Source organism: Bacteroidota bacterium (assembly GCA_017303975.1).
In the GTDB taxonomy this organism is placed as follows: domain Bacteria; phylum Bacteroidota; class Bacteroidia; order JAFLBG01; family JAFLBG01; genus JAFLBG01.
Window position 1 is genome coordinate 57,672 of sequence record JAFLBG010000005.1, and the last position, 57,671, is coordinate 115,342.

General features: G+C 37.0%; 42 protein-coding genes and 1 tRNA gene (2 of these 43 cut by a window edge). 14 read left to right on the plus strand and 29 right to left on the minus strand.

The genetic code is table 11. The features are described 5' to 3' along the window. The 3 genes from J0M08_03160 to J0M08_03170 all read right to left on the minus strand — a co-directional run. Nucleotides 1-307 carry the beginning of a DUF2238 domain-containing protein gene (locus J0M08_03160; GenBank protein ID MBN8702035.1) on the minus strand. Its footprint begins 350 nt before the window's first position, so 307 of the gene's 657 nt are visible here — the first part of the coding sequence; the start codon lies at nt 305-307; the stop codon falls past the left edge of the window. Between the two features lie 6 nt (nt 308-313). After that, nucleotides 314-1,378 carry an acyl-CoA desaturase gene (locus J0M08_03165; protein MBN8702036.1) on the minus strand — a complete coding sequence of 355 codons (1,065 nt, stop codon included), beginning with the start codon at nt 1,376-1,378 and terminating at the stop codon, nt 314-316. 72 nt (nt 1,379-1,450) lie between these two features. Further along, entirely contained in the window at nt 1,451-2,632 is a 1,182-nt protein-coding gene (locus J0M08_03170) for an amidohydrolase family protein (protein ID MBN8702037.1), read from the minus strand. A 93-nt stretch (nt 2,633-2,725) separates the two neighbouring features. Here J0M08_03170 and rlmN point away from each other — a divergent pair, with 93 nt between their 5' ends. The 3 genes from rlmN to J0M08_03185 are packed head-to-tail and all read left to right on the plus strand — an operon-like array spanning nt 2,726 to nt 5,225. Continuing rightward, the gene (gene rlmN / locus J0M08_03175; GenBank protein MBN8702038.1) at nt 2,726-3,814 is read left to right on the plus strand and encodes a 23S rRNA (adenine(2503)-C(2))-methyltransferase RlmN; all 1,089 of its coding nucleotides are present in this window, start codon (nt 2,726-2,728) and stop codon (nt 3,812-3,814) included. 41 nt (nt 3,815-3,855) lie between these two features. Then, complete coding sequence (locus J0M08_03180) at nt 3,856-4,788, plus strand: polyprenyl synthetase family protein (GenBank protein MBN8702039.1); 933 nt, start codon at nt 3,856-3,858, stop codon at nt 4,786-4,788. Nucleotides 4,789-4,793: 5 nt separating this feature from the next. After that, a complete protein-coding gene (locus tag J0M08_03185) occupies nt 4,794-5,225 on the plus strand; it encodes a hypothetical protein (protein ID MBN8702040.1) in 432 nt (143 codons plus the stop codon). A gap of 6 nt (nt 5,226-5,231) precedes the next feature. Here the strand turns inward: J0M08_03185 and J0M08_03190 are convergent, their stop codons facing one another. The 15 genes from J0M08_03190 to J0M08_03260 form a co-directional block, all read right to left on the minus strand. Beyond that, the gene (locus J0M08_03190) at nt 5,232-6,626 is read right to left on the minus strand and encodes a PKD domain-containing protein (GenBank protein MBN8702041.1); all 1,395 of its coding nucleotides are present in this window, start codon (nt 6,624-6,626) and stop codon (nt 5,232-5,234) included. A 58-nt stretch (nt 6,627-6,684) separates the two neighbouring features. Beyond that, a complete protein-coding gene (locus J0M08_03195; protein ID MBN8702042.1) occupies nt 6,685-7,992 on the minus strand; it encodes a UDP-N-acetylmuramoyl-tripeptide--D-alanyl-D-alanine ligase in 1,308 nt (435 codons plus the stop codon). Nucleotides 7,993-8,056: 64 nt separating this feature from the next. Then, a complete protein-coding gene (locus J0M08_03200) occupies nt 8,057-9,076 on the minus strand; it encodes a PorP/SprF family type IX secretion system membrane protein (GenBank protein ID MBN8702043.1) in 1,020 nt (339 codons plus the stop codon). 105 nt (nt 9,077-9,181) lie between these two features. After that, entirely contained in the window at nt 9,182-12,742 is a 3,561-nt protein-coding gene (locus tag J0M08_03205) for a gliding motility-associated C-terminal domain-containing protein (GenBank protein MBN8702044.1), read from the minus strand. A gap of 14 nt (nt 12,743-12,756) precedes the next feature. Further along, nucleotides 12,757-13,200 carry a hypothetical protein gene (locus tag J0M08_03210; protein MBN8702045.1) on the minus strand — a complete coding sequence of 148 codons (444 nt, stop codon included), beginning with the start codon at nt 13,198-13,200 and terminating at the stop codon, nt 12,757-12,759. A 2-nt stretch (nt 13,201-13,202) separates the two neighbouring features. Continuing rightward, nucleotides 13,203-14,207 carry a hypothetical protein gene (locus tag J0M08_03215; GenBank protein ID MBN8702046.1) on the minus strand — a complete coding sequence of 335 codons (1,005 nt, stop codon included), beginning with the start codon at nt 14,205-14,207 and terminating at the stop codon, nt 13,203-13,205. Nucleotide 14,208: 1 nt separating this feature from the next. Beyond that, nucleotides 14,209-15,741, minus strand: coding sequence for a hypothetical protein (locus J0M08_03220; GenBank protein MBN8702047.1), 1,533 nt, complete (start codon nt 15,739-15,741; stop codon nt 14,209-14,211). An 11-nt stretch (nt 15,742-15,752) separates the two neighbouring features. Continuing rightward, nucleotides 15,753-16,277: a hypothetical protein gene (locus J0M08_03225; protein MBN8702048.1), complete on the minus strand. Its 525-nt coding sequence runs from the start codon at nt 16,275-16,277 to the stop codon at nt 15,753-15,755. Between the two features lie 171 nt (nt 16,278-16,448). After that, entirely contained in the window at nt 16,449-17,372 is a 924-nt protein-coding gene (locus J0M08_03230; protein ID MBN8702049.1) for a hypothetical protein, read from the minus strand. A 104-nt stretch (nt 17,373-17,476) separates the two neighbouring features. Further along, nucleotides 17,477-18,121: a T9SS type A sorting domain-containing protein gene (locus J0M08_03235; GenBank protein ID MBN8702050.1), complete on the minus strand. Its 645-nt coding sequence runs from the start codon at nt 18,119-18,121 to the stop codon at nt 17,477-17,479. Continuing rightward, nucleotides 18,069-20,954 (minus strand): hypothetical protein, encoded by a 2,886-nt coding sequence (locus J0M08_03240; protein MBN8702051.1) that lies wholly within the window; start codon nt 20,952-20,954, stop codon nt 18,069-18,071. The genes J0M08_03235 and J0M08_03240 overlap by 53 nt, the downstream gene beginning before the upstream one ends. Before the next feature lie 146 nt (nt 20,955-21,100). Next, nucleotides 21,101-23,746, minus strand: coding sequence for a CSLREA domain-containing protein (locus tag J0M08_03245; protein MBN8702052.1), 2,646 nt, complete (start codon nt 23,744-23,746; stop codon nt 21,101-21,103). Nucleotides 23,747-23,943: 197 nt separating this feature from the next. Then, nucleotides 23,944-25,569: a S41 family peptidase gene (locus J0M08_03250; GenBank protein MBN8702053.1), complete on the minus strand. Its 1,626-nt coding sequence runs from the start codon at nt 25,567-25,569 to the stop codon at nt 23,944-23,946. Next, a complete protein-coding gene (locus J0M08_03255) occupies nt 25,569-26,054 on the minus strand; it encodes a dCMP deaminase family protein (GenBank protein ID MBN8702054.1) in 486 nt (161 codons plus the stop codon). Before J0M08_03255 ends, J0M08_03250 begins: the two co-directional genes overlap by 1 nt. A gap of 85 nt (nt 26,055-26,139) precedes the next feature. Next, a tRNA-Leu gene (locus tag J0M08_03260) sits at nt 26,140-26,223 on the minus strand. Between the two features lie 161 nt (nt 26,224-26,384). Between J0M08_03260 and J0M08_03265 the strand changes: the two genes are divergently transcribed. The 3 genes from J0M08_03265 to J0M08_03275 are packed head-to-tail and all read left to right on the plus strand — an operon-like array spanning nt 26,385 to nt 29,404. Beyond that, complete coding sequence (locus J0M08_03265) at nt 26,385-26,969, plus strand: phosphoribosylglycinamide formyltransferase (protein MBN8702055.1); 585 nt, start codon at nt 26,385-26,387, stop codon at nt 26,967-26,969. Further along, a complete protein-coding gene (locus J0M08_03270) occupies nt 26,966-27,721 on the plus strand; it encodes a toxin-antitoxin system YwqK family antitoxin (GenBank protein ID MBN8702056.1) in 756 nt (251 codons plus the stop codon). Before J0M08_03265 ends, J0M08_03270 begins: the two co-directional genes overlap by 4 nt. Before the next feature lie 9 nt (nt 27,722-27,730). Continuing rightward, nucleotides 27,731-29,404: a gliding motility-associated C-terminal domain-containing protein gene (locus J0M08_03275; GenBank protein MBN8702057.1), complete on the plus strand. Its 1,674-nt coding sequence runs from the start codon at nt 27,731-27,733 to the stop codon at nt 29,402-29,404. Nucleotides 29,405-29,429: 25 nt separating this feature from the next. Here J0M08_03275 and J0M08_03280 read toward each other — a convergent pair whose 3' ends face one another. Beyond that, nucleotides 29,430-30,362, minus strand: coding sequence for a hypothetical protein (locus tag J0M08_03280; GenBank protein MBN8702058.1), 933 nt, complete (start codon nt 30,360-30,362; stop codon nt 29,430-29,432). A gap of 60 nt (nt 30,363-30,422) precedes the next feature. On the opposite strand from J0M08_03280, the gene J0M08_03285 reads away from it, so the two are divergent. The 3 genes from J0M08_03285 (at nt 30,423) to J0M08_03295 (ending at nt 33,410) form a co-directional block, all read left to right on the plus strand. Further along, complete coding sequence (locus J0M08_03285; protein MBN8702059.1) at nt 30,423-31,109, plus strand: ComF family protein; 687 nt, start codon at nt 30,423-30,425, stop codon at nt 31,107-31,109. Nucleotides 31,110-31,111: 2 nt separating this feature from the next. Next, the gene (locus J0M08_03290; GenBank protein ID MBN8702060.1) at nt 31,112-31,588 is read left to right on the plus strand and encodes a GAF domain-containing protein; all 477 of its coding nucleotides are present in this window, start codon (nt 31,112-31,114) and stop codon (nt 31,586-31,588) included. Nucleotides 31,589-31,781: 193 nt separating this feature from the next. Further along, nucleotides 31,782-33,410 (plus strand): Ig-like domain-containing protein, encoded by a 1,629-nt coding sequence (locus J0M08_03295; protein ID MBN8702061.1) that lies wholly within the window; start codon nt 31,782-31,784, stop codon nt 33,408-33,410. Nucleotide 33,411: 1 nt separating this feature from the next. Here J0M08_03295 and J0M08_03300 read toward each other — a convergent pair whose 3' ends face one another. The 4 genes from J0M08_03300 to gcvP all read right to left on the minus strand — a co-directional run bounded on the left by J0M08_03300 (nt 33,412) and on the right by gcvP (nt 41,584). Continuing rightward, complete coding sequence (locus J0M08_03300) at nt 33,412-34,143, minus strand: UDP-2,3-diacylglucosamine diphosphatase (protein MBN8702062.1); 732 nt, start codon at nt 34,141-34,143, stop codon at nt 33,412-33,414. Between the two features lie 17 nt (nt 34,144-34,160). Beyond that, nucleotides 34,161-37,196 carry a M1 family metallopeptidase gene (locus J0M08_03305; GenBank protein ID MBN8702063.1) on the minus strand — a complete coding sequence of 1,012 codons (3,036 nt, stop codon included), beginning with the start codon at nt 37,194-37,196 and terminating at the stop codon, nt 34,161-34,163. Nucleotides 37,197-37,224: 28 nt separating this feature from the next. Continuing rightward, nucleotides 37,225-38,601: a T9SS type A sorting domain-containing protein gene (locus J0M08_03310; GenBank protein MBN8702064.1), complete on the minus strand. Its 1,377-nt coding sequence runs from the start codon at nt 38,599-38,601 to the stop codon at nt 37,225-37,227. A gap of 115 nt (nt 38,602-38,716) precedes the next feature. Then, nucleotides 38,717-41,584 carry an aminomethyl-transferring glycine dehydrogenase gene (gene gcvP / locus J0M08_03315; protein MBN8702065.1) on the minus strand — a complete coding sequence of 956 codons (2,868 nt, stop codon included), beginning with the start codon at nt 41,582-41,584 and terminating at the stop codon, nt 38,717-38,719. A 172-nt stretch (nt 41,585-41,756) separates the two neighbouring features. Here gcvP and J0M08_03320 point away from each other — a divergent pair, with 172 nt between their 5' ends. From J0M08_03320 to accC, 4 genes are all read left to right on the plus strand, one after another. Further along, nucleotides 41,757-42,401 (plus strand): hypothetical protein, encoded by a 645-nt coding sequence (locus tag J0M08_03320; protein MBN8702066.1) that lies wholly within the window; start codon nt 41,757-41,759, stop codon nt 42,399-42,401. Between the two features lie 91 nt (nt 42,402-42,492). Beyond that, complete coding sequence (locus tag J0M08_03325; GenBank protein ID MBN8702067.1) at nt 42,493-42,777, plus strand: hypothetical protein; 285 nt, start codon at nt 42,493-42,495, stop codon at nt 42,775-42,777. Between the two features lie 201 nt (nt 42,778-42,978). Next, nucleotides 42,979-43,488, plus strand: a complete 510-nt coding sequence (gene accB / locus J0M08_03330) for an acetyl-CoA carboxylase biotin carboxyl carrier protein (GenBank protein MBN8702068.1) — start codon at nt 42,979-42,981, stop codon at nt 43,486-43,488. 81 nt (nt 43,489-43,569) lie between these two features. Next, nucleotides 43,570-44,910, plus strand: a complete 1,341-nt coding sequence (gene accC, locus J0M08_03335) for an acetyl-CoA carboxylase biotin carboxylase subunit (protein ID MBN8702069.1) — start codon at nt 43,570-43,572, stop codon at nt 44,908-44,910. A gap of 101 nt (nt 44,911-45,011) precedes the next feature. On the opposite strand, the gene J0M08_03340 is transcribed toward accC, so the two are convergent. From J0M08_03340 to dusB, 3 genes are all read right to left on the minus strand, one after another. Next, nucleotides 45,012-48,095 carry a T9SS type A sorting domain-containing protein gene (locus J0M08_03340; GenBank protein MBN8702070.1) on the minus strand — a complete coding sequence of 1,028 codons (3,084 nt, stop codon included), beginning with the start codon at nt 48,093-48,095 and terminating at the stop codon, nt 45,012-45,014. 139 nt (nt 48,096-48,234) lie between these two features. Next, nucleotides 48,235-50,097 carry a transcriptional regulator gene (locus tag J0M08_03345; GenBank protein MBN8702071.1) on the minus strand — a complete coding sequence of 621 codons (1,863 nt, stop codon included), beginning with the start codon at nt 50,095-50,097 and terminating at the stop codon, nt 48,235-48,237. Nucleotides 50,098-50,101: 4 nt separating this feature from the next. Next, complete coding sequence (gene dusB, locus J0M08_03350) at nt 50,102-51,091, minus strand: tRNA dihydrouridine synthase DusB (protein MBN8702072.1); 990 nt, start codon at nt 51,089-51,091, stop codon at nt 50,102-50,104. Between the two features lie 41 nt (nt 51,092-51,132). Between dusB and J0M08_03355 the strand changes: the two genes are divergently transcribed. Next, nucleotides 51,133-51,954, plus strand: coding sequence for a hypothetical protein (locus J0M08_03355; protein MBN8702073.1), 822 nt, complete (start codon nt 51,133-51,135; stop codon nt 51,952-51,954). Nucleotides 51,955-52,030: 76 nt separating this feature from the next. On the opposite strand, the gene J0M08_03360 is transcribed toward J0M08_03355, so the two are convergent. From J0M08_03360 to J0M08_03370, 3 genes are all read right to left on the minus strand, one after another. Then, nucleotides 52,031-52,708, minus strand: coding sequence for a T9SS type A sorting domain-containing protein (locus J0M08_03360; protein MBN8702074.1), 678 nt, complete (start codon nt 52,706-52,708; stop codon nt 52,031-52,033). Continuing rightward, nucleotides 52,701-53,816, minus strand: a complete 1,116-nt coding sequence (locus tag J0M08_03365; protein ID MBN8702075.1) for a hypothetical protein — start codon at nt 53,814-53,816, stop codon at nt 52,701-52,703. Before J0M08_03365 ends, J0M08_03360 begins: the two co-directional genes overlap by 8 nt. A gap of 98 nt (nt 53,817-53,914) precedes the next feature. Beyond that, nucleotides 53,915-57,671, minus strand: partial view of a CSLREA domain-containing protein gene (locus J0M08_03370; GenBank protein ID MBN8702076.1) — the 3' portion only. The gene runs 2,684 nt beyond the window's last position; the window shows 3,757 of its 6,441 coding nt (coding positions 2,685-6,441); the start codon falls outside the window, past its right edge; its stop codon occupies nt 53,915-53,917.

The following is a 57,671-nucleotide window of genomic DNA, read 5'->3' on the forward strand; positions in this document are numbered from 1 at the left end:
ACACCCCCTGAAGCCAATAACCAAAAGGATTTTCGGCATAGGTATATTTTGAACCATATACATGCAAACTTAAATACACACAAAAAAGTAAACAACTTAAATCGCTAAATTGATGTTTTCTATACGTAAAAATTAAAAAGAATAGAAACAGAAAAACAAGCGTGTTTTCTAAAATCCAGTTACTAATGTCTGAAGTACCAATAAATGAAGAAACCCAAACCGATAGAAAAGCAATTATAAATAACTGCAACCACCTATTTGAAAGCAGCGGTGTTCTAAAATCGGAAATTGCATTTGAAAACTTCATTGAAAACTAGGCTACACCTACTCGCTTTAAATATAGTAAATGTGATTTTACAGCCGATACAACTGTAGGAAACTCTTTGTATGCAACATTAAACTCTTTACATGTATCCTTAAGAATCTGGTTTATCTTTGGATAATGTACATGACTAATTTTAGGGAATAAATGGTGTTCTACTTGAAAATTTAAGCCTCCCAACATCCAAGTAACAATTTTACTTTTTGTGGCAAAGTTAGCAGTGGTATTAATTTGATGAATAGCCCATTCTGTATCCACCACTCGCTCTCCAGACTTTACGAAGCTTACATCTTCGATAACGTGTGCCAGTTGAAAAACAACTGCAATTGTTAAACCTGTAACAAAAACCGCAATACCGTAGCCAACAAGCGTTTGAACAAATCCAACAAAATAAATAGGCAATACTAAAAACGCAGCAATATAAAATAGTTTTGTTACCCAAAAAATAACATGTTCCTTTAAAGACATTTTTTGAAGCTTGGTATCAATAGCTATTTTACTTGAAAAATATTTTTTGAAATCTTGATAAAAAATCCAAAATAGATAGGTAACTCCGTACAAAAGGAGCCCATAAATATGTTGGAATCTGTGAAACCAATATTTCTTCTGTTCTAAATGAATGCGCATAAATGGACGGATATCAATATCATCATCCAACCCTTCCACATTAGTGAAGGTATGGTGATTTACATTGTGTTTCAACTTCCATAAATAGGTTGCGCCCCCCATCATATTGAGTGAGTATGCCATTGTTTCGTTTAACCATTTGTACTTTGAGTAGCTGCCATGAGCACCATCGTGCATAATATTAAAACCAATTAATGCCATGCATAATCCTAAAAAAGAACAAATTGCTATGCTTATTAATATTGATGGAGTAAAAAACACAAGGATAATATAAGATGCAAAAAATGCAGCTAAAAGAATTACTGTCTTAGCATACAACTTGAAATTCCCGGTTGATTTAATATTATTTTGTTTAAAATAAGAATCGACTCTTTTTCGAAGCTCGGAAAAGAATACCATGTTTTGAGTAGAAAATTTAACTGTTGACATTATACATTTACTTTAATACGTGAATTTAAGCAAATAAAGCCCTTTTTACAATTTAAACTAATTATTTAACACTTATTTTATTAACCGTGATTTGCTCGAAAAATTTAATTGTTGTCCGGAAACACCTTCAATCAAAACAACACCGGGCTTTTTGCCTTTCTCAAAGCTACCGAACTGTTTTTCGACTCCCAAATATTTTGCCCCATTGTAGGTTGCTTGCTTAATAAGTATTTCCAGCGAAACTGAGGGAATCGCATTTTGTATTGTTTTAATTTCTTCGAAAATCGATAGTCCATTATTAGAAGCTAGACTATCTGTCCCAATTGTAATTTGAGCATTCCCCTCCAAAAACAAAGTAAAATCAGGCAATTTATTCTCTATGTACAAATTTGCTTTGGGACAAAAGCACCAAAACAACTGTTCCATTTCCCAATTGTGCAGCGCCCAAGCAATATCTTCTTTTGATGTGAACGTATTGTGTACCAGCAATAGATTGCTGCCTTTTTTAAACAGCGGAAGTATCGATTGCAAAGAACTTTTCCCGGTAGCTTTCCAAAAGTCAGTCTCAATGCCAAATGCATGTAATCTGTCTAAAACAGCACCTTGCTTCTCTTTAAAAAATAAATTTTCATTCTCCGATTCTTGATTGTGTATAGTAAGCAATTTGTTATCTATTTGATTTATCTTCTCCATCAGCTTTCTAGACAGCGAATATGGGGCATGTGGTGTTATAGAAACGTGTTCGGAAATGTTCTTTTTGTAAAAATCATACAACTGCATGCCATGGGAAAATGCTGCTTCTGCTCTATTTGGATGAAAGCCATACAATTCAATAAAAGTATGATAATGTATCTTATCGTTTCTTTTGCAAGCAAATGAATGATTTGTATTCGAAATGTCTCCAACGGCAACAATTCCATTTGCGTGCATTTCAGCAGAAGCATTTTCAATGGCCAACATAATTTGTTCCGTGGTGAAATTATTTCGCACCTCAGTTAATTGCTGAATAAAGGTATCTAGTCCTGTCTGTGGCTTAATTAAGCCTTTTAAATAGGATAGTTCTAAATGGCAATGTGTATTCACAAAGCCGGGGCAGATAGCTCCCTTGTATTTTGAAATTTTAGTTTTATCACCAAAAAATTTATCTTCCTGCAACACTTCTATCACGGTTCCATCGTTCTCAACAACCACAATACCATTAGGGATAACCCCATTGGAAACTGTGTAAAGTAAATCGGCTTGAAAAAATTGCATATCTAAAAGTACAAAGTAAATAACATCTTTAGTATTTAAGTCAACTAAATTACTGCTATGAATAAACCTATTATTCGTAACTTTACGGTTCTTATGGCAGATAGTACATCAACTAAAAAAAATATTCGTTCGCTTACTTTAGAGGAGTTGAAAGATTTTTTTATTGCACATAACGATAAAGCCTTTCGAGCCAAGCAAGTATATGAATGGTTATGGAAAAAGGCAGCCACCTCTTTTGCAGACATGACGAACCTTTCGAAAGACACACGCTCTTTACTGGAAAATAATTTTTCGTTTCCAATTGTAAAAATTCACGAGTTTCAGGTTAGTTCAGACCGCACTATAAAAAATGCATTTAAACTTTATGACAATAATATTGTAGAAGGCGTTTTAATTCCCACAAAGGAGCGAATGACAGCTTGTATATCCTCTCAAGTTGGATGTAGTTTAACGTGTAAGTTTTGTGCCACAGGTCGTTTAGAAAGGTTACGAAATTTAGACGCTGAAGAAATTTTCGATCAGGTAGTTTTAATAAGAAATCAATCGTTAGAAAAATACAACATACCACTTTCCAATATTGTATACATGGGCATGGGCGAGCCTTTGCTTAACTATAAAAATGTTTGGGAGTCAATAGAAAGGATTACTTCTCCAGACGGGCTTGGCATGTCGCCACAGCGTATTACTGTATCTACTGCGGGTATTGCCAAGATGATAAAAAAACTGGGCGATGATGGAGCTAAATTCAATTTGGCACTATCTCTGCATGCCGCTAATGATGAGAAGCGTAACAAAATTATGCCGATTAATGAATCGAATACATTAGATGCGTTAGCAGAGTCGTTAAACTATTTTTACGAAAAAACAGGAACACGTGTAACCTTTGAATACATTATATTTAAAGACTTTAACGACACCGTAAAAGATGCGCAAGAATTGGTTGATTTTGCGAGACGAGTTCCTGCAAAAATTAATATTATTGAGTACAACCCAATTGATGGGGGCGAATTTTTTCAAACAACAAACGAACGATTGGTGGCGTTTGTAGCGCACTTAGAAAGAAATGGACTTATTGTAAATGTAAGAAGAAGCCGAGGAAAAGATATTGATGCAGCATGTGGACAATTGGCCAACAAAAACAAAGAAGGCTTTGAAAGTAGAAAACTAAAAGAAAAAAGCTAGTGCTAAATATAGATACCATAAAAGAACCTATTGCAGCAGAAATGGACTTGTTTGAAAGCAAGTTTAAAGAGGCGATGAAAAGCCAGGTTCCGCTATTAGACAAGATAACATACTATATCATAAAACGAAAAGGGAAACAAATACGCCCCATGTTTGTTTTTCTGTCGGCTAAAATGCTAGGTCCTATTTCAGAATCAAGCTACAGAGCTGCTTCACTCATAGAATTACTGCACACCGCAACATTAGTGCACGATGATGTAGTGGACGACTCATACGAACGCAGAGGTTTTTTTTCTATCAACGCATTGTGGAAAAACAAAATTGCTGTATTAGTTGGCGACTACCTTTTATCTCGAGGACTACTTCTTTCTGTGGATAATGGTGAGTTTAAACTATTGCAAATTGTATCTACTGCAGTTAGAGAAATGAGCGAAGGTGAATTACTACAAATTGAAAAAGCCCGAAAACTAGACATTGCCGAAGATGTATATTTTGATATTATTCGTCAAAAAACAGCTTCCCTAATTGCCTCTTGCTGTGCAGCCGGAGCATGCTCTGTAGGTGCGACAGACGACACGATTGAAACCATGAAAAAATTTGGAGAATGCGTAGGCATTGCTTTTCAAATAAAAGACGACTTGTTTGATTATGGCGATGGAAAGGATATCGGAAAGCCTGTTGGAATTGATGTGCAAGAAAAAAAACTTACACTACCTATTATTTACGCCCTAAAACAAGCAAGTTTCATAGAGAAACGAAAAATGATTTCTATTATAAAAAACTACAATACAGACGAAAATAAAATAACTGAACTATTTAATTTTGTAATAGAAAAAGGTGGCATAACGTATGCTGAACAGAAAATGTATGAATACAAAGAAAAAGCATTAAATCATTTGCAACACTTTGAAAACAATACGTACAAACAATCGCTTATTAATTTGGTGAATTTTACGATCGAAAGAAAAAAATAATTCTTATGAAGTTTTTTAATTATTTATCTCTCCTACTTATATGGTGCATTTCTGCATGTACTACCGAATCGGCTAAACAAACAAACAACAACAATACCGATACCGCAAGTATAGCAACCACATCTGTTGCTGCTAGTAAAGAAAAAGCTCCAGTATATAACGGAGTACACGAAGAAAAATATTCGAATGGGGTATTAAAAATGAAGGGCGAATACGCTGGTGGGTTGCGACAAGGACAATGGTTTGCGTGGTACGAAGACGGAAAACTATGGAGTGAATGTTTTTACACCAACGGACTTCGAGATGGAGCAAACATTGTTTATTACCCAAACGAAATTAAACGATACGAAGGCTTTTTTAAAGACGACAAACCAACCGGTGTTTGGAAATTTTATGATGAAACGGGCAAACTGACTGAAGAAAAAAAATACGAATAGAAAAATTTACTCTATCAGCAATTTTTTAGCGCCCAATACACCTCCATTACTATCCAATCCAACCAAGGTATAAAGCCCTTTATTAGCAATAGTTACAGACAATATAACGTTTGGTTTCACTAAATAACTTCCAATAGCTTCTCCTAATATATTTAAAACTACAATATTCAGTTCTGTTGAATAGTTTGTTTTTATTGAAACAACTCCACTACTTGGATTTGGGAAAACAGTTATATCCTTTTGAAAATAATCGGTTACAGATAAATTAGCACCAACATTAATCGCAAAGTAAGAAGTATCTGCACAGGCACTATTGGAAGCAACTAGTGTTATAGTATATGAGCCAGGAGTAGTGTATGTGTGATTTGTGCTTGCTCCTAATTGGTTTGATGTTGCATCTCCAAAATTCCATAAGAAATTTATACCAACAGTATTAGCTGTTGCAGAGTAATTCAAATTTTGGGCTGCGTGTATAGAAGAAGGTATAGAGGCATTGGCATTCAAGATAAATAAGGATTTCAAATTTTTACTTGTTGAGCCATGTCTTGGGTTAATCGTACTCAATCCTGAACACCAAACACCGTCATTGTCAATAATAGTGGCACCGGCAACGGATGCCCCCAGAGATTTTGTTCTAAACTCAACTCGCTGAATGCCATTTGGCAACTTGTTGGGAATAATTGTAGCCCAGTAATAATCAATCGTATCAACATCTCTGTAATACTGTATGTAAGAGGAAATATTTTTCTGCACAATCCCATCCTTCTCAATTACTGCAATTGATATCGGCCGTCCCGAGCCAGCTGTATTGTCATATAACAAAGCAAAATCTTTTGTATTTAACAGTGTTCCAGTTACGCTATCTATCAAAGAAGAACACTGCAATGTATCACTTGCTACATTTCCAAAATTTACTACTCGTACTAAATAGCTAGATGCCTTAATTCGTGTAGCAACAGAATTGCCACCCATGCCATCATTTATATTTATTTGTGGGTACACAAATTTTCCGGGTGTAAAGCGATCATTCCCGGTTGGCTCTAAACCAAACCACCCTTTGTATACACCAGCAGAATCTGTTTTCAATGAATCGTAATTGCCCAAAGTTGCAACAGAAAGCGAAGTAGAACGCAAAAAAGAATTACCTAGTGCATTAATTAAAATTGGATTACCGGCCCCATTACTAGAAGGAGAACTATTCAAAGTATCAATCGTTGTGTAATACCTGTATGTTGTATCCGGAATTAATCCGCTGATTTCTGCCCAAAAATAAAATGGAACTCGCTCATTATTGGTAGTGCTTTTTCCTTGAATAAACTGCGGAACAATAGCACTACTAATTGTTTGAGAGGTTGCAACTGCTGCGATAACAATAAAAGCAACTAGTAATATTTTCTTCATATTCATGTTTTTTACCGTGTTGTATCTTATCTTTTGTAGGTAATTTAATTTGATAAAGTTATAAAACTTCCTTTAACTCTTCTAGCCGTATTCCCCGCGAACCTTTTAATAGAATTGTGCTATCTAAAATAGGATTCTCTTTAATCCAGTCGGCCAATGCTTTGGTGGTAGCAAATTTTTTATAAGTACTCGGAGCCGCTGTTTTTCCAAACTCATTGCCAACTAAAAAAACGGTTTGTAGTTTTTTTGATTGCATAAATCTAACCATTTCTTCGTGTTCACTTTCACTAAAAGAACCCATTTCAAGCATATCGCCTACAATTACAATTTTGGATGGAGACTCAATCTCTACAAAGCTTTCAATTGCAGCAGACATACTTGATGGATTGGCATTATACGCATCCATGAATAACACATTTTTTGGTGTCTTAATTACTTGAGACCTATTGTTGCTGGGGACATATTCTTCTATGGCACTTTTTATCAACTCGTTGCTAACTTCAAAATAATGTCCAACAGCTACTGCTGCTAATATATTCGGCAAATTATATTTACCAATCAAATTTGTTCTAATGCCAACTTGTGACGGGAGTGAATGCGCATATCTAAGAAACACATCAACGTGCAAAAATGGTTGATTCCCTGTAACATTGCCCCGTACAGAGGAATCTTGGGAAACTCCGTACGTAATTCGCTTCAACTGCTTACTTAGTGTATTTAGTACACTATCATCTTCATTCACAAAAGCAAATCCATTTTTCGTTTTTAAATAATCGTACAATTCATTATTCGAAGCTATTACACCTTCTATGCTACCAAATCCTTCCAAATGATCTTTTCCGTTATTGGTAACAATACCAAAATTGGGCTGAGCAATGGTGCATAGAAATGCGTTTTCTCCGGCATGATTAGCACCCAATTCTATTACAGCCAGCTGATGGTCGGCTTTAATTTCTAGGATACACAATGCAACCCCAATATGATTGTTCAAGTTTCCGGGAGTAGAATAGGTATTGTATTGTTTTTTTAAAACTGCACTCATTAACTCCTTTGTTGTCGTTTTGCCATTACTTCCGGCAATAGCAATAACAGGGATTTGCAACACACTTCTGTGGTAGCGAGCCAAATCTTGTAATGTCGTTAAAACATCGTTTACTAAAATATATTTTTCATTTAAAACAACATCGGGCTCATCCACAATAGCAAATGCGGAACCTTGCTCTATTGCTTGTTTTGCAAACGTATTTGCATTAAAATTTGGACCTTTTAGTGCAAAAAACAATCCTCCTTGTTTTATTTTTCTTGTATCAGTACAAATGATAGGGTGTTTTAAAAAAACACGTTCGTATAGTTCTTGTATGGTCATACTCAAATTTACAATAAGTGTAGTAAAGTTTTAGAAATAAAAACAATAAAAGGGAAAACAAAACCTAGTTAGAAAATGCACCTTTGTAAAGCAATGACACTTCTAAGCCTCCACGAAAGACCGTAGCAGCACGTAATTTAGAAACATTGACATCATAACTAAACCCTAGTAACAAAGACTTTTGCAACTCAAATGCAGCATTCACAATTATCGCATCTCTTAATCTGTAATGTATTCCCAACATAACTGCAGAAGAAGTTGTTCGGTCGGTATAAACCAAATCGGAGGCATTGTCTTTTCCAATTATATACTTAACCATACTTCCTGCAATAATCTCGGAAAAAGGGCCTTGCCTTACAAGCAAGAGATTGGGCAATGCAAACAAATTCTTACCGGAGCCCATACGAATTTGAAAATTTAAATTTGCAATTATTTTAGCTGGTAATTTATTTCCTTCTTTGGTTCCGTAAAAACTAATATCCGGCTTATTTAGATGGTATACAGCAAGACCTGCATTTGATTTAAAATCGGCAAACTTATTTATGTACGACCAAGCCGCACCAGCTCCAATATCCAAATAGTTCTTCTTTTGATTGCCAAACAATTCGCCCGATGACAGGGATGGATCGTAATAATTCCCGTTGTATTGGCTATCCCATTTTAAATTATCGTTATACGAAATACTTTTTTGCCCAAAAGCTCCTTCCGCACCAAAATAAAATGACGTATTGCTACTAACTCGCATTGTATAAGATGTTCCAAGTGCTACGCGATTCGTTTTTAATGCTGCACTTCCTGATTTGTCATTAAAAAAACTAATGCCAACTCCCACACGCTTTGCAGGCAAAGCTAATTCTGCCGATGCAAACATGGTTTTATAACTATCATCAACTACCTGCCATTGATTTTTATAATTGGTCGTAAACCTATAATCTCCTTTAAACACGCCAATATTAGCAGGGTTTAGCATGGTAGGATTAAAATAGAATTGAGAAAAGTGTATGTCTTGCGCCTTTGTAAATGGATTGAGTAGTAAGCATATGATAATTAGTAATAGATGTCGCTTAAAAAAAAGCATACGCATATCACCCCTCACAAAAAGGATCAATAGGATACTATTCTTTTTACTATTTATAGAATTCCTAATACGCATTTATTTTACCATCTACTAACTACTTATTACCAATTACTATCTTACCAATGTTAGATTGCCTTTCTCTGAAATTTCAGTTTCATCGAACAACTCCGCCTCTACAAGCCAAATATAAACTCCCGCGGGAACGTCTTTGCCTCTAAATGTACCGTCCCATCCTATACCGGAATCTTTTGTTTCAAATACTTTTTCGCCCCAACGATCGTACACAACAAACTTTAACTCTCTAATTCCCTTGCCTCGCACATAAAACACATCATTCAATCCATCTCCGTTCGGAGAAAATATATCAGGAATAAAAATAGAGGTAGGCTCCAATATGCAAATATCAACAGAAGATTCATCAGTACAGCCACCTTCATTGTATATTAATAGTGTAGCAGAGTAATTGCCTGGATCTTGAAGTGTAATTTGAGGATTAACCCCTTTAACAAATGGAATTGTATCTCCATTACTAAAAATCCAAAAACCTGTTTGTGCATTCAAACTCAAATCAAGCATTGTTAAACTCCTTTGCTCGTATGGAATACAGGCGTATTTAGGATTCACAGAAAAAAGTGATTTAATTTTAGTGTAGCTCGGAATCTTAATCACGGTATCAATAAAACATCCTGAATTTTTATCTGTTATTTTAACTGTATATATATTTCCTGCTAATCCTGTAATAGAAGCGGTAGTTTTTGCAGGATTTGTTGACCATGAGTAAGCATAATTACTTCCGGCTCCAACGACAGTAACTGCAGCTGTTCCAGACAATCCATAACACAAGGTATCTGTGGTAGTTGCAGTTTGAGAAAATGTAGGATAAACAAGAATTGTTATAGAATCTGTTTTTTCGTCCGAACAATTATCGTTGGTATTTACTATATACGTGGTAGTGATGCTCGGAAATACTTGATGTGTATTAATTGCAGGCAGTCCGTTATTCCATGCATATGTAATATTTGCAAACGGAACTCCGGTGGTAGCAGCTAAGGAAATAATTGCATTATCTCCAATGCACAACGAATCGTTTGTAGCAGTTAATGTTGTTGTGATTGCGGGGTACACGGTAACTTGTATGGTATCAGAAGTCGAGCAACTTGCACCTCCGGAACCTACATAATAATAGACAATCTGATGCGCTCCATTCCCAGCAATGGAAGGGTTAAAGGTATTTCCTACAATACCTGGACCGCTAAGCACACCGCCTGTTGGGTTTACAGATAAATTAAATGCACTATCATTAAAACAATAAGTAGTGTTTAATCCATTTATTTGTGCTGCTGTAAATTGATACACAGTAACATCTACAGATGCTCCGCATCCGTTAACACGCGTAGTGTAATAAACTGTAGAAGTAACCGACCCAGTAATTGCCGGATTAAACAAGCCGGAGTCGGCATTCACAATTCCATATCCATACCATTTAATTCCATTTCCTATAACTTGTAGGTCGATGGGAAATGTTGGCATGATGGAACATACAGAAGTATCTGCAAAAGACAATGTGCCGGGATAAACAACAATGCGCAAGGTATCTGTACAATTATTTGCAGTATAGAGTAATGTGTGTAATCCTGGTCCGGCTAAGGAGGGTTTAAAATAAAACTTTCTGTCATACACTGGCGGATAGCTTATTAACGCAGGCCCTGTCCATAGCCCTCCACCGGGAGTTCTGTAGGCATTAAGAAAAACAGAATCCATATCAGTGGAACAATAAAAAAGCGTATCAACTGACACCTCAGTACTACGTGTGTAAATCCGAAGCGTATCAATACATCCATTTGGAGCGGTATATTGAAACCACTCTTCTGAATTATTGGGTGGAACAGAGGGATCATAAAACCCCCAATTGGTTTGCAAGCCGGAAGGGCCAACAAAAGTTTGAAAAACTGTTGCCCATGTGCCTCCGGGAGGGTCAGGAATTCTCAACGTATCGGCCAACGTACCTTGACACACTACAAAATTTCCTCCAACATCAGACGGTTTTAAATACAGTTTTATCGTATCTGTACATCCATTAATTGAGTAAACAAAATTTTGATTTCCGGGATTCATGAATTGCGGCTGAATTATACCATTTATCAAATCGGAGAAAGCCCAATTGTTGTTAAGCCACGTACCACCCGGTGGGCTGAAATTTAATTGATAATGTCTTATTGATTCACAAATAGTATCTCTGCTGCTATTTATGTTTAGCGAACCAACTGTTACAACTTTACTTTCGGTACATCCATTTGGGGATGTGTAAACAACCGTATATGAGCCAATCGTAGAGGGGTTAAACAATCCGCCACCTGTTACAAATGGCGTGCCTGACCATGCGCCACCCGGAGGAGTACCTCCGGAAAGCATAAATGAGGGAGCTCCCGGACATGAAGCTTGAGCAAGCCCAGCATCAACTGCATTAACCGTAATTCGCAAACTATCTTTACACTGTCCACCAATAGTATAATAAATAGTATGTAAGCCACCTCCGGCAGAATCGGGATTAAATGTGCCGGGCTTGGTAATTAGCATTCCAGCGCCACTCCAACTGCCGCCCGGTGGTGTTGCTAAAACCGTAAATGCTTTAACCGATTGACAAATAGTAGTGTCTTGTCCAGGGAAGGTAATGGTAGGCGAAAGAATAGAAACTAAAATTGTTTTTGTTTGAATTGGTCCACCAACAGCAGGCTGCACAGAAACAGTATATATAGTTGATGCGGTAGGACAAATAGATTGTACAGCGCCATTCGGCAAACCATGACTCCAATAATAATTGTATGCTAAACAACCCGTTGGCGCTACTGATGCGGTTACCTGTGTACAGGTATTTGCGCAAACAGAAAAGCTAGGAAGAGCTGTCGCTGTAATTACGAACGGGCAGTCGTTTACAAGTGAGGTATCTCTCAAAATAAATGTCCACAAACTATCGCAGTTATCAAGCATACTGTAATTTACTCTTACCACATACTCACAGTTAATTGTAAGTGGCGCACTTAGTGTAACTCGTACACTTTGAGTACTATCATTTACACAAATTAAACCGGCTACAGCTGTGGTAAGAGGGTTTAATGTGTTATTAATACTAAACACTGAAAAGTCATTTATTGTTAACGAATCGCAATGAATATTTCTACTGAATAACAAATCGACTGTGTTGGTGCTACAAGCAGGTTGCGGAGATACAGAGAATGTAGGAGGCACAGGTGGAGCAACAACGGACGTCCACTGTGCTGCAAAACCAAACTTGTTTAATGCAAAATCGGACACAAAGACCAACACCATACATCCCGAGGTTGCGGTTACTGCACCTGGAGAAACCTGTCCTGTATATCCGCCTATCAATGAAGTTCCATCATATACGTACAATGAATCTGACCCGGCCTCTAAATCAAAAAACGAAAAATTAAGAGTTACACTAGAATTGGAGCAAATACGAAAAATACTATGTTCATTTGCACTATAAATCCCAGAGGGGCCACCAGAATCATAAACCTTACCCTTACATTCAGTTATGGTAGTATCTCCATTCAGAATCATATTGAATGATGGCACTTGTGCTTTTAACACAATTGCAGAAAATGCAAGTAGCGCAACTAAAAATATTTTTCTTACAACAGTAGCTTGCATTAAACATGGATTATTTATAGGCTATCATGAATAGCGATAGAGGAAGTAACAATTTCATTACTCCAATTCCCGGCTCTATCTTTTATTTTAATGGATAGGGTAGCATTCTCTTGCGTTGCATTGCCTAAGCGAAACATATTTTTCAACTTGATTCGAATTTTGCCTTGTGTTTGCAACTCTTCATTATTAGGTGTTATTGGTTTTAGGTGATATCCATCTGCATTTAGTAAGCGACTGTCTTTTACATGAACCGATTTTTCATCGGCCGACTCATCTCCTAAATCGCCATTGTTATCTTTATAGGATAGTGTAACAATTACACTATCCCTAAACTCCATAACACTTGTAGGCTCTACGCTTTCCAATTCAATAGTAGGTTCCAAAGCCAACTCCTTATCTTTCTTTTTGCAAGAAATAATACACAAAAACAATACTGCTATAAAAAAAATCTTTTGCATATCTATTGAATTTTTAATGTAAAGTACTCGAATACATTTTTAGCGACACCTATATTAGGTGTTTCAGTAACGACAGGTTGGTCGTTATCATCCAAATACAATCTAACATACAACACCGTTCCCGAGGAATAAGTAGCTGTATTGATTGTAATCTTCCTGGTGTAGCTAACGCTAGTATTTACATCCAATAGCTTAGGTCCCGATATAGGGCTTGTAACAACAGTAAGATTCTGTGCGGCTGTAGTATCTAATTTAAAAACAGAATTAGCAAATTTAATGGTATTGTTTGAAATGGCCGCAGCACTAGTGCTATCGTCTTCAACCGCAAACCACAAATCAACCGAGCCTTGCGGAACCAAAATGGAACCCCTCTTATTTGGGTTATCAAATCTAGGATATGCGCTACTTGTATTACCTACAGGGAATGCCATAAAGCCTACCGTTTGTGGTTGTTTGTTGCCAAGAGTTGGGGAATTATTAAACATGTCTTTTGCGCCTGCGTTTATCCAATCTTTTATGTTTTGTATGTAGGTGTCTGCATTGTTTGTCCAGTCAGTACTATTAGGATTGTTAGACAGTAAAAATGGCATCCTTCCTTGCGTACCTAGCAGAGCTTGTGTTAAACGAACATACAACATAGAAGAATCTGAGTTACCCGGCAACACACGGTATCTGTAAACTTGTGGGAGTGGTTGCATAATAGTGCTATCAAAACCATGATTGAATGTTGGCGCGTACAACAACGTGTTATAAGAGCTATAAATGCTTCGGAAATCGGGCATAAAGGTTCCATCATGGCATTGAACATTTCCGCAAGTTGGTCGAAATATTTTTTCGTACAGATAGGCAAAATTATTTCCGGCCGGATTATTTAAACCTGGAGATGGCCCCGGATCTTGCAATGCGGGATCGTCATACGGGTTGTCAAACTCCGGATCTTTTTTGCACGAATTAAATGCAATAGCCAAACACAAGACTAAAACAATAAGAACTAAATATTTATTCATGCTATGTTAGTTTTTGAGTGCTTAATAATGATACCGGTGTATTGTATAAAAAACTATTTTGCTGATGCTCTTGTTGCAAATCTGTTAAAAAGCCCATTGCATGCGCAATGGTAGGCACAATATCGGCAGTTTGATTATTATTGGAAGTGCTATAATCAACCATGTGTCCTAAAGAAGGACCTTGTGTCCAAGCGGTACTATTTTGTGGACCTAAAATCATAGCAAACACATCTTGTGTGTTTAAATCAGAATGGTCGTAGCCCAGCAAATTATTAATATCCTTAATTGCGTTTGGTTGCAAATTTCTTCCGCATTCAGGTACAATTATCATGATGGTATTGTCTTGAAAGCCTGGTGTACTTTGTATATATTTCCACAAATGCGCTACACTATGGTCTGCCACATGCAAATTTTGCAAATACGAAGGGTAATTTTGGTGCGCACCATCCACCGCATGCATATTTACTACCGTAAGTTTCGGTTTAAATTTATCCATCACTTCAATAGCGTATCCAACTGCGGTTGTATCAACAGATTGATAACTACCTCCAATTATATTTCCTTGCGGATCTCTAACAGTTGCAGAACCATTGTGTATAAGAGGGAATCTAATATTATTATATGAAGCACCAAACATATTTTGCATAAACTGTTTTATATCGTGCTTCTCTTGCTCCGTGTTTCCAATATCTGTATACGTAACTCCAACTTGCTCGAAAGTATTGTCTAAAAAGTTTTTAAGCCCATACAAATTGGCATATTCATCCGGATGATAAATCTTAGCATCTTTTAAATATTTTTCTCCTAAAGGAGTTGTCAACGATTTTTTATTTCCAAAAATAACATCAGGCACTAAAAAATTAGCACCGTACTTTGCACCCCAATTAGGATGCTGGCTGTAAGACAAGAGTGGAATAGAGTTGCCTATTCCGTATCCAACAAACCAGGTGTCGGTAGCCTTTAAACCTCTGTACTTACGAGCATATTCAAATATGGTAGGATACAGCGGCCGCTGCTTCAATCCTTGAGAAAGTAAGGTATTTCCTTGCAACAAAACATTTAGGCCAGTGTAATGTCCGGGAGAAGAGCTTTTGATTTTTTTATAAAATATGCCTTGTGTTTGCAAGGTATTTCCTTGCTGAAAAATGGGGTCAATATGCGAATCTCCGGAACCGGATGGACCATAAAATATTTTACCGGCCGCATTATAGTCACTATTGTTTGTAGAAACAGTTTTATTGTAAACAGGAGATTGCCCTTCCAACAAGTTATACATCACATTTCCTTTGATATCTAATTTTGGCAAATCCCCGGAAGGTCCTGTATAACTAGAATACTGGCTTCCCTTTAAATACAACTGCTGAATAGAATCTTGGTGTCTTATGCCACCCGCCATCATTACTAAAACAACATGATCTACTAGAGCTGTTCCACCTGTGCTTGCAAACAACCTACCCGATGGAAGTATGTAAGGAGCAACAAAGGCACCGGCTGCAGCCAATCCTGTTTTTTTTATAAATTCTTTTCTGTTCATGTTTGCTCTTTTTAGTAGTACAAATACTCGTTAGATAAAACGAATGAGAAATAAACTATCTCAGGCGAAATTTTTGTAGAGTCTAAGTTGCCTCCGGAATCTTTCCCCCATGTTTCGATATAGTTTTTTACATATGTTTTTTCTGCTTCGGTAGGATATCGTATATAAAAACGCTTGTAGGTGTCGTTCACAAATTTATCTACATCGGCCATCATCTCTACATGGGTTGGCTTTAATACTTTTTTGCTTACATCGTTCAACATGTTATTAATTACCAATTCTCGCACCAACGATTTATCCCCCACAGCTTCTATTGTCTGACTAATTTCAAAAATTTGATTGGCACTAAGCGCCTTTTGAAAAAGGTTGGCATGCAGTATAGCCACAAACTGCTCGTTGGTTTTTAGTTTTGTTTTACCAGATGTGCTAGGGTTTAATGTAATGGGATTTACATCATACGTAGGCTCTAATTCTTTTTTGCAACCTACCACAAAAAGAAACAGACAAAGGGTTGATGTAATTAATATTTTTTTCATTTTAAAGTTTGTTAATTGAAACTATACACTTTCAATTTAAATACGCCACAAAGTCTTCGACTGGCTCAGGCTGACTTTCGCTCGGTCATATTGAGCCTGTCGAAATAGTGCGTTGAGTTATTAAAAAAATCATTTATTTATCTATTTATTTTTTTTATACAATCATTCATTTTAAAATCCTGCATATTCATTCGTAATCAACACTTTTCGTTGCAATTTTTGTAAATCATGGTCGGCATATAATTCTTGTATATAGGTGTATATCTCGCTGGAAGATGGGCTTCTGGATAAAAAGCTCTTGTATGTCCACCAAATTAATCCTTCGTAAAATTCGTGCGAGGTTGTTGCTATTTTTATAAAATCTCCCTTGTTCTGCCCAGACATTCCAAAAAGTGTTGCAGGCTTGTTGTATTCCACCATATCATAGGCTTTGTTGTATTCATTAATATCTGGAAAGCGGTAATACAAATCATTAAATACAGCATTAATAAAATTGAAAGAATTCATGTTGATCTGATCGTACACTTTATTGTACACCATTGCATAAAAAACATCATTTATATCAATCGAATCGTTTCGGTATTTGGATTGAGAATCGTGTATAGCCCATAGTTTTCGAACTTCAATCCTATTTATTTCTGCACCAAGAGAATCTCCATTAGTCGAATCTACAACAACATTATATTGATAATGCCCATAAATCCAATTCCCTATTATGTCTTGATCGCTTATAGACTCTAACGTTCTAGCTTTTGCCATTTCATAAAGCTTGTTATAGTAAGCATATTTGTAAGAGGAATCTCCGGGCAAATACGTTTCATCTGTTTGCAACCTAAGTACAATTGCCTCTCGAGCTGCCATGCTTACATCAGAGGCACGTAAAATTTCAACATCTCTTTGCAGTTCGGTTTGCAGTGCCTCCCTTCCTATTAAATCTATGTATAGTTTATTCACATAGTTTTCGAGTTTTATGGTGGAAAGCCCTTTGTATAGAGGTGCGTTATTGTCTAAAATAAGTTCGGCATCTTTTTTACAAGAATGGATTAGGGTTAAAAAAGATAAAAGAAGAATTGAATAGTTAATTCTATTTCTCATTGTAAATAAGCAGGTTTTGACTAAATATAGTCTAAAAAATACTAAGAATCAATTTAAAAAAATGTTATTCTTAGCATTTGAAAGCTAAAAAGGGGGGAACAAAACTACCTTACAACTAGTTTTTTATTGTAAAGCTTGTTATTACTACTTGCGGTAATTGTGTATAAACCGGGAGCTAAATTTTGGTTAGTTTCTATGTTTGTTATTATTTGTTCCTCTTCTAAAATAAATGCTTTGGAGTAATGCTCTTTGCCCAACACATCGTGCACTACTATTAACACCTCTTCTCCGGACTGTCCGGTAAATGCTACATTGATATTACCATTGGTTGCCGGATTAGGGTAAACCATCAGTAGAGAACTTTCCAACTTTAAACGTTGAAACTCTACCGCTACCAATTCGCTATAATCATATGCTCCATCAAAATCGGTTTGTTTTAGGCGGTAGTAAGATGTGCCTTGAAAAGGCTTTGTATCAATTGTTGCATAATTTAGTATTTGAGAGCTATTGCCAGCTCCATCAACAGTTGCAACAAACTCATAATTAACTCCGTCTTGTGTTTTTTCAATTGTAAAGTAATCGTTATTCGTTTCGCTGGCAGTTGTCCATTTTAATTGGGCGTATTCGTTATTTATATTTTCGGCTGTAAAACTTAATAGTTCTATCGGTAGGCCCACCATGCAGGTAGTAGCCAATTCAGAGGTATTGTTGTCTGATACTGTGCGCTGTGGCGGTAACACTTTCTCCATTATTAATAGTTACACCACTTAAGCTCCACGCCCCACTACCATTAGCTAATACTGACCCAAGGTATGTCATTGCATCTTGGCAATTGCCTGTATTGTTTTTAAATACTTCTACCGTATCGTTGGCTGTGGCTGTACCACTGACACTTGTTCCATTAAAGGCTGTTACGGATGGTTTTGCTTTGCTTGCATTGGCACTAGATGCTAGGGTTACACCACTGGCATTAGAGTAAATTAAATTTCTCGAAATTAAATTTCCTGTACATGATGCCCCGGTTAAATAAACTCCAGCAGTACCATTGTGTGCAATTACATTACCATACGGATTTTGCCCGGTTGCCCCACTATTACCACCAATAGCATTACCAATATTCCCATTGCTGATATATATTCCATAAGCCTGAACGGTTCCTGTAGGGGCACTTCCAGTTGAAGTACATCCAATATAATTTCCTTGTATTTTGGCACCAGTGGTGGTGGTTGAAAATAAGCGTATGCCATTTTGGGTATTTCCAGAAATTATATTTTTCTCGGCTGCACTCACCCCTCCAATCTGTAGGCCTAAAGTATTTGAAACTACCCTAATCCCAATATTTTGGTAGTAGTTAGAGGTGCCGGAAGTACCATCTGCAGCCAAACCTATTATATTACCCTTAATAACTACATTATTATTATTGTTGTTAAAAAATATGATTCCGGACGATAATGCTCCATAGTTTGCAGAAATTACATTTCCATCACCAGCAGAGGTGCCTCCAATTTGGGTGCCATTTGCGCCACTTAACAGATGAATTCCTGCATCTTGCGAAGAAGAAGCAATGCCGGAAGCCCCGTCAGTTCCCACTCCAATGTAATTTCCTTTTATAATGGTACCGGTCATATTGGTATTTATATAGATGCCTGCTGTTTCATTCCCGCCAATAATATTTCTTTTACCCGAACCATTGCCTCCAATAGTTTGGTTATTGCTATTAACATAAATTCCGTTTAGTTGGGTATTCGAAGAAACATAACTCATACCATTTGCTTGTGTACCTATATGATTTCCAAAAACATTATCTACTCCACTCGATTCTAAAATAATACCACTATTTATATTTCCGCTTATAACATTTCCTTCGCCAGCTGTTGTACCACCAATGGTATTTCCGTTAGAAGTGCCTGATAAATATACCCCTATGTCGTTCGAAGCTTTTGTGCTTCCATCACTACCTAAACCTATATAGTTCCCCTTAATATTGTTTCCACTAGAACTTCCGGATATGCTTATTCCCCAGGCGTTATATCCAAATGTTAAAACATATTCGTGCCCTGAAATTATATTTCTACCGGAAGAAGTTCCGTTTCCAATGAGATTTCCATACGAATTACTTATGTCTATCCCAACACCCTGACCACTACTATTTGCAGTCGAAACTTCTGAAACACCATCCGGATTTAACCCAATAATATTACCTAGTATTGTGTGGGATGTAACAGAGCTTAGTAAAATTCCTGTTCCATTTGAGTCATTTAATTGATCACCATTGTCAGAAATAGTATTTCCTTCGCCACTGGTGGTTCCCCCTATTGTGTTGGAATGTGCAGAACTATGGCACGATATTCCAGTGCGTTGTCCAATGGTATAAGATATGCCCGATGCGTCTTCATCTGAACCTATTCCAATTTTATTGCCTTTTATGCTATTGCCTGAAGTGCTTGCTCCTGTTAGCAAAATACCCGCTGTATTATTTAATGAAATAATATTACGAGCTCCGGTTGTGCCACTCCCTATTTGATTATTGGTGCTCCCATTAGCCAAGTATATACCATAGTCCTGATCGCTATTTACCTCCCCAAGTCCACCTCTATTTAAACCAATTACATTACCTAAAATAGTATGAGAAGATACTCCGTTTAAATAAATACCTGAATTTGTATTTCCTGTAACTGTATTTTCCTCGGCTGAAGCCGTACCTCCAATGGTGTTGCTATTGGATGAAGCTCCTCCCGAAATATAAATGCCATAATCTTGTGATGATGTAGCTATAGCAGATGTTCCATTACTTGCTAATCCTATATAATTTCCTTTAATACTAGCGCCTGTTGTATAGTTAGAAATATAAATTCCCGCCTCTGTATTTGCAGATATAATATTGCGAGCTCCGGATACATTTCCCCCTATTACGTTGTTTGACATATATTCTCCATCTCCAAAATCGTAGAAATAGATACCATATTTTTGGGTAGAAGATGTAACAACAGTAGAGCCATCTGCTTGCGGGCCTATGGTATTTCCAATTATGGTATTACTACTTACCGATTCGGGATTATAATCTAACGCACTTCCTAAATAAATGCCATACCCTCCTGCAGCACCATCGTTATTGCCTGATATAATATTTCCTTCTCCGGCTGCAGTTCCGCCAATGGTATTATACATACAGGCATCATATAAATACGCGCCATAATTTTGGGTGCTGCTTGTCACAAAAGAAGTGCCATTGCTTTGCAATCCTATGTAGTTTCCTTTTACTACGTTTCCGGTTGCTCCCGGATAAGTAATAGTGACACCCGAATATTCATTCCCGGAAATAATATTTCGTTGAGCGTTTGCACCACCAACAGTATTATTAGTACCAGATATATCCACACCCGTTTGTTGAGCATGGGAGGTTACATAAGTACTACCATCTTTTTGTAGCCCTATTACATTTCCAATAACAGAATTGTTTGTTCCCCCAACTCCAATACCGGAAGTGTTCCCCGAAATTACATTTGCCTCTCCTGCAGCGGTGCCTCCTATTGTGTTGTACGAGCCAGCTAGACCAACCCCTCCTTGAGCAGATGATGTCATAAAGCTAGTGCCATTGCTTTGCAGTCCAATAAAATTTCCTTTGACAATATTTCCGGTAGTACCGGAGCCACTGAAATTTACCCCTGCACTTTTATTTCCTGAAATAACATTTCCACCTGCGGTTTGGGTATTACCAATAACATTGTTTAAGGAGCTGTGGCTATATAAACTCCAAAGGCTTGAATAGAAGCTACGGCCGAAGTTACAATAGTAGAGCCATCTTTTTGCGGACCAATAAAATTGCCTACTACCGTATTGCTACTTGCTGCATTTAAATAAACTCCCCAGCCTGTGGGTGTACCGGCACCGTCTCCGTTTCCACTTATTACATTTCCTTCTCCTGCTGCCGTGCCGCCTATGGTGTTAGCGGATGCAGAGGTGGTTAAATATATTCCGTAGTCTTGTGAAGAAGATGTAACTACTGTAGTACCATTGCTTTGCAAACCAATGTAGTTGCCTTTTATGTTGTTACCGCTACAGCCAGCCCCTGTCAGGTATGCGCCATAAGTGGCATTTCCTGATAGAATGTTTCTGCCCGAACTAATTGTATTTCCAATTGTGTTATTGGTAGAGTTGTTGGCTAAATAAACTCCATAATGTTGTCCATTAGAACTTATTAGAGTTGAGCCATCTTTTTGCAAACCAATAATATTTCCTGTTACCGTATTGGAACTAACACCATTAATGTAAACCCCATAACCAATGGAGGTGGAATTATTTTGATTACCGGATATTACATTGGCGTCTGCGGTGTTATTTCCTCCAATAGTATTAAATGCTGCACTATTGGTTATATACACCCCATACTCTTGATAACCGCTTTTGGTGGCTCCATCGGAGCCCACACCAATGTAATTACCTCGTACAATATTGCCCGATGTGCCAGAGCCATCTAGATATAAGCCATATTGACTTGCCATAGAAATGATGTTGCCCTCTCCGGCAGCAGAACCTCCAATGTAGTTTCCAAAACTTGCATTGTAGAGCGCAAGATTGTACTGAGAAATAGAATTCGCGCTATTGGTTATACCATCTGCTTGTAAGCCTAAAACATTTCCTATTATGGTGTTAGAGGTTGCTGCACTCAAATGTATGCCTGTTCCGGCTGTATATCCAACATTCCGATTGGAAGAAATAACATTTTTATCTGAAGTAGAAGTTCCTCCTATTCGATTCGATTTTGCTCCGGATGCCAAATAAATACCAAACGCTTGTGTGCCGTTACTCACCCTACCAGTGCCTGCAGAATTTACTCCTATATAATTGCCAATAATTGTATTAGAACTGGCTCCGGCCCCGGTAAGATAGATGCCGTAACCATTTGAGACATTATCGCAATTACCCGAAATAATGTTTCTGGCTATTGTTGAGGAATTACCGCCAATTGTATTTCCATAACAGCCATTGCAATATACTCCATGGCTTTGTGTGGTAGAGGTTACAGCTGTAGAACCCCCAACTTGCGGACCAATAGTATTTCCTAACAACGTATTGGAGGTAACTCCATTTAAATACACACCATATCCGGTTGATGTACCATCAGAATTGCCACTAATAACATTTCCTTCTCCTGTAGCAGTGCCACCAATAGTATTTCGTTGTGCAGAGCCTGTTAAATAAACTCCATTATCTTGTGTATTGCTAGTTATAAAAGTGGCGCCATCGCTTGCAATACCTATGTAGTTTCCTTTTATTTGATTAGCAGAAGAAGATGAGCCTGTTAAATAAACTCCGGAGTTGGTATTAGCTGAAATAATATTTCTGAAACTACCAGATGTACCACCTATTATTAAAGAGTAAGAGTTGGATAAATAAATGCCATAGGTTTGTGGGTTTGAAGCTCCCGTTATTACAGAGCTTCCGGTAGACGTAGTACCAATTCGATTGCCGTATATGTATTGAGGGGTAGTTATACTAGAACAGAAAATCCCACTACTACTATTCCCAGAAATTAAGTTGCCATCGTTGATGCCCGTTCCCCCAATGGTATTACTTGTTCCAACACCAGTAAGTAAAATGCCGGTGGCGTATTTAGAGGCTCGGGTTGTTCCATCTTTTTGCAGCCCAATAATGTTTCCTTTTATTATATTTCCTGTAGAGGAGGCTCCGGACATGATAATTTGCCCGAACGACCCAAAACCAGAGATATTACAACCACTTATTAAATTAACACCCGATGCAGTTCCATCGCCTATAAGATTATTGGCAGAGTTTACAATGTAAATTCCAATATCGGTATTATAGGTAGTGGTAGAGCCATCGGTGTCTATACCTATGTAACAAGCGGTTATAGTATGCGAAGAACTGGAGTTTAAATGTATTCCGTAGTCGCCAAAACTACCTGCCGTTCCAAAATTTCTTAGTACTAACCCCTTTATCAAACTACCGTCTGACCCTGCATTTAACACTAAGCCATCAAAAGCTCCTGTGCCTCCTCCATCAATACAAACCATATTTTGGTAAGATAGCGGATTAGCCACAGTTGTGGCAAAGGGAACAACGGTATTAGTTACAAAACCTGTATTGGAAGTACCGTCAATAAAAACTTGAGCAGCCATAGCGGGCAAAGCGGCTGTTAATGTTATTACAGCAGCGCCTACACTAAAATTAATAGTTCCACCTCCTCCTCCATTTTCATTGTCGTTTATTGCCTCTCTTAGCGAACAGTGTATTCCATCGCAAGTTCCATCATCCACATCGTTTGTAGAATTTACTGTATAGGTTTGACCTATAAGCAAATTACTTATAACAAAAAATAAAAATACCAAATATTCTATTCTCTTGACAATCATCCGTTAATAGCAATTATTGAAAGACTTACTACGTACAATATACTAAAATAATAGTCGCAATTTTATGGTTTCTACTTTTTTTGACTACTGCTAATTCCGATATATTGTACGAAAAAACCCACAAATGGTTCCAAATTAACGACTAATAAACTCAAGACAATACACTCAAATGGAAAAATCCAAAAGAAAAATAGCCATTATTTACGGAGCAAAGCCTCTATGGCCTTACCAATAGCCTTGTCGGAAGATTGTTGCGATTTATAATAACCTTCGGCCCCCCAAATATTTCGGGCAACAAGCGATTTTATGTTTTGTTTTAACAATGCCTTTGATACTAAAAATTCCCCTTCGTTCTTTTTTATCTTCATACTCTCCCCTTGCTTCACAAGCCTTTCGAGCATATCATCACCTACCTCAAAGTCTGAAACAAACTGTTCTATTGAATGGAATTTGGTCTTTAATTGCAATCGGTTTTTATCTGCCCACTCAAATGCAAATTGATTAACCACTCCTTTATAGTAGAGTTCTGTTAAATACGTTGTTCTCCCAACAGTATCCATTGGTACAAACAAATCAGGCATAATTCCACCACCACCATATACAATCTTGCCTGCAGGTGTTTTAAATTTTAATGAATCGATAAATTTAATACTATCAGCACTTTGCAACTCACCATTCTCGAAGCGCTCGTATTCTTCTTTCAAATACGCTTCAATGCCCTTCTTATACGACTTTTGTATGCATCTGCCGGTGGGGGTATAATATCTGGCTGTAGTAAGCCGAATAGCCGAGCTGTCTGGAAAATCAGTTTGCTCTTGCACCAACCCTTTACCAAAAGAACGCCTCCCAACCACCAACCCTCTGTCGTTGTCTTGAATAGCTCCTGCAACAATCTCGCTGGCCGAAGCAGATCCCTCGTCAATCAAAACAACCAATTCGTTTTTTTCAAACTCCCCGGAAGAAGTGGCTTTGTATTCTCTTCTACCATGCGCCCTACCTTCGGTATAAACAATCATTTTATTGTCGGATAAAAATTCATCCGACAAATCTATCGCAGCGTTGAGCAATCCACCTGGATTTCCACGAATATCCAAAACCATTTTTTTCATCCCTTGTTTTCGTAATTTTTCGAACGCTTCTAGATATTCATCAAATGTGGTTGCGGCAAAACGACTAATCTTAATATAGCCAATTTCTTTTGTAATCATGTAGGCCACATCCACACTGTAAATTGGGATTTTGTTGCGAACAATTGAAAAGTCAAGTAATTTTTTAATCCCCCTGCGCTCTACAGAAATGTTTACTGTTGTACCTTTCGGGCCGCGCAATTTTTTAAACACATCGTTATTAGTGATTTTTACTCCAGCCACACTTTTACCTTCTACTTTTACAATTTTGTCTCCGGGCTGAATACCGAGTGCCTCCGAAGGTCCACCCACAATGGGCGATATAACACGAATTGTGTCGTTTACAATATTAAATTCAATTCCAATCCCATCGAAGTTGCCTTGTAATGGTTCGTTTGCCGCTTTAGACTCTTCGGCAGTAATATAGGCAGAGTGAGGGTCGAGTTGCTGCATCACTTCTTGCAGAGTATTATCCACCAATTGTTTTCGATTGATAGTATCTACATACTGTGTTTGTATGTAATCAAGAATCTGATTTATTTTATCATTACTGCTTTGTTTGGTGGCTATGCGCTGCAATAAGGAGGTATCTGAGGAATAGGTAGCAGATATTTTAATGCCAATAAATACACCAATGATTAAAATTATTGCAAATAGTAACGGAAGTAGAATCTGGAATTTTCGGTTATGCTGCATTAACGGAGTGTGTTACGTTCCAAGAAGTCTCGGTTGGTATATTCTACTACCTCCACGCCAAATTTGCGCAAAAATGCAACACCTTCGTCAATCGGAAACCCTTTGAAAGCGGCATACGAATCTAAATAAAACACCTTTTTAATTCCCGTTGTATAAATTACACGGGCGCAGGCAATACAAGGAGAAAGAGTAACATACAAAGTTGTTCCCTCAACAGAAACGCTATTTTTTTGAGCATATAAAATTGCGTTTTGTTCTGCATGCAAAGCCAATGAACAACTTCCTTTTAAATCTCTAGCACAACCTTGTCCCGGCCATTCTTCATCGCAATTGTGGGTTCCGGCTGGGGGGCCGTTATAGCCCAATGAAATAATACGTGTGTCTTTTGAAAGAACGGCTCCCACGTGTGCTTTTACGCAATGCGACCGCTTAGACAGATTTACTGCCAATTCCATGTATATGTCGTCAAAGCTAGGGCGTGCCATAAGAAGTTTAAAGTTTAATAGTTAAAAAGTTTAAAGTTTGAAAGACGCAAATCCATACAAACTTTAAACTTTTTAACTGAAAACGTACCCGAAATCGGGGTCGAACCGATATATCCGTGAAGATACTGGTGTTTGAGACCAGCGCGTCTACCAATTCCGCCATCCGGGCATTTGTTGTTCTTAGTTAAAAGAACAAGGGCTACGAAAGTATTGATTTGTTTGGAAGCTTGCAAATTTTTACTAGATATTTAATCTCGAATAAATAAAAAAGTTAAACGATCCTTAATTGTTGTAAAATACAAGCACTATGATTTACATTTGCTATACTTTATGCAGGTAAACATTGCCATATTTGCTTCGGGTGCTGGTACAAATGCCGAAAACCTCATTACTCATTTTAATAAATCCAGCTCAAACACCACCATACAGCTAATTGTATGTAATAAAGAAGATGCAGGAGTATTGAATATAGCAAAAAAACACACCATTGAAACGCTTCTTGTATTAGATAAAATCTATTTTACGTCCGACCAGTTTGTGGCAGACCTAAAATCCAAGCATATAGATTTTATTGTCCTTTCTGGATTTTTGTGGTTAATTCCGACATCTCTCCTAAAAAATTACTCTAAAAAAATCATCAATATTCATCCTTCCTTATTACCTAAATATGGGGGTAAAGGAATGTACGGCAACAAAGTGCACGAAGCGGTTTTAAAAAACAAAGAGAGAGAAAGTGGAATAACTATACATTACGTAGACGAGAAGTTTGATTCGGGAGAAGTTCTATTTCAACATAGCATAAATATAGAATCAATTGTAGATGCTGCTGCATTAGCGGAAGCAATTCATCAATTGGAATATAAATACTTTCCAATGGTTACAGAGCAAACAATAAAAAAAACATACAACTTATGAAGACCGTAAATTTTATTATCGTTTTCCTATCAAGTATAATTTTAGCTGCACAAAACGTACCATTAGACACCAATCAAGTGGACTCCCAAAAAAGAAAACAAGGTATTTGGAAAGAATACGAAGCGGGCGAAAATTGGATTGGAAAATACGAAAACAATAAAAGAGAAGGCACCTGGCTAACCTACTACAACACCGGAATGATAAGCCAACTAGCAACATACAAAAATGGACAGAAGAATGGAGTTTCAATTACTACTGACCGAAACGGATTTATTGTAGTGGAAGCTCATTACTCCAACGACACATTAGATGGAGCATATAAACTATTTGCCAGTGGAGGAAAATTAAAATCGGAAACAAACTATAAAAAAGGTGTTGTACATGGCACAAAATTAGTTGCTTACGAAGATGGAAAAATACAAGAAAAAGGCACTTTTAAAAACGGAATACGACACGGGAAAACACAGTGGTACTTTCAAGAAGGGATGTTAAGCATGGAATACACTTACAAAGAAGGCAACCTAGAGGGTCCAACCAAAACATATTTTAAATCAAATGGCAACATTCAAAGTGAAGGTTCGTATAAGAACAATGAACTAGAAGGTATGTTTTACGAGTACTATGAGAGTGGCAGATTACAAACTAGCGGTAAATATATAAAAGGCAAAAAAGAAGGGGCGTGGAATGAGTTTGATGAGCAGGGAAATATTATTAGGTCAAGCACCTATAAAAATGACGAAAAAATAAAGTAACTTATTGCAATGAGATTCAAAACGATTGCCACTACACTTGTTTTTCTTATTTCTATTTTAAATTTACACTCCCAAGGTAAACAAGGAAACATGTGGCATTTTGGATTTAATGCCGGAGTAAACTTCAACACCATACCGCCTACCCCAATTACCAGTAGTATAAGCACTAGCGAAGGTTCGGCATCTGTTGCAAATAGTGTCGGTCAAACATTGTTTTATACCGATGGATTGCAAATTTGGGATAAAAACAATTCGCTAATGCCCAATGCAGACGGAAGCTCTTGGAACAAACAATTGTCCGGAGATGGCAGCTCCGCTCAATCTGCTTTAATAACCAACAATCCTTGCGACACCAATAAATACTACGTTTTTACAACCGATGGAATTACCTGCAACTTTCTTGGCCCACAAGGACAATGGGATGGGCTATATTACACAGTTGTAAACACCTCGTTAAATGCAGGCAGTGGAGATATTGACCTTTCGTATTTAAGCACACAACCCGGGTATGTAGCTGGCGACAACAAGATAGCGTTGATTGACAGTGTGCAAGAACGTATTACCGCTGCTACACACGCCAATGGAACCGACTACTGGGTTGTTGTGCTCCGCGAAAATGGAGAATTTTATTCTTATTTAGTTGATTGCAATGGTATAAATACAACTCCGGTAATTACAAAAACCTTTGCAAGTCCTTTCACTGCAACACAAGGATTTATTTCAATATCAAAAGATGGAACATGCTTGGTTGTAACCGGCATCAATAGTGGCGAAGCCAATATGTACGATTTTGATAACACAACAGGGGTGGTATCGAACAAACGTTTGCTATACAGTGGCAGCGACTGGACTTGGGGTGTCTGCTTTTCTCCAAATGATTCTATAATTTATATTGCAAGTTGGTTTTCATCTACTATAAGGCGCTATGATAGATTTGCGTCAAATGTAGCTGCATCTGAAATACAAGACAATACAGGAATGTTTGGCATTACAGTTATACAGCAAGGGCCGGACGGAAAACTATATATTCCTGACGGTTCCAACTTATCTGTTTACAACACACCCAACAATTTTTCCAATCCTGGTTTAGCAAGCGCAGTAATTTCTGCACTTTCAGGAACTTACTATAACTACGGACTTCCGAATGTTTTTTTAAAATATTACTCTACTTCGGAAAACAATTTGGTGCAAAGTGATACAAATATATGCCCCGGAGGCTCTGTTCAATTAAGTAGAGCCACCCCATCCAACTGCTATACTTATAATTGGCAACCTACCACAGGGCTAAGTAATCCTAATATACTAAACCCAATTGCAACCCTAGAGGAAACAACCACTTACAAATTAATTGCAACGTCATCTTGCGCTACTATAGAAAAAGAAATAACTATTGAAGTTTGCTTTACAGAAATAAAAATACCCAATGTATTTACTCCAAATGGAGATGGCATTGACGACAACTGGACAATAACATCCGCTCCGGGTAACACCGTAAATTGTATTATTTATAACAGATGGGGCGAGATTATTTTTGAAGCAAACGAAGAAAATATAAACTGGACTGGCACATCCAAAAATGGCAAAACCGCGAGTGATGGCACGTATTACTACGTGCTAACACACTCCAAACCCAATAATAACGAAGTAGTAGAGTATAAAGGATTTGTTACTTTATTGAGGTAACAAACAAATATTCCTCGAAAAATTTCTAATCTAAGCTAAGCGTAGTTTGCCCAATAAGTGCAGCATCTGAGTACAATTCAACTACATACTTACCCGGAATAAATCCATCTTTTGAATCATAAAAAACACTTCCGCTTACTTCATCATTGTTATAGTTGAATGATTTTTTTGCGGCATAGTATCCTGATAAATTTTTGATTGCAAACTTGTGCTCATCGTCCATTGCGGCCGTAAGCTCTTTTGCATCCGGACTTATAATGCGAAGAAAAATTTCGTGCTCTCCTTTTTTCGCAATATTATTGCGTCCAATTGTATAGTTTACTTTTATACGCTCTGCACGTTTTGCTTTACTTGTTTCGTCTTCCTTTTTTCCTCCGGATTTTAAATTAATTCCAATTGCTTTTATAGAGCTACAATTTAATATTGCACCAAGTGCTACAACTCCCTGCAAATCTTCCTTCTCCTTAGACAATTGCGAACTTCTATTTTTTTCAGAACTTAAATCAGCTTCTACTTTTTGTTTCTCGGCAGTTATTAATTGATTGGCAGTATTCAATGAATCAATGGTGTGTACATAATGTTTCATAATACTTCGTAGTGTAGAAGCTTCTTTCTTTAGTTTAGAAATAATATACGCATCATCCTTGTGTTTTGCAGCTTCCTTTTCCAACTCCTCAATCGCAGCAATTTTATCTGACAATTCTTTTTTTAGATTTTCGTCTTGTGTTTGCAAATTCAAATACTCCTCTTTCAGCCCCGCCAACTCCCTTTGAAATCCAGTACTTTTATCTATGTAAACAATTTTCTCTTGTATTTCTCGTTTTACTTTTTGTGTTTCATTCCAATACAAATAACCCAATAGCACAGTAAGAAGTGCAAGTACTAGAATAATAAATATAAATAGTCTATTCTTTGATTTTTTTTCTTCTTCCTTATGTTTAATATCTGTATTTTCCATGTTGATATTTTTATTTTGATTGTACAATATACAAAATTAAATAGTTATTTTTTCGCACCCATGCTGTCTGATTTATTTTCTTTACTATTCCCCAATAACTGTGCTTCTTGCGGCAATTCACTTCTTAAAAACGAACATATACTCTGCTTATTGTGCAATAGCAACCTTCCATTTACCGGATTTGCAAAAGAAGCCAACAACAGTATAGAAAAAATATTTTGGGGGCGGACAGATGTGTTATACGCCATGAGCCTTTTATACTTTGACAAGGCAAGCAAAGTTCAAACCTTGATGCACAAATTAAAATATGATGGAGAGAAAGAAATAGGTTTCTATTTTGGAAAAAAAATTGCCGAAGAGATAGAAGCAGGAAAAAGATTTGAAAAAATAGATTTGGTATTGCCGGTTCCGCTTCACCCTAAAAAACTTAAAGCACGGGGCTATAACCAAAGTAAATTTATTAGCGATGGAGTTGCACATCAATACAACATAAACAGTCCCGAAAACTTATTAATCAGAACAAATTTTACCGAAAGTCAAACAAAAAAATCGAGATGGCAGCGATGGGATAATGTTCAAGATAAATTTAGCATCACTAATGCTTCAATTCTTGAAAACAAACACGTACTTTTAGTAGATGATGTTATAACAACTGGAGCTACAATCGAAGCGTGTGTAAAAGAACTCTCCAAAGTTAACACATGCAAAATTAGCGTGGCATCTGTTGCATTTGCAAGCTCAATATAATTATGGCAGAAACGTTATTTATTAAATCGACCGATAAAAAAGAAAAATACTCCGAGTTATTTACTCAGCTGGAAGCGCTATTACAAAACGAAAGCGACATTATTGCAAACACAGCCACAATTGCGGCTGCCATAAAACAAACCTTCGATTTTTTATGGGTGGGATTCTATTTTGTAAAGAACAACGAATTAGTACTGGGTCCGTTTCAAGGACAAATTGCTTGCACCCGCATTGCTTATGGCAGAGGCGTTTGCGGAAGTGCGTGGAAAGAGCAAAAAACAATTATTGTTCCTGATGTGGATAAATTTCCGGGGCACATAGCCTGCAGTAGTCTGTCTCGCTCAGAAATTGTTGTGCCAATTAAAAATAATAACAGCAATACTATTACAATGGTATTAGACATAGACAGCGAAACACTAAATTCGTTTAACGAAGACGATAAATTGGGATTAGAAAAAATTATAATGCTGCTAGCTTAACTACTATGGATTGAAAATCCGTAGGTTTAAATACATAAATGAAAATTATTTTAAAACTTCAGCGCACTTATTTCGACAAGCTCAACATGACCGCGCTAGTCAGTCTGAGCCTGTCGAAGACTTGGGGTGGAATCATTTTAGAAACTGGGAGCTATGAACTAAAGAGCATGGCTAAAACTAACGAACAGGAACAATGAAACATGTGTATAAAATAGCATTTTTCACTATCAGCTTACTACTGCTGTATTCCTGTGCGCAAATGGTAAATCCATCGGGCGGACAAACAGACACTACTCCTCCCCTACCTGTAAAATGTGTGCCGGCAAATAAGTCAACAAACATAAAGCCTTCAAACATTTATTTAGAATTCAACGAATATATTGACTTGAAAGATGTAAACGGGCAGCTTATTGTATCTCCAACATTAAAATACCAGCCTGACATAAAACATAAAAAGAAACAAATTTTCGTAACGCTAACGGACACGTTAAAAGAAAACACTACCTATACTTTTAATTTTGGCAGCTCTATTCGCGACATAACCGAAAACAATATCACTGAAGGCTACAGCTATGTTTTTTCTACCGGTGCTTATCTTGACTCTTTTACTGTGAGTGGTATTGTAAAAGATGCTCGAACAAACGAACTAAAAAAAAATATAAGCATTTGCTTGTACGAAAACACTTCTGATTCGGCAGTTGTAAAACAAAAGCCTAATTATTTTACAAAAACAAAACCGGATGGCAGCTATCTACTTAATAATATTAAAGAGGGCACCTACAAACTAGCTGCTATTAACGATGTCAACAACAATCAACTATATGATATAGACGAAGAGATAGCCTTCTACGACACTTTGCTATCTATTGCAAAAAAAGAAAATAAGGTTAATCTATCTATGTTTAAAGGTGTTCCCGATAAGCTTAAAATAAAAAAAGCAACAGCAACATCACCACAACACATTTCTATAGTATTTAACAAATATGCAGATTCATTAACTGTTGAAGCCGCATCAGTTGGCATACTTGATACAACTTACTTAATATGGAATAGCAATCACGACTCGTTATCTATTTTTTTAGCAGACACCTCGCTAAAAGATTCATTGAAATTATTTTTCAAAAGTGTTAATTTCAAAGATACGGCAACTATACGCTTGCCAAAGAAAAGAAGTGTAAAAGACGACTCAAGAAACACTATTTACACAACCATACAGTTTACAGATATCACAAAGCAGGATGTACTAAAAAAAATAAACATTTCTTGCACTTATCCAATAACAACCATAGATACAAGCAAAATCATCCTAGAGGCGGGCACAAAAAACAAAATTCCAATATCACTTTCTTTCAACAAAACCTACAATCAAAAAGCATTTCAACTCAATAGTAAAGATTGGAAAGTAGATTCTATCTATACAATTACACTATTGCCCGGGGCGATTAAATCTACTAGTATCTCCAATACAGATACAATAAAAAGCACATTTGCTGTTGTGGGCAAAGACTACTACGGAATCATTTTACTTTCATTCCCAAGACCGCTAATAGCTGCAGAGAGCAGCTATATACTAGAAATAGCAACTGTTACAGGAAAAGTGATTTATAAGTCTGTTTTTACACCCACAACAAAATATACAATTGAAAATGTGCTACCCGGCAAATACACCATGCGCTTATTAAAAGACGAAAACAAAAACAAACGTTGGGATAGCGGAAATTATTTTAAACATAAACAGCCCGAAAAAATAATCATCTTCCCAAAAGAAATTGTTGTTCGCTCTAATTGGGATTTAGAACTCGAATGGGATTTAAAAGAATAGGTTACTCAAATTTTCTTAATTCTAATGTATTCCCATCAAAAACTGCATACGTAAAATATTTTACCCACTCACCTAAATTAACATACCTAGAATGCTCATTTAGCTTGATGTCTAAAGGCAAGTGCCTGTGACCAAAAATAAAATAATCAAAATTTTCTTTCTTCAATTCCTCTCGTGCAAACTGAACTAACCATTCCTTGTCTTCTCCTAAAAAAATTTCATCTTTTTCAATATTCGCTACACGGCTTTTTTTAGACCAAAACTTAGCCATCCCAATTCCTAAGTTAGGGTGCAATCGGGCAAACAACCACTGGCAAAAAGGATTTGCAAAAACCCTTTTAATAAACTTATATCCATGATCTCCGGGACCCAATCCATCGCCATGCGCTAAAAAGAACTTTTTATTATTGTACACCTTTACAATTGATTTGCGAATTATTTGCACACCTAATTCCTTGGGCAAATAATCAAACATCCACATATCATGATTTCCGGTAAAAACATATACTGGAATTCCGGCATCAGTTAACTCTGCTATTTTCCCTTGCAACCGCGCAAATCCTTTCGGAATAGCACTTCTATACTCAAACCAAAAATCAAACAAATCTCCCATCAAATAAACTTCTTTGGCGTTTTGTTTTATTTCATCCAACCACTTCACAATTTTTTTTTCGCGTACCAAACTGGTTTCATAATCAGGAACTCCCAAATGAAAATCGGATGCAAAATATATATTGTTGCGCAATGTCACTATATTTTAATTTCTCTTATCAACTTAAATGGATTAACGCTTTTTAAATTCAAGCTAAATCGTATTGTCTCGGGATATGTCCACCCGTTTACTGTAATCGTATTTTTAATATCAGACGACATGGCTAGAGGCAAGTAAATATCAAACACATTTTTATAAATGGAAAACACCAAGCCCGCATTATACAAAAACTGTTGCTTTAAAACTGCATCGCTGGCAACATACGCAAAATCTGCGTACAGCCGAATAATTGGGAAAGGCAACGATGTTTTTAGATTTAATGCGGTAAGCCATTTTCGAGTTTGCCCTAAAGGTGTATATACTTTAAAAGCACCATCTGCTTCTGTAAATTGCTGCGACAACAAGCCGGAAGCCTCTGTTCGTCCTAAGAAAATATCATCATACAGATAATCTTGATAACCTCTCCATCCACTTGTTCTAAAACGATATGGCCCAGCATTTGTAGCATTGATAAATGCTCCCGCAAACAATCGCACATCAAAGCTTTTATTTTTTTTCTTAAATGTAAGCGAATAATTAGCTGTAAGGGAAATCTTGCTCATATCATCTCCCGCTTGATAATTCAACACAGCTTGATATGGATTAATTGGACGAAGATTTTTTAACTCATATGATACCTCATGGAAATTTCTATATACTGTATCTCTTCCATAAACAGGAGGTGTAAATTCGTACTTACCATAATAGGTTTCATTTATTTGGTATATAAATCTATAATTAAGATAATGTTTAAGCGTATTACGCTCTCGTTTATTCTTAAATTCTGCACGCACAAAAGGAGCTAATTTTGTATAACTCATATCAATAGGTGTCTGGGAGTACGAATACCTTTTCCCCTCCACACCAATTTGCACATTCGTAAATGAGCGCATAGACATAATGTTGTAATGTACATTGAAAGAGCCAGCCAAATCCTTGTTACCAAAAGCGTACATAGGCATTAGAAAATACTCGAACTTGCGTTGCAATATAGTTTGATTATACAACGCAACTCCCAACATAGATTTATTGTAATTATTCCAACCATAAGTTGGCACAAAAAACAGTTGCGATTTGGCAGGATTATCAAGCCCTCCAAGAAACTGAATTTTTATCGGCTCTACCTTCTTCCCTATTTTTTTGTTTGCATATTTATTGTTGTTTCTATTTAGCTCCGGCACTTTTCCGGCATAGTCCAACACAAAATAATCAACATCTAAACTCGGGAATCCCAAATTCTGAATGCCCGAAAACCCATCGTACCAGACTTCTGCAACTAACTTATTGTTTTTTATTCCACATAAATTTATCGGAGCATTTATCTTTCCTTTGTTTTTAACCAATACATTATATCCCGACTCCTTTGAATTATACACTTTCATTATTTTGTAGTCAATTTTATTGGTAGTAGCCAATAGTTTATCAAAAAACCAACTCAAGTCTTTTCCCGATTCTTGCTCAAATATTTTTCTTATATCAGCCGGTTGCGGATGTTTAAATTTCCATTGCGTAAAATAGATTTGCATTATCCTATCAAATTCCGACTGACCCAAGTAAGCCGCCAAATAACCAAATGTGTAGGCAGTTTTTTTATACACAATAGCACCGTAATTTAGCTCAGTATATTCTTCTGATGTTAACTCAATGGGTTGATCGTTATTAAGAGATGCAGGATATGCATAACTTAAATACTCTTCGTTTAAACTAATGTTATTAATTTTAGCAAGAGCAGGAATATTAAAGCCGGGTAAATTCAATCCACTTCCGTGGTATAGTTTCGTGTATCGGCCTTCATAATAAGAGTTGATGCCTTCGTCCATCCACGGATGCAAACGCTCGTTAGAACCTAATATCCCGTAAAACCAATTGTGTCCAACTTCGTGCGCTATAACAAGCTCTAAAAGTTCCTTGCTATTTGTAGGGCTAATAACTGTAATGGTAGGGTACTCCATTCCACCACCCGCAGTTAGCGCTCCATCAACTGCATTGCATACATTGTAAGGATAATTACCAACCCATTTACTGTAATTGAATACGGCATTGTTTATGTATTGTATGCTATTGCTTTTCCACGCTCCTGCATTCTTACTTGTAAAATAAGCCCAAGTAGTAACGGTTTTAGTGCTATCGGGCAACGCTACCTCTCCTTTTAAAACATTGTATCTCTTGTCTGCGAACCACGCAAAATCATGAATGTTTTCTTGTTGAAAATGAAGTGTTTTTAATTCTTTGTTGGAAGCAGGGAAAACCATTTCTGCATCTGTAAATGTATTGCGAGCAGAGGTTTCGTTCGCCTTCTTATTCAACCATTCAAGTTCTTGATTGTCCATTAGATTGCCAGTGGCTGCAATTACATAATTCTTTGGAGCAGTAATATACACATCAAAGGTTCCAAACTCTGAATAAAATTCGCCCAAATCTAAGTATGGCATAGGATGCCAACCATCCTTGTCGTACACTGCCGGCTTAGGATACCACTGAGATATTTGGTATTGTTGACTTACATGACCCAAGCGTGAAAAATTACCATCTGGAATTTTAACTCGAAAAGGAGTTGTTATGGTAATAGTTTCTCCGGGCTTAATAGGTGAATTTAGCAGCAATTTGGCAACGTCAATATTTTCTTTATCTACTTCATATTTTACAGCTATATCATTTACCTTAAAGCTCAAACTATCTATAAAACCGCGCTTATCGGCCGATGCAAAATAAAATTCTTTGTTACCATTCTCAAACAATTGCTTGCCCAGTGCGGTAGTATTATCTTTATAGCCATTGGGCCATAAATGCATATATATAAAAGCTAACTCGTCCGGAGAATTATTTGTATAGGATATTGCTTCAAAAGCATGTAGTTCGTGCTTATTATCGTTAAGCTGAACTTTGATATCGTAATTTACAGATTGTTGAAAATAGGATTGAGAAGATCCTACAAATGGAATAGAAAAAAAAACTAGGCAATAAATTAAAAACCTCATCGATAGCTTAAAATAATACGCCTTAATATAATAAAAAAGTCCCGTTATGTGATACATAACGGGACTTTTTAACTGAATTATAAAATTACTTAACTACGTTAAATCTTTTTGTAGAAAGTGTTTTTCCGTCTTTTACTAGAGAGTAGAAATAAATACCATTCTCTAAGTTTTTAGTACTAACAGTTACATAGTTCAAACCTTTGTTTACGTTTGAGCTAGCAGCAGTTGTTACTTTTTGACCAACTGTGTTATACACTTCTAATGCAAAGCTTCCGCCATCAATAGAATTAACAGGAATAACAACTTCTCCGCCTGCAACTGCCGGGTTAGGATAAGCTAAACCTAAGATAGCTGATTCAGATTTTTCAATTTCGTTAGTAGATACGATATCGCAACCACTTAAACAACGTAATTTATAAGAAATTAAATGGTGCTCGAATGCATACTCTGCTCCTGTTTGTCCAGATGAGTTAGAGCCCATATACGCAAACGAAGGCAACATAGAACCATACCACCCTGTGTTGTTAGCTGGTGTATCGTATCTTACGTCTGTTGTCATTATGTAAGAAGCATTGAAATCTCTTTTTACGTAGATAGGGAATGTTCCATTTCCTCCACCATCACCATTCTCTTCTAAAGAAACAAAGTTCACTCTGTTTTTAGATTGTAATGTATCTGACAAGCTGTATGAATAACCAGGAATAAATTTAATAGCAGAAACAACTAATCTTCCAGCACTAATATTTGATAGTCCTGTAGTTGCAACTGTTGCTAGGTGCCATCCACCAGCTGTAGTATCAGCAGCAAATGCAGAATCTAAAACTACCTTATACTGAGCCTTACCTGCTACACCCATAGAGTAAGTAGTATGGTTATAAGCTACGTCTTTAAAAAACACCGTGTCTGCTAAAGAAGAAAGACCTGTGAAATAATAAGTTGGCAATTGAGGTGTTGCACCGCTAGTTGTATTGTTAACAGCTACTTCTATCAATAAAGTATCAACAGAACTTATATTTCTTGTGTATACAAACTGAAACTCTAATGAATCTAACGCATAAGAACTAGTTTTAGATACAATCATTTCCCCAGCATTATTGTACGCAGGATCGCTAAAAAACTGAGAAGTTGGATCTAATACATCTGCAATATTATGTACCCATGGAGAGCCGAATGTATTACCACTAAACTCTGCAGTAATATTAGAATCCGGGAACAAAAAATTTCCTGCCAGTGAACCAGCTCCTCCAGAAACGATATCCATTACAGCACCATAGTTATACCATCTGTCGTTTGCACCTTGAGATGAAGCATGCTTTACCGGCTGGTAAGGCTTACTAACATCCATTTTACGAGCTCCATTTGTTACAAAAGGAACTTGTTGCTTGTTTGCAGCAGATTGCGCAAATGAGAAAGAACCCATTGCCAACACTGCCACACTTAAAAAAGTAGTGATTTTTTTCATGTTTATTAATTTAATTTTAAGTAATTATTATTTAATTGGGGGGAGCAAATATAGGAAATACAATTGAAAAATAAAATAGGGGGAGTTATAAATATACCCCCCTATTTTTAAAAAGTCAAGCCATTTCTTCTAAATAACTTTCCATTGGCAAACACGTACAGATTAAATTCCTGTCTCCGTGAGCGTTATCTATCCTAGAAACACTTGGCCAAAATTTATTGTCCTTAACCCAATTTAGTGGATAAACTGCCTTTTCTCTGGAATAAGAGTACTTCCAATCTGAGTTAATTACTCGTTTTGCAGTATGCGGAGCATTTTTTATGATGTTATTTGTTGCATCAAATTTACCTTGGGCTATTTCATCTATCTCCTTTTTTATTTCTATCATGGCTTCGCAAAATTTATCCAACTCCTGCAGTGATTCGCTTTCTGTAGGTTCCACCATTAACGTATCGTGCACAGGAAATGCAACGGTAGGGGCATGAAACCCATAATCCATCAATCGTTTAGCAATATCTGCAACTTCTACACCGGTTGTCTTTTTAAATTCTTTGCAATCTAAAATCATTTCGTGGGCTACACGATTATTTTTTCCTACATATAATATTGGGTAATAGTCTTTCAGGATTTCTTTCATGTAATTGGCATTCAAAATAGCCATTTTAGTGGCTTCAGTAACACCATCAGCCCCCAACATTTTTATATAGCCGTAGGAAATGAGTAAAATCAAAGCACTCCCGAACGGTGCAGCCGAAACAGCCGGAATTCCTTGTACTCCACTTACTTTAACCAATGGATGAGACGGTAAAAACGGCACTAAATGTTTAGCAACACCAATAGGACCCATTCCCGGACCACCGCCACCATGAGGAATAGCAAAGGTTTTGTGTAAATTTAAGTGGCACACATCGGCACCTATATTTCCGGGGCTTGTTAATCCTACTTGTGCATTCATATTGGCGCCATCCATATATACTTGGCCGCCATTGTCATGAATTATTTTGGTAATATCTGTGATTGCCTCCTCGTAAACACCGTGTGTAGATGGGTATGTAACCATCAAGCAAGATAGATTTTCCTTATGCTTTTCGGCTTTTTCTTTCAAATCAGCCACATCAATATTTCCATTTTCATCGCATTTAACCACCACAATAGACATTCCTGCCATAGCCGCACTTGCAGGATTAGTGCCATGCGCAGAAGATGGAATTAATGCAATGTTTCTGTGTGCGTGTCCTCTTGATTTGTGGTATTCTCTAATTACCATCAATCCTGCATACTCGCCTTGTGCACCAGAATTTGGCTGAAAACTCATTGATGCAAAGCCTGTAATCTCAGACAAATCTTTATTTAACTCGTCAATGATTTGCCAATAACCTTCCGCTTGCTCTTTAGGAACAAAAGGATGAATGTTGGCAAACTCAGGCCATGTAAGAGGAATAAGCTCTGCTGCCGCATTTAACTTCATCGTGCAAGAGCCTAGAGAGATCATGGAATGTGTTAGAGAAAGATCTTTATTCTCTAGCCTTTTAATGTAGCGCATCAACTCGCTTTCTGAATAGTATGTATTAAAAATTGGATGTGTTAAATAGCTTGATTGACGAGCCAATGCCGATGAAGCAATAACACCTTTGTTTTGAAACGCAATAGTAGCCACGCTACCTGATTTATATTCGGCAAAAACCGAAACTATATCTTTCACATCACTCTCGTTAACGGTTTGGTCGATAGAAATGGTAAGGCTTGCAGCATCTATATATCTAAAATTTATTTCTTTATGCTCTGCTATTGCCTTTATTTTTGAGGTGTCAATATTTACAATTTTGATGGTATCGAAATACAAGTCGCTTTCTACGTTAAATCCTAACTTTTGCAACTCTGCTGAAATTGTAGCAGCATAATTATGTGTTTGTTGAGCTATATATTTAATTCCATCAGGACCGTGATAAACAGCATACATACTGGCCATAATAGCCAACAATGCTTGCGCGGTACAAATATTAGACGTTGCTTTTTCTCTACGAATATGTTGCTCACGTGTTTGCAATGCCATACGCAGCGCGTGGTTGCCTTCTGCATCTACAGATACTCCAATTATTCTGCCCGGGAACAACCGTTTATAATCTTCTTTAGCTGCAAAAAAAGCCGCGTGTGGCCCACCATAACCAAGCGGCACACCAAATCGTTGGGAATTTCCTAAAACAATATCAGCACCCCATTCTCCAGGAGGTTTTAGTAAAGCAAGAGCAAGCAAGTCGGAACCTACAGCAATCGCAATATTTTCGGCCTTGGCGGCATCAACAAAGGCAGTATAATCATATACTTTACCTTCGGCAGTTGGATATTGAATATACACTCCAAAAAACGAGCTGTTTAATTTAGTGTTCTTCCAATTTCCTATTACCAGCTCAATACCAAGCGGAGTAGCGCGAGATTTAAGTACATCCATGCTTTGTGGCAATACTTCATCAGAAACAAAAAATTTGTTTGCACCACCCTTTACGGCTTCTCTAGAACGATTGCTAAATAGCATAGCCATAGCCTCTGCAGCAGCAGTAGCTTCATCTAGCAAAGATGCATTTGCTACAGGCATAGCAGTTAAATCGCACACCATTGTTTGAAAATTGAGTAGCGCCTCTAATCTACCCTGCGCAATTTCTGCTTGGTATGGCGTGTATGCCGTGTACCAACCAGGATTTTCTAAGATATTGCGCTGTATTACAGCAGGCACAATAGTTCCATAATAACCCAATCCGATATACGAACGAAATGTTTTATTTTTTTTTGCGGTAATTCTTAACTGTTTATGGTATTCAAATTCGGATAAAGCAGGAGAAATATTTAGCTTGTTTTTTAAGCGAATATTTGTGGGTATTGTTTGGGCTATCAACTCATCAACAGAGCCGACCCCAATTTTTTTGATCATTGTTTCTATCTGACTTTTTCCCGGGCCGTTGTGGCGATTGACAAACAAATCCTTCATATCTTATTTTAATTAGCAGAATCTCTCTTTTCAAGAGAATCCATGTTGTTTTTTGATTTTAGTTAGCGTCTATTTTATGCATGTTGGTGAACTAAATGCGATTTTAGAATTAAAATCTAACAATCCCACTTTATTACTATAAAGATAAGGAGTTTTATTATTTTTATAACACATGATTTTAAACATATCTAACTACCGCATAGTTGTTTTGTTCGTTTTACTAGTTACTCAACTAATTGGCTCTGCTCAAGACTTTAATCCATTTCCTGATACACTCTACTTTATGAATGCAAATACGATGGGATGTAAAGTAATTGACTCTACACTATACGGAGCCAAAGTACAAGTGCCCGCAAAAAAGGGCAAAACAAAAGAGATGGTAATAGAGGGCATTCGTTTATTTTCCATAAAATTTGCAGATGGACATGAAAAAATAATTTATAAACAAGATAGTGCTGTCGAGAATTATTTTACAATAGAAGAAACCCGCTTGTTTATTAAAGGAGAGCAGGATGCACAACGGGGATTTAAAAGCACTTGGACCAATGTTGGCGCTGGAGCCATAGGGATAGCCGGTGGCACGTTTAACCCGATATTAGCATTTTTACCTCCATTTGCCTACGCGGGTGCTATGCTAATACCTAAAATAAAAATCAAACAACACACAGTATCCAACAAGCAATACCTAAAATACGACACCTATCTTTTAGGATACGAACGAGTGGCTAGAAAACGGAAAGCTATGAATGCCTTTGTATATGGGATTTCCGGGGCAGTAACCGGCATACTGATTAAAGCTATAATACTAGACAAGTAGTTTCTTTCTTTTTTATGAACCTATTGTGTTCATAATCTTTTGGCAGTTTATATTGCATAATTGGTTTCGAATTGTAAATTCGCATCCCCTTATGACAAAAGAGATAAAAAAGAACATTAAAGACGTAGAAAATAAATTGAAAGATATTATGCTAGCTGACCGCGATTGGCTGGTATATACAGAAAATACGGATAAGCATTTTTACGCATTTAAAGAAAACACCATTTTCCCATTTACCACCAACCTAATTGCCTTCTATTTGATAGAAATTGATGCGCAAACCACTAGAATTATATCCAGACCATTAGAAACTAAGGCGTATAGAACATACCAAAAGGTGTTAGAGAAGATTACCACTGCCATTTTTCCCAACTAAGCAATATTCTTCTTTCTAAACACTAGCAAAGAATCCGTAGTTTCGTTAAAACTCTTTGTTACTACACACAACAGAAATTTTAACTATTTGATTATAAGCACATTGAACTTAAATTTGATAGTTTCTGTTACCATTTTTTTTTATATATTTGGGGCTCACTAAACTTAATTAATTGTGGCTAAAAAAGTAACTACATCCAACATACAACCGCAAGCTTTACAGCTTAACGAGATACAAGATTTGATTAAATTTGTAGCAAAATCGGGCGTAAGCGAGGTTGAGTTGCAAATAAAAGATTTTAAAATAACAATTAAAACGCCTGCAGGCTCCAGCAATGCTCCTATTTTGGTTCAAGCAGCGCCTCAGGTAAATACAGCTCCCATAGTGCAAACGGTTGCAGCCCCTGTTGCCGAAACAAAAGCATCTGAACAAAAAAAGGAAACACCAGCCTCAACTACAGACGAGTCGAAGTATATTACTATTAAGTCGCCAATGATTGGTACATTCTACCGCTCAGCAGGACCGGATAAACCTCCATTTGTTAATGTAGGCGATGAAATAAAGCCTGGTAAAGTAATTTGTATTATTGAAGCCATGAAGCTATTCAATGAAATTGAAGCTGATATAAAAGGTAAGATTGTAAAGGTATTAGCAAACGATGCTACACCGGTAGAGTACGACCAACCATTATTCTTGGTAGATCCATCCTAATTCAGTTAAAAGTGTAAAGTTCAACGTTTTTGTGTTTAAACTTTAGGCTTTAAACTACCCAACTTTAAACTTTAAAAAAGTATGTTTAAAAAAATATTAGTTGCCAATCGCGGAGAGATTGCGTTGAGGATTATTAGAACCTGCCGTGAAATGGGCATCCAAACGGTAGCTGTTTATTCCACAGCTGACAAAGATTCTTTGCATGTAAAGTTTGCCGATGAAGCGGTTTGTATTGGACCTCCACCGAGCAAAGATTCGTATTTAAACATTCCTAATATTATATCGGCTGCAGAAATTACCAATGCCGATGCTATACATCCCGGCTATGGGTTTCTATCGGAGAACTCTAAGTTTTCTAAGATTTGTCAAGAACATAAAATAAAATTTATTGGAGCTACACCAGAGCAAATTGATGCAATGGGAGACAAATCGTCTGCAAAAGACACCATGAAAAAAGCAGGTGTTCCTTGCATACCTGGATCAGAGGGACTTTTGGAGGATGTAGCAGACGCTAAAAAGACCGCAAAAAAAATTGGATACCCTGTAATCATAAAAGCTACGGCAGGTGGGGGAGGCAGAGGGATGCGTATAATTTGGGGTGAAGATGAATTAGAAAAAAACTTTGAATCGGCTACACAAGAAGCTGCTGCTGCATTTGGCAACGGAGCTTTGTACATGGAAAAATACATTGAAGAGCCTCGACATATAGAAATCCAAATAGCTGGCGATCAATATGGAAAGGTTTGTCATTTATCGGAAAGAGATTGCTCTATACAAAGACGTCATCAAAAATTAGCTGAGGAAACTCCCTCGCCTTTTATGACGCAAGAGTTGCGAGAAAAAATGGGAGAAGCTGCCATAAAAGCCGCATCCGCAGTAAATTACGAAGGTGTAGGCACTATAGAGTTTTTGGTGGATAAACACCGTAATTTCTATTTTATGGAAATGAATACTCGTATTCAAGTGGAACATCCAATTACAGAAGAGGTAATTGATTACGACTTGATTCGTGAACAAATACTAATTGCATCGGGCGTTCCTATCTCGGGAAAAAATTATTATCCGCAATTGCATGCTATTGAATGTCGCATAAATGCAGAAGATCCATTTAATGGATTCAGGCCATCACCGGGGAAAATTACTGTATTACACACCCCTGGCGGACATGGAGTACGCGTAGATTCGCATATTTACGCTGGCTATGTTATTCCGCCAAATTACGATTCGATGGTTGCTAAGCTGATTACGATGGCTCAAACACGCGAAGAAGCTATTTCTAAAATGCATCGTGCATTAAGTGAATATGTAATTGAAGGTGTTAAAACTACCATTCCGTTTCACTTGCGCTTGATGAAAGACAAAAACTTTATTGAAGGGAAATACACTACTAAGTTTTTAGAAGATTTTGATTTAACGGCCTAGTAAGTCCCGATACTAGCACCTTATTGACTATTGAAAAAACAGAAAAATCCGTCACGAAATTATATTCGTGACGGATTTTTTTGTTTTTATTTTGGGTTTTCTTACTTGTTTAAGATTACCTTTTGGGTTATACGCTCTGATTTACTTTCAGCAACTAGTGTATATACACCATCATTTAAATTAGAAAGATTAATTTCTCTACCCATCTGAGCCTTTTCAAATAAAACCTGCTGTCCAAAGGCATTATAAATTTCTAGTTTATCGAAATCTATTTCCGTTTCTAAATAAAAAACTCCACTTGTAGGATTAGGGTATATTAAAACAACTCTATTTTCATCAACTGCATCAACACCCAAACAAGCAGATACCAGTATGGTTCCCATAGCAGTATTGCTACATCCGCTACTATTGGTAAATGAATAGGTAACAGTATGGGTTCCAATGCCAGCAGTACTTGGATTAAACTGACTGCCTGTAATTCCGGCACCAGAATAAATTCCACCCAAAGGAAGCCCTCCAGAAAGAGCTATGCTGCTGTTGTTTAAACATACTGTATCAATTGCTAACAAATTAATACTAACGGTTGGTGTTGCAGCAACAGTAACCAAAATTGAATAAGGGGCTCCGCATCCGTTAGTATTACACTCCGTTAGCGTAAGTGTATTTGTTCCAACGTTGGTCCAATTAACTGTTATGGTAGATGTAGTTTGTCCAGACACAATTACTCCTCCTGTAATAACCCAATTATAGGTGTTGCCGGATGTTACAGATGCAGAGTATATAATTCCACTAGATTGAGACGAACAAATTTGAGTAGACCCAGTTATATTTTGTACAGTAGGAACCTGATTGTACAACTTGATTTTAAAACTAGTATGTGCACTAGCATTGCCATAAGTGTAAACCCTAAAATAATATGTTTGACCAATAGCAAGGTTGTGTAAGGTTGTTACTATAGTAGACGCAGTAGTATTACTATTGCATTGAATAGATGTTCCACCGCATAAATTAAATACTTGTATTACGGGTCGGAATAGAGAGTTAACACCAACAACATCAATATTTACCATAGTATCTGTGGCGGTAAATTTAAACCAAACATCATCGTCTGCTGTTCCTGTGCAGGCCGCCAACGACTGCGTAGAAGCAAAGGTGCTATATGTTAACCAATTTGTGCTGTTTGAGATGCCTATTGGTATATTAATGGCTCCTGCACAATTGTCATTTGAAATAGTGCCATATGCTCTAATATTAAAACTAATCCAACCACCTTGTGTTTGATACGCTCTAACAAAATAGGTCGCGCCTATGGTAAGTCCTCCACTGTTTAATGTACAAGATGTTCCTGTTGAGCTCGCACATTTAATAGCACTTGTAGAGCTACAACTATTATGTAGCTCCAATCCTATATTGGAGCTAGAGGCACTAGACATTGCCACATACATAAAAGTATCGGTGGCAGTAAACGAGTACCAAATATCTGCCATGCCGGAACCGTTACAAGTTCCATTAAGTATATTAGCTCCATAGGTATCGCCTACAACCCAGTTAGTAGAGGAGGGAGAACCAACAATTAGATTTACAGCATTGTCGCAATAATTATTGGTTGGACTAGGGAAAACCTTCATTTTAAAATTTCCATTTATCCGACCCGATCGTTCGTACACCCTTACATAGTAGGTATTACCAATAATAAGGTTGTTTTGGGTTAGAGTAGCGATAGGACCAGATGTTGCTCCTGAACAACCTATCATACTTCCCCCACAAGAACTATAAATAGAAACATTCGGCAAGTCGGTACTGCTTCCTATAGCAATACTAAAATCTGCTGATACATTCATTACAGAATCTGTAGCAATAAACTTATACCATACGTCAGCATTATTAATTCCAATACATGCAGGGTCGGATGAATTGGAGCCAAAAATTGTTTGATTTGATAGTGTTGCATTAACTGTTAAAGTTGTTGCTGTTGAACAGTAATTGTTAGTAGGGCTGGGAAAAACTCTCATTTTAAAATTTCCATTTTTCTCACCTGATCGTTCATACACCCTTACATAGTATGTATTCCCAATAATAAGGTTGTTTTGGGTTAGAGTAGCAATAGGACCAGATGTTGCTCCTGAACAACCTATCATACTTCCCCCACAAGAACTATAAATAGAAACATTCGGCAAGTCGGTACTGCTTCCTATAGCAATACTAAAGTCTGCAGACACATTCATTACAGAATCTGTAGCAATAAACTTATACCACACGTCAGCATTATTAATTCCAATACATGCAGGGTCGGATGAGTTGGAGCCAAAAATTGTTTGATTCAACAGTGTTGTACTTACTGTCAACGTTGTTGCTGTTGAGCAGTAATTATTAGTAGGGCTAGAAAAAACACCAATATTAAAATCCATTACCTCTCCAGCCTTCTCGTAGACCCTTAAATAATAAGTAGCGCCAATTGAAAGATTGTTTACTTGCTTAATTAAACTTGTTGAAGATGCCGAACTACAAACAATTAGACTTCCTCCACAAGCAGTGTATAAACCCATTGCGGGAGAATCCCAAGAAGAAATTGAGACAATGCTTATGTTCATAACCGAATCAGTAGCGGTAAATTTATACCATACATCGGCTGTTACTGTTCCTGTGCAGGCTACCATAGAAGAGTTTGCGCCATTTGTACTTCCAGCAGCAGTGCTATATGAGATGGGGGTGCCAGGCAGCAAGGTAATTGCATTACTACAATAATTATTGGTTGGACTGGCAAAAACACGAATATTAAAACCCATCCCATTTCCACTTCTTTCATATACTTTTATATAATAAATTGTACCTATTGAAAGATTGTTTACTTGATGAATTAAACTTGTTGAAGATGCCGAACCGCAAGCTATTAAACTTCCTCCACAGGCACTGTATAAGCCTATTGCCGGAGAATACCAAGAAGAGGTTGCTGTTACACTTATATTCATTACCGAATCGGTAGCTGTGAATTTATACCATACATCAGCAGTTACCGTTCCTGTGCAGGCGGGGTCGGTTGTTGTTGCACTAAAAGTGGTTTGACTCGATAACGTTGTACCTACTGTAAGAGTTGTAGCATTGGAGCACAAATCATTGACAGGTGCAGACAAAGATATTCTTAGGGTTATAAAAAAAAGTAAAACAGATAGATTAATTAGTTTCATTGTGAATATTTTTAAGGTCGCAAAAGTAAATATTGAATGCTATTTACACTATTTAATTACAAGACAAAATGGGGGACAACACACAATCAATTGAAAAGCAGTAGCTTGTATTCAGTAAATTTGCACGCCTAGACAAAATCTAGCTATTTAAAATCACATTCTCCAATTCCTCTTGAATGTCTAAATTCATTCGCTTACGCAACCGCTGTCGAGTTTTTTTAACACTATCCGCAGAAATACCTAACATAGTGGCAATTTCTTTGGAATTAAGATTGAGTTTTATGAGAGCCGCCAACCTGATTTCGGCATTAGTAATATCGGGGTATTTTGTTTTATATACATGAAAAAAACCACCGTGTACTTTCTCGAATAATTGTTTAAACTTTGTCCAATCATCTTCGGTAATAATTTTGGACGAAGTAAGCTCTGTTATTTTCTCTAGCTTTTCAATATCGGTAGATTTAATGTTACCAATTATTTTCAATTCATCGGTAAGCTCCACTACCCTTTTCTGATTTTCAACTAAACTATGCGCATAATCAATAAGAGCCTGTTTATTAAATTCAAGTTCTTGATTTGCTTTTGCAACTTGAGCTTGCAACAACTGCTTGTTTTTTCTATTGCGAGTTACAATAAGCAATATGACTAAAATCAAAAAAACAGCAATTGAAATCCCTGCTAAATAAACCAATCTAATATTAGATTCTTTAATTCTCAGCTCATTATTCAGCAACTCTATTTGCGACTGTTTTTGCTCGGTTTCAAACTCAACTTGCAGTGAAAGAAGTTTGTCGGAGCTCTCTTTATTAAATAGCGAATCATTTATTTCTGCATATAATTTATAATACGCTAATCCCTTTGAGTAATCATTAAGTCCTACATATGCTGCATGTAGACCAAAATTAGATAATGCAATATATTGCTGCATCCCCATTTGAGAAGCCAACAAGAGTCCATTTTCGAAAAACGAGATGGATTTTCTATATTCTTTTAATTCATTGTAAGTAGACCCAATATTATAATTGGCCAGCATTTGTGCTCTTTTGTACCCATATCCATTTCCTAATTCTAGCGCTTTATTAAAATAGATGAGTGCGCTATCAAACACATTCTTGCTGTGGTAAATCGTACCAACACTATTATATGACTCACATACACCTTGTTTATTGGATACTGCTTGAAAAGACTCCAATGCTCTTCGGTGAAATACGAGTGCGCTATCAAACATTTCTAATTCATAATAACAAACGCCCATGTTAAAGCATGAATTTGCAATTGCGTTGGTATCATTTAACGGCAAAAGTAAATGCATTGCTTGGTTATGGTACTTTAAAGCGGTTTTATGATTTTCTTGCTCAGAATATATAATGGCAATATTCTTTATAATTGTAGCTGATAATGAAGGGGTATTACTAGTTTCAACATATCTTAAGGCTTTTAGATAATACTCTAACGCTCTGTTTAGAAGACCTCGTTCAGAATTCAATATGCCAATATTCACCCACGCTTTTGCAACGCCATCAGAATCATTGAGTACTGTGTAGATTTTTTCTGCAGCATTAAAATTATCTTCTGAGGTAGCAAAATCTCCCTTACGCCAATAAGTTAATCCTATAACAATATGCGTGTTAGCAATCTCTAACTCTTCATTAAGTTGTTTAAATATACTCATACTTCGAGTAGAGTAATCTAATGACTTATTATAGTCCCCCTGGGTAGAATATATATTCCCTAGAGTTTTACTAGCCTGTGCAACTCCAAATAAATAGTTTAGTTTTTGGCTTTGGGTTAGTGCATTGTTAGCATATAACTGAGCTTGTTTTGAATTATTTTTTTTTAGCTTAGACGCCAATAAATTAAGCGTATTTATTAAAGCGGTATCTTTTTGTGTTGTTGCATTTTTAAGAAGCAATTCGATTTCGGGCTGTGCTGCTACATTCAGAAAATAAAATCCGATAAGAGAAAGGCTCAAAATATATTTTATGTTTCTAACAACAGCCATTTTCTTATACCAAACTATTACTGTAGCGTAGAGCAATTTGATGTAATGTATCGTGCAACTCTTGCAGCGAATAAGTTGTAACCAATATCATTCTATAATCCTTTATATTCTCCAATCCTTTAAAATAATTGGTATAGTGCTTACGCATTTCAATAATGCCAAGCTTCTCTCCTTTCCATTCAATTGATTTTTGGAGGTGTTGTTTACAAATAGCTACTCTATCTTCAATGGTAGGTGCAGGAAGCTTTTCGCCCGTTTTAAAAAAATGTTTTATTTCATTAAATATCCATGGATAACCAATACTGGCACGACCAATCATTACACCATCTACGCCATATCTATTCTTCATTTCCATTGCTTTTTCGGGACCATCCACATCTCCATTTCCAAAAATGGGAATTTTTATTCGTGGATTATTTTTCACCTCCCCAATCAAAGTCCAGTCCGCAGGCCCTTTATACATTTGTTTGCGGGTACGACCGTGAATGCTCAATGCTTTAATACCTATATCCTGAAGCCTTTCAGCCACTTCCATAATATTCTTTGTGTTATCGTCCCACCCTAAGCGTGTTTTAACAGTAACCGGCTTTTTCACAGCTTTAACAATTTCCGCAGTCATAGAAACCATTTTAGGTACATCTTGCAAAAGCGCTGCTCCTGCTCCTTTGCAAGCTACAGCTTTTACAGGGCACCCGTAATTAATATCAATTAAATCGGGATTGGCTTGTTCTGCAATAATTGCAGCCTCGCGCATGGAATCAATATCACTTCCAAATAGCTGTATGCCTATTGGGCGCTCGTATTCAAACACATCAAGCTTCTTTACACTTTTTGCAGCATCACGAATAAGACCTTCGGATGAAATAAATTCGGTGTACATTAAATCGGCTCCATTCAGCTTGCAAACAGCCCTAAATGGAGGATCGCTCACATCTTCCATGGGAGCAAGCAACAAAGGAAATTCACCCAAATTTATGTCACCAATTTTTACCATTGCGCAAAGATAGGGCAAAGTAATATATTAGTGCAATGGGAATGAGAGAATCTATAAACTACCTTACCAAAACACATTTATTTATTTGTGCTATCTGCGGCATTCAAATGTACGATAGCTTTTCACTGCTTGACAAAACACTTGATTATACGTATTTATTCTTTTGTATGGCAGGTGTACTATTTGTATACAATTTGCACCGAGAATTGATTCTTCAAAAAACACCTACACATCAAGCCTCTACAAATTATTTTGACTGGGATATAAAAAACAAAATACTTAGAAGAGTTACAATTGCTACGGCCGGAATATATTTACTTTTTTCTATTTCAAAACTACCCTTGCTACAAACTCAGCTATTATTTAGCACCGCTCTTTTCTCAATGATATACTTACTCCCAAAATCTTTTGTTAGAAAAAATTTATTTGCAAAAGTTATCGTGCTTTGTTTTTCTTGGTGGATGGTTATTGCTGTAATTCCAATACTTACAACTACTACTTTATCAATAAAAAATGTTCTTTTATTGATAGACAAATTGATTTTACTTTTTGCCATCGGATTTTTATTTCAGCATAAAGATTTGGCAAAAGACATTGAAACAAAAGAGCTTGACTACACAAACACACACTTACCTTTTAACATTTCACTGCTGCTTCTATTATTCGGCATGGTATTTACAACACTACTTTATGCTATTAGCACTATTAACGAAACTTTCTTTTATTGCACACTTCTACAATTTTTAATTGCCATACCATTATTTTATGTTACAAAAAAAGAAAAATCGGAGAATTACTATTTACTGTTTGTAGATGGCGTATTGCTATTAAAACCTCTACTAATAGTTGAATTCAGCAAATAGAACAATTTTATATTCACTTACATATATTTTAAAACAAGTCCGTTACCCACTAAGAGCATTGAAAGGAGAGCCGCGATTAATTTACCACAAGCTTCTGCGCAGCAATGAAAGAGCCTTGTTTAACAAGTAGATGATACATACCGGGTTGTAGTTTTTCTTTAAAATCAACAACAATAGTTTTATTGTCAACAGTATATTTCGCAGCATGAATTATACGCCCCATCATATCATACACATCAACAGTACAGGATGCTACTGAAGTAAATTCAGGAGAAGATATCATTATTCTTTTATCGCTAGTAGGATTCGGATACACAACCATCTCATTCAACCTTTGCAAACCTTCATATACCGATGAAACAACTCCGGTTTGAGCTATATACATACTTCCATTTACATTTAGTTTTCTTCCGGCAATAAAAATACTATCACTAAAATATCTGCCCGCTACCACCAATTCATTATATCTATTTGATGTAACGTGTTGGTTACCCTCATAGTAATTACCCTCTACAAGCATTCCCCAAAGCGGTGTTCCGTTGGGGTCGGTTGAAAGTAAAAAATTGGCTTGAGTATAAATAGTATCGGGAATAACTATCGATTGCCACGTAAATCCCGAATCGCAATTGCCGGATAACACAGGGTTAAAAAATTTATCGTGCGTTAATTTTAAAAACTCGTCTCTTCGCATTTTTAAATCTTGCACTTGCTTTACCCACTGGTAAACTCCGGTTGTTTTGTTAAGCCTAGCCAAAAAAAACAAAATCTCCCGCAACTAAACCTGTATTATTAACTAGTGTGGGATACAAACTATTTGAGTCGAAAAAACAAGAATCGTCAATCATTTTTCCGGTAACATAAACGGCATTATTCATATTATCAACCTTAATATCCTCCACCCAATTTTTTCGAAATGTTTGTTTAGACCACAGTGAATTACCTGAAGAATCGAGTGCTAAAATCAATCCATTGTAATCATCTAAGGTGATATTATTAGAAGGTCGTTTTAAATAAAACAGTTGATTGTTTATGCCAAACATATCGGCATTGAAGGCGCCACACGCATACATGTTTCCATTTAAGTCTGCTTCTATGCCATAAAACGTACTATTGCTATAAACAAAGTTGTTGTGCACAGAAATACTTTTTTTCAACCAATTATAATTTCCTTGCACATCAAACTGAGCAATGAACGCTTCGGAAGTGCCAAATGATGGGCCTGCATAAAATGTAGTGCCGGAAACATTTATAGAATCGCTAAAAGAGCCGCAAAAATAAACCAATCCATTTTTATTATCTACCTCAAAATCTTTTATGGCAGTTGTTACAAAACCATTTGTATTTAATGGCATTATTGCAATCTTTTTGGCCCATGTTACATTTCCAAGCACATCTAACTCCGCCATAAACACACCTTTGCTATTGGGCTCTGACAAGGTAAATGTATCTAACTGAATTGTATTTATAAATTGTCCTATCAAATACACTTTACCGTTGTTTGCCTCTACGGCTTTTGTCACCATGCTTAATGAATTAGCTGATGTATGTGTAGTTTTCTTTATCCAAACATACTTTCCGTTGTTATTAATTTTGGCAACAAAACCTTGAACGTTATTTCCCCAATGTGGATATTCAGCTACTAATTTTATAGTATCGAACAACGCACTATCTGCAAAATAGCCCGACACCAGCGTGTTAAAATTTGCGTGAATAGCAGACACCTCTACCTTTCCTGCTAAGCCAATATTTAGGCTGTCTTGCTTAGCCCATTGCCAAATGGGTTGAGAAAATGCCGTTGCGTTGCATGCCAAAAAAACTAATAAAACAACAACAACAACTCTTTTTGTGTAAACTATTTTCATCTATCTAACTTTTTGTTTTTCACTATTGGCTTGGGTTAGAGAGCAACTTCATATCTGTTATGATTAAAAAATCATTTGAAACAAGAAGCAATCTATCCCTACTTGACAATCACTTTTTTGTTGAAAAATTTATTATTGCTACTCGCGGTAATGGTGTATAAACCAGGAGCTAAATTTTGGGTAGTTTCTATGTTTGCTATTAATTGTTCTTCTTCCAAAATAAATGCTTTAGAGTAGAACTCTTTACCCAGCACATCGTGCACTACTATTAACACTTCCTCTCCAGACTGTCCGTTGAATAAAACATTCATGTTGCTGTTGGTTGCAGGATTAGGGTAAACCACCAACATAGAACTTTCCAACTTTAAACTTTGAAATTCCACAGAAACTAATTCTGAATAATCATATGCCCCATCAAAATCGGTTTGTTTAAGACGGTAATACGAAACTCCTTGGTAGGGCTTAAAATCATTGGTTGTGTAATTCAACACTTGTGCGCTGTTACCGGCTCCAGCTACTTTGGCTACAAATTCGTAGTTTATTCCATCTTGTGTTTTTTCGATCGTGAAATAATCGTTATTGGTTTCGCTGGCGGTGATCCATTTTAGTTGGGTGTATTCGTTGTTTATATTTTCTGCGCTAAAACTGAGTAGTTCTATTGGCAAGCCCACCATGCAAGTGGATGCTAGCTCGGACGTGTTTAAATCACTAACGGTGCGTGCCGTTGCAGTTACACTTTCTCCGTTATTAATCGTTACTCCTGTAATACTCCAATTGCCACTACCATCAGCCAGCACAGAGCCTAAATAAGTCATTGCGTCTTGACATTGTCCGGTAGTATTCTTAAAAACCTCTACAGTATCCGCAGCTGTTGCTGTACCGCTTGCACTTGTTCCTGTAAATGCAGTTACGGTTGGTTTAGCTTTCGATGCATTAGCAGAACTAGCAAGAGAAATACCGTTTCCTCCATTGGAATAAATTAAATTTCGAGAAATTAATATTCCCGTTGAAGCAGCTCCGGTAATAGTAATGCCGTTTGTGGTGTTGTAGGCTATTAAATTTCCTTTTGGTCTGCTGGTGCCTGCACCAGAATTGCTTCCTATAACAATACCCGCATTTGTATTTCCAATGCTTATTCCGATGTCTTGACTTGAACCGCCAATGTTGGCGCCATTTATATCCGGACCAATATAATTTCCATAAATATATTTGTTGTAGCTTCCTCCGGAAGAACCTGATATTCTAATTCCTCTTGCTGTATTTCCGGAAAGGATGTTTCTGTCATTAGATGTGCCCCCCCCTATAGTTACTCCAAGTGCAGATGGTCCAAATATACCTATGCCGCTGTTTTGAGAAGGGGAAACAAGAGATGTGCCATTTGCTGCTAACCCGATAATATTTCCTTTTATAGTGGTATTTGATGTTGTGCCAATAAATATTCCATAACTGGTTCCGGCACATTCGTTACCGGAAATAACATTGCCTTCTAAAGCCGAGTAGTCTCCACCTATAGTTATATCATTTGCCGAAACTCCTATTCCTGCTACAACAGAGGAATTCGAGACCGAATAGGTAGTTGCACCATCGAAAGCTACACCTATGTAATTATTTTTTATGACTGTTCCAGACCCACCTGATGTTATATTTATTCCTCTAGAGTAGTTACCTACAATGAAATTTGAATATAGTGGATCCCCAGCCTCTCCAATATAGTTGTTGGGTGCATCTATGAGTATACCAACAGATTGAACTGTGGATGTAATAGCGCTAACTCCATCTGCTTGCAAACCAATAAAATTGCCTTTTACAGTATTTCCAGAACTACTATTCAGTATGCTAATACCCGTTCCATTGCCGGAAATAATATTGCCTTCTCCAGTATTTACATAATCGTAGCCTCCAATTGTTACACCAGAAACAGAATTAGTTAATACGATACCATTGGTTTGACTCCCCACTACGGATGTTCCTGTTGCATTTAATCCAATAAAATTGCCAAAATAAATACTACCTCCAGTTGCCTCACTCCCTGTCACATAAATACCGGTTCCGTTATTTGATGATACAACCGATTGATATACTTGAGGGGGGGTATTATTGAAGTATATACCAACCGATTGAGAAGCAACACCCGAAACTGTACCTGTTCCGACAGCATTAGTTCCTATTTTGCAACCATTAACAAATCCTTCAGCTTGATCAAAATAGATATTATATTGCTGTCCAGAAATTACGCAATCCGATAGGCTATATCCTGAAGTTGCTCCAGTAGCATAAACTCCATAGGTTTGCGTGGTTTCCGTAACAGATGTACTTCCATCTGATTTTAAACCAATATACGTTGAACTAATTCCATTGCTAGCGCCATTATCATTATATATATTTGTATTATGCCCAGCTATAATTCCTACAACAGCTGAATAAATTCCACTATTCGATCTGGCACCTCCGGTATAGCGTATTCCATAATCTTGTGGTTGAGAGGCTATATACGTAAATCCATCAGCTGCCAAGCCAATGATATTGCTTCTGATGGTGTTTGATGAACAATTAGCACCGGTTAGATAAATACCTGATTCGGTATTTCCCGAAATTACATTTCGGCCTGATGCAACATTGCTACCAATACTATTACCTGTACTATTATTGGCAATATATACTCCATACTGCTGTGTAGAGCTTGTTACTAATGAGCTTCCATTACTCTGCAGACCAATGGTGTTGCCTAAAACCGTATTTGTTAAAGCAGCATCTAAATATATTCCGTTGCCGGAGGTTGCTCCATCGCTATTGCCGGAGATGATATTGCCTTCACCTGCTACGGTTCCACCAATTGTGTTTTTTGAAGCCGATGAAGCAAGATAAATTCCGTGATTCTGGGAACTGGAAGAAACAAAAGTGGCACCATCTGATGCTAAGCCTATATAATTCCCTTTTATAGTATTGCCCGTTGATGTACTACCTGTTAGGTACACCCCATATGTTTCGTTGTCTGAAATAATATTTCTCTGATTAACACTACCATCACCTCCTATTACGTTAGTCCTAGAGCCATTTTCTATATACACCCCCGATGTTTGGTAATTAGAGCCGGGATTTAATCGTGTAGTGCCGTCTTTACCCAGTCCTATAATGTTCCCTATTACCGTATTGGTGTGTGCCGAATTCAGATGTACTCCATAACTGGTAGAAGGAGACACTGCATACAACCCGGAAATTAAATTTCCCTCACCGGAAGCTGTACCACCAATAGTATTGCTATAGGCATCATTAGCTAAGGTTACTCCAAAATTTTGTCCATTGGTAGCTATGTACGAACCATCCGATGCTGTACCCAAATAATTGCCTTGAACTCTGTTATTATTAGCACTATAAATTAAATGCACACCCGACACACCATTTCCGGAAATTATATTGCGTGCTGTAGAAGAGCTACCACCAAGTACATTGCCTGAAGATGCTGTGGTTAAAATTATACCATAATCCTGACCGGAAGATAGACTAGCACCATTAGGGCGTAACCCTATTATATTTCCCTGCACCGTATTGGAATAGGCAGCAGTAAAGTAAATGCCGTTACCGGCAGATGAGGCATTTCCATTGCCGGAAATTACATTTCCCTCTCCGCTTAAAGCCCCGCCAATAGTATTGAATGAAGTGCTGGATGCAAAATAAACCCCCTGCTCTTGTGTGTTGGATGCTATGTATGTTCCATCACTTGCAATACCGATATAATTGCCCTGTATTTTATTTCCAGTACTGGTTGAGCCTGTAATATAAATACCATGATCCGTATTATCACTAATAATATTGCGATGAGCCGATGTACTGCCTCCAATAACATTACCAATTGAA

What these genes read in the sequence shown, in the direction of transcription:
- J0M08_03195 (MBN8702042.1), bottom strand. Translation starts at nt 7,992, where the DNA reads ATGACCATACAAGAACTATACGAACGTGTTTTTTTAAAACACCCTATC.
- J0M08_03225 (MBN8702048.1), bottom strand. Translation starts at nt 16,277, where the DNA reads ATGAAAAAAATATTAATTACATCAACCCTTTGTCTGTTTCTTTTTGTG.
- J0M08_03215 (MBN8702046.1), bottom strand. Translation starts at nt 14,207, where the DNA reads ATGAATAAATATTTAGTTCTTATTGTTTTAGTCTTGTGTTTGGCTATT.
- J0M08_03185 (MBN8702040.1), top strand. Translation starts at nt 4,794, where the DNA reads ATGAAGTTTTTTAATTATTTATCTCTCCTACTTATATGGTGCATTTCT.
- J0M08_03245 (MBN8702052.1), bottom strand. Translation starts at nt 23,746, where the DNA reads ATGATTGTCAAGAGAATAGAATATTTGGTATTTTTATTTTTTGTTATA.
- J0M08_03205 (MBN8702044.1), bottom strand. Translation starts at nt 12,742, where the DNA reads ATGCAAGCTACTGTTGTAAGAAAAATATTTTTAGTTGCGCTACTTGCA.
- accC (MBN8702069.1), top strand. Translation starts at nt 43,570, where the DNA reads ATGTTTAAAAAAATATTAGTTGCCAATCGCGGAGAGATTGCGTTGAGG.
- dusB (MBN8702072.1), bottom strand. Translation starts at nt 51,091, where the DNA reads ATGGTAAAAATTGGTGACATAAATTTGGGTGAATTTCCTTTGTTGCTT.
- J0M08_03340 (MBN8702070.1), bottom strand. Translation starts at nt 48,095, where the DNA reads ATGAAACTAATTAATCTATCTGTTTTACTTTTTTTTATAACCCTAAGA.
- J0M08_03345 (MBN8702071.1), bottom strand. Translation starts at nt 50,097, where the DNA reads ATGGCTGTTGTTAGAAACATAAAATATATTTTGAGCCTTTCTCTTATC.
- J0M08_03285 (MBN8702059.1), top strand. Translation starts at nt 30,423, where the DNA reads ATGCTGTCTGATTTATTTTCTTTACTATTCCCCAATAACTGTGCTTCT.
- J0M08_03280 (MBN8702058.1), bottom strand. Translation starts at nt 30,362, where the DNA reads ATGGAAAATACAGATATTAAACATAAGGAAGAAGAAAAAAAATCAAAG.
- J0M08_03265 (MBN8702055.1), top strand. Translation starts at nt 26,385, where the DNA reads ATGCAGGTAAACATTGCCATATTTGCTTCGGGTGCTGGTACAAATGCC.
- J0M08_03200 (MBN8702043.1), bottom strand. Translation starts at nt 9,076, where the DNA reads ATGCGTATGCTTTTTTTTAAGCGACATCTATTACTAATTATCATATGC.
- J0M08_03355 (MBN8702073.1), top strand. Translation starts at nt 51,133, where the DNA reads ATGAGAGAATCTATAAACTACCTTACCAAAACACATTTATTTATTTGT.
- J0M08_03230 (MBN8702049.1), bottom strand. Translation starts at nt 17,372, where the DNA reads ATGAGAAATAGAATTAACTATTCAATTCTTCTTTTATCTTTTTTAACC.
- J0M08_03325 (MBN8702067.1), top strand. Translation starts at nt 42,493, where the DNA reads ATGACAAAAGAGATAAAAAAGAACATTAAAGACGTAGAAAATAAATTG.
- J0M08_03365 (MBN8702075.1), bottom strand. Translation starts at nt 53,816, where the DNA reads ATGAAAATAGTTTACACAAAAAGAGTTGTTGTTGTTGTTTTATTAGTT.
- J0M08_03240 (MBN8702051.1), bottom strand. Translation starts at nt 20,954, where the DNA reads ATGACATCATCTGCTCAAGGAGGGGTTGGTCTAGCTGGCTCGTACAAC.
- J0M08_03190 (MBN8702041.1), bottom strand. Translation starts at nt 6,626, where the DNA reads ATGAAGAAAATATTACTAGTTGCTTTTATTGTTATCGCAGCAGTTGCA.
- J0M08_03235 (MBN8702050.1), bottom strand. Translation starts at nt 18,121, where the DNA reads ATGGAGAAAGTGTTACCGCCACAGCGCACAGTATCAGACAACAATACC.
- J0M08_03295 (MBN8702061.1), top strand. Translation starts at nt 31,782, where the DNA reads ATGAAACATGTGTATAAAATAGCATTTTTCACTATCAGCTTACTACTG.
- J0M08_03275 (MBN8702057.1), top strand. Translation starts at nt 27,731, where the DNA reads ATGAGATTCAAAACGATTGCCACTACACTTGTTTTTCTTATTTCTATT.
- J0M08_03255 (MBN8702054.1), bottom strand. Translation starts at nt 26,054, where the DNA reads ATGGCACGCCCTAGCTTTGACGACATATACATGGAATTGGCAGTAAAT.
- J0M08_03165 (MBN8702036.1), bottom strand. Translation starts at nt 1,378, where the DNA reads ATGTCAACAGTTAAATTTTCTACTCAAAACATGGTATTCTTTTCCGAG.
- J0M08_03180 (MBN8702039.1), top strand. Translation starts at nt 3,856, where the DNA reads ATGGACTTGTTTGAAAGCAAGTTTAAAGAGGCGATGAAAAGCCAGGTT.
- J0M08_03250 (MBN8702053.1), bottom strand. Translation starts at nt 25,569, where the DNA reads ATGCAGCATAACCGAAAATTCCAGATTCTACTTCCGTTACTATTTGCA.
- J0M08_03210 (MBN8702045.1), bottom strand. Translation starts at nt 13,200, where the DNA reads ATGCAAAAGATTTTTTTTATAGCAGTATTGTTTTTGTGTATTATTTCT.
- J0M08_03170 (MBN8702037.1), bottom strand. Translation starts at nt 2,632, where the DNA reads ATGCAATTTTTTCAAGCCGATTTACTTTACACAGTTTCCAATGGGGTT.
- J0M08_03305 (MBN8702063.1), bottom strand. Translation starts at nt 37,196, where the DNA reads ATGTATCACATAACGGGACTTTTTTATTATATTAAGGCGTATTATTTT.
- J0M08_03320 (MBN8702066.1), top strand. Translation starts at nt 41,757, where the DNA reads ATGATTTTAAACATATCTAACTACCGCATAGTTGTTTTGTTCGTTTTA.
- J0M08_03310 (MBN8702064.1), bottom strand. Translation starts at nt 38,601, where the DNA reads ATGAAAAAAATCACTACTTTTTTAAGTGTGGCAGTGTTGGCAATGGGT.
- rlmN (MBN8702038.1), top strand. Translation starts at nt 2,726, where the DNA reads ATGGCAGATAGTACATCAACTAAAAAAAATATTCGTTCGCTTACTTTA.
- gcvP (MBN8702065.1), bottom strand. Translation starts at nt 41,584, where the DNA reads ATGAAGGATTTGTTTGTCAATCGCCACAACGGCCCGGGAAAAAGTCAG.
- J0M08_03220 (MBN8702047.1), bottom strand. Translation starts at nt 15,741, where the DNA reads ATGAACAGAAAAGAATTTATAAAAAAAACAGGATTGGCTGCAGCCGGT.
- J0M08_03290 (MBN8702060.1), top strand. Translation starts at nt 31,112, where the DNA reads ATGGCAGAAACGTTATTTATTAAATCGACCGATAAAAAAGAAAAATAC.
- J0M08_03270 (MBN8702056.1), top strand. Translation starts at nt 26,966, where the DNA reads ATGAAGACCGTAAATTTTATTATCGTTTTCCTATCAAGTATAATTTTA.